Annotated in this window: 49 protein-coding genes (2 of these 49 only partly in view); 18 read left to right on the forward strand and 31 right to left on the reverse strand. The window is 60.4% G+C overall.

Annotation, left to right across the window (positions count from 1 at the left end; all coding sequences use genetic code 11):
• On the reverse strand, positions 1–702 hold the 5' portion of the coding sequence (locus QNH97_RS28590; protein ID WP_283554907.1) for a dermonecrotic toxin domain-containing protein. The gene continues 4665 nt to the left of window position 1, outside the view; 702 of the gene's 5367 nt are visible here — the first part of the coding sequence; the start codon lies at positions 700–702; its stop codon lies off the left edge, out of view.
• A 299-nt stretch (positions 703–1001) separates the two neighbouring features.
• Positions 1002–1901, reverse strand: a complete 900-nt coding sequence (locus QNH97_RS28595) for a homocysteine S-methyltransferase family protein (protein WP_283554908.1) — start codon at positions 1899–1901, stop codon at positions 1002–1004.
• 114 nt (positions 1902–2015) lie between these two features.
• On the opposite strand from QNH97_RS28595, the gene QNH97_RS28600 reads away from it, so the two are divergent.
• Positions 2016–2837 carry an ABC transporter substrate-binding protein gene (locus tag QNH97_RS28600; protein WP_283554909.1) on the forward strand — a complete coding sequence of 274 codons (822 nt, stop codon included), beginning with the start codon at positions 2016–2018 and terminating at the stop codon, positions 2835–2837.
• Complete coding sequence (locus tag QNH97_RS28605) at positions 2834–3667, forward strand: amino acid ABC transporter permease (RefSeq protein WP_283554910.1); 834 nt, start codon at positions 2834–2836, stop codon at positions 3665–3667. The genes QNH97_RS28600 and QNH97_RS28605 overlap by 4 nt, the downstream gene beginning before the upstream one ends.
• A 384-nt stretch (positions 3668–4051) precedes the next feature.
• On the opposite strand, the gene oadA is transcribed toward QNH97_RS28605, so the two are convergent.
• Together oadA and QNH97_RS28615 are read right to left on the reverse strand one after the other, a co-directional pair.
• Positions 4052–5860: a sodium-extruding oxaloacetate decarboxylase subunit alpha gene (oadA, locus tag QNH97_RS28610; protein ID WP_283554911.1), complete on the reverse strand. Its 1809-nt coding sequence runs from the start codon at positions 5858–5860 to the stop codon at positions 4052–4054.
• A gap of 12 nt (positions 5861–5872) precedes the next feature.
• Complete coding sequence (locus QNH97_RS28615; RefSeq protein ID WP_123414084.1) at positions 5873–7288, reverse strand: acetyl-CoA carboxylase biotin carboxylase subunit; 1416 nt, start codon at positions 7286–7288, stop codon at positions 5873–5875.
• A gap of 187 nt (positions 7289–7475) precedes the next feature.
• Between QNH97_RS28615 and QNH97_RS28620 the strand changes: the two genes are divergently transcribed.
• Positions 7476–8435 carry a LysR family transcriptional regulator gene (locus QNH97_RS28620; protein ID WP_283554912.1) on the forward strand — a complete coding sequence of 320 codons (960 nt, stop codon included), beginning with the start codon at positions 7476–7478 and terminating at the stop codon, positions 8433–8435.
• On the opposite strand, the gene QNH97_RS28625 is transcribed toward QNH97_RS28620, so the two are convergent.
• On the reverse strand, positions 8380–8586 hold the full coding sequence (locus tag QNH97_RS28625) for a PA3496 family putative envelope integrity protein (RefSeq protein WP_283554913.1): 207 nt from the start codon (positions 8584–8586) through the stop codon (positions 8380–8382). The genes QNH97_RS28620 and QNH97_RS28625 overlap by 56 nt on opposite strands.
• A 243-nt stretch (positions 8587–8829) precedes the next feature.
• Complete coding sequence (gene hexR, locus QNH97_RS28630; protein WP_003187110.1) at positions 8830–9696, reverse strand: transcriptional regulator HexR; 867 nt, start codon at positions 9694–9696, stop codon at positions 8830–8832.
• Between the two features lie 436 nt (positions 9697–10132).
• Between hexR and QNH97_RS28635 the strand changes: the two genes are divergently transcribed.
• A complete protein-coding gene (locus QNH97_RS28635) occupies positions 10133–10447 on the forward strand; it encodes a hypothetical protein (protein ID WP_283554914.1) in 315 nt (104 codons plus the stop codon).
• 56 nt (positions 10448–10503) lie between these two features.
• Here QNH97_RS28635 and QNH97_RS28640 read toward each other — a convergent pair whose 3' ends face one another.
• Complete coding sequence (locus QNH97_RS28640) at positions 10504–13374, reverse strand: putative bifunctional diguanylate cyclase/phosphodiesterase (RefSeq protein WP_283554915.1); 2871 nt, start codon at positions 13372–13374, stop codon at positions 10504–10506.
• Between the two features lie 260 nt (positions 13375–13634).
• Between QNH97_RS28640 and uvrD the strand changes: the two genes are divergently transcribed.
• The 3 genes from uvrD (at position 13635) to QNH97_RS28655 (ending at position 17544) form a co-directional block, all read left to right on the forward strand.
• Positions 13635–15818 carry a DNA helicase II gene (gene uvrD / locus QNH97_RS28645; protein ID WP_025216238.1) on the forward strand — a complete coding sequence of 728 codons (2184 nt, stop codon included), beginning with the start codon at positions 13635–13637 and terminating at the stop codon, positions 15816–15818.
• A gap of 304 nt (positions 15819–16122) precedes the next feature.
• Positions 16123–16998: a Tim44 domain-containing protein gene (locus QNH97_RS28650; RefSeq protein ID WP_283554916.1), complete on the forward strand. Its 876-nt coding sequence runs from the start codon at positions 16123–16125 to the stop codon at positions 16996–16998.
• Between the two features lie 138 nt (positions 16999–17136).
• On the forward strand, positions 17137–17544 hold the full coding sequence (locus tag QNH97_RS28655; RefSeq protein WP_283554917.1) for an SMI1/KNR4 family protein: 408 nt from the start codon (positions 17137–17139) through the stop codon (positions 17542–17544).
• Positions 17545–17566: 22 nt separating this feature from the next.
• Here the strand turns inward: QNH97_RS28655 and QNH97_RS28660 are convergent, their stop codons facing one another.
• On the reverse strand, positions 17567–19330 hold the full coding sequence (locus tag QNH97_RS28660) for a cation:proton antiporter (RefSeq protein ID WP_283554918.1): 1764 nt from the start codon (positions 19328–19330) through the stop codon (positions 17567–17569).
• A gap of 279 nt (positions 19331–19609) precedes the next feature.
• Here QNH97_RS28660 and QNH97_RS28665 point away from each other — a divergent pair, with 279 nt between their 5' ends.
• Positions 19610–20095 carry an acyl-CoA thioesterase gene (locus QNH97_RS28665; protein WP_210642104.1) on the forward strand — a complete coding sequence of 162 codons (486 nt, stop codon included), beginning with the start codon at positions 19610–19612 and terminating at the stop codon, positions 20093–20095.
• 140 nt (positions 20096–20235) lie between these two features.
• On the opposite strand, the gene pdxY is transcribed toward QNH97_RS28665, so the two are convergent.
• Positions 20236–21108 (reverse strand): pyridoxal kinase PdxY, encoded by an 873-nt coding sequence (gene pdxY / locus QNH97_RS28670; RefSeq protein ID WP_283554919.1) that lies wholly within the window; start codon positions 21106–21108, stop codon positions 20236–20238.
• A 119-nt stretch (positions 21109–21227) separates the two neighbouring features.
• Here pdxY and QNH97_RS28675 point away from each other — a divergent pair, with 119 nt between their 5' ends.
• A complete protein-coding gene (locus QNH97_RS28675) occupies positions 21228–21650 on the forward strand; it encodes a DUF3301 domain-containing protein (protein ID WP_283554920.1) in 423 nt (140 codons plus the stop codon).
• Positions 21651–21662: 12 nt separating this feature from the next.
• Here QNH97_RS28675 and QNH97_RS28680 read toward each other — a convergent pair whose 3' ends face one another.
• The gene (locus QNH97_RS28680) at positions 21663–22628 is read right to left on the reverse strand and encodes a CobW family GTP-binding protein (protein WP_283554921.1); all 966 of its coding nucleotides are present in this window, start codon (positions 22626–22628) and stop codon (positions 21663–21665) included.
• A gap of 27 nt (positions 22629–22655) precedes the next feature.
• On the opposite strand from QNH97_RS28680, the gene QNH97_RS28685 reads away from it, so the two are divergent.
• Positions 22656–23009: an NADH:ubiquinone oxidoreductase gene (locus tag QNH97_RS28685; RefSeq protein WP_283554922.1), complete on the forward strand. Its 354-nt coding sequence runs from the start codon at positions 22656–22658 to the stop codon at positions 23007–23009.
• On the opposite strand, the gene QNH97_RS28690 is transcribed toward QNH97_RS28685, so the two are convergent.
• The gene (locus tag QNH97_RS28690; RefSeq protein ID WP_283554923.1) at positions 23006–23656 is read right to left on the reverse strand and encodes a DUF1826 domain-containing protein; all 651 of its coding nucleotides are present in this window, start codon (positions 23654–23656) and stop codon (positions 23006–23008) included. The two genes, QNH97_RS28685 and QNH97_RS28690, sit on opposite strands and share 4 nt — an antisense overlap.
• On the reverse strand, positions 23656–24864 hold the full coding sequence (gene zigA, locus QNH97_RS28695; RefSeq protein ID WP_283554924.1) for a zinc metallochaperone GTPase ZigA: 1209 nt from the start codon (positions 24862–24864) through the stop codon (positions 23656–23658). Before zigA ends, QNH97_RS28690 begins: the two co-directional genes overlap by 1 nt.
• A 163-nt stretch (positions 24865–25027) precedes the next feature.
• Between zigA and QNH97_RS28700 the strand changes: the two genes are divergently transcribed.
• The 5 genes from QNH97_RS28700 (at position 25028) to QNH97_RS28720 (ending at position 28851) form a co-directional block, all read left to right on the forward strand.
• Positions 25028–25420, forward strand: coding sequence for a glutamine synthetase (locus tag QNH97_RS28700; protein WP_283554925.1), 393 nt, complete (start codon positions 25028–25030; stop codon positions 25418–25420).
• 113 nt (positions 25421–25533) lie between these two features.
• Entirely contained in the window at positions 25534–26430 is an 897-nt protein-coding gene (folE2, locus tag QNH97_RS28705; RefSeq protein ID WP_283557572.1) for a GTP cyclohydrolase FolE2, read from the forward strand.
• A complete protein-coding gene (locus QNH97_RS28710) occupies positions 26427–27095 on the forward strand; it encodes a metal ABC transporter ATP-binding protein (RefSeq protein ID WP_283554926.1) in 669 nt (222 codons plus the stop codon). Before folE2 ends, QNH97_RS28710 begins: the two co-directional genes overlap by 4 nt.
• Positions 27095–27964: a metal ABC transporter permease gene (locus QNH97_RS28715; protein ID WP_283554927.1), complete on the forward strand. Its 870-nt coding sequence runs from the start codon at positions 27095–27097 to the stop codon at positions 27962–27964. Before QNH97_RS28710 ends, QNH97_RS28715 begins: the two co-directional genes overlap by 1 nt.
• Before the next feature lie 11 nt (positions 27965–27975).
• Complete coding sequence (locus tag QNH97_RS28720; protein WP_283554928.1) at positions 27976–28851, forward strand: metal ABC transporter substrate-binding protein; 876 nt, start codon at positions 27976–27978, stop codon at positions 28849–28851.
• Positions 28852–28942: 91 nt separating this feature from the next.
• On the opposite strand, the gene QNH97_RS28725 is transcribed toward QNH97_RS28720, so the two are convergent.
• Positions 28943–29464, reverse strand: coding sequence for a DUF3617 domain-containing protein (locus QNH97_RS28725; RefSeq protein ID WP_283554929.1), 522 nt, complete (start codon positions 29462–29464; stop codon positions 28943–28945).
• A gap of 141 nt (positions 29465–29605) precedes the next feature.
• Between QNH97_RS28725 and cls the strand changes: the two genes are divergently transcribed.
• Positions 29606–31045 (forward strand): cardiolipin synthase, encoded by a 1440-nt coding sequence (gene cls, locus QNH97_RS28730; RefSeq protein WP_283554930.1) that lies wholly within the window; start codon positions 29606–29608, stop codon positions 31043–31045.
• On the opposite strand, the gene cfaB is transcribed toward cls, so the two are convergent.
• From cfaB to hflK (QNH97_RS28755), 5 genes are all read right to left on the reverse strand, one after another.
• Positions 31042–32229: a C17 cyclopropane fatty acid synthase CfaB gene (gene cfaB / locus QNH97_RS28735; protein WP_283554931.1), complete on the reverse strand. Its 1188-nt coding sequence runs from the start codon at positions 32227–32229 to the stop codon at positions 31042–31044. The genes cls and cfaB overlap by 4 nt on opposite strands.
• 183 nt (positions 32230–32412) lie before the next feature.
• A complete protein-coding gene (locus QNH97_RS28740) occupies positions 32413–34329 on the reverse strand; it encodes a heavy metal translocating P-type ATPase (protein WP_283554932.1) in 1917 nt (638 codons plus the stop codon).
• Complete coding sequence (gene hflK / locus QNH97_RS28745; protein WP_283554933.1) at positions 34326–35378, reverse strand: protease modulator HflK; 1053 nt, start codon at positions 35376–35378, stop codon at positions 34326–34328. The genes QNH97_RS28740 and hflK (QNH97_RS28745) overlap by 4 nt, the downstream gene beginning before the upstream one ends.
• Positions 35375–36415, reverse strand: a complete 1041-nt coding sequence (gene hflC, locus QNH97_RS28750; RefSeq protein ID WP_283554934.1) for a protease modulator HflC — start codon at positions 36413–36415, stop codon at positions 35375–35377. Before hflC ends, hflK (QNH97_RS28745) begins: the two co-directional genes overlap by 4 nt.
• Positions 36412–38373 (reverse strand): protease modulator HflK, encoded by a 1962-nt coding sequence (hflK, locus tag QNH97_RS28755; RefSeq protein ID WP_283554935.1) that lies wholly within the window; start codon positions 38371–38373, stop codon positions 36412–36414. Before hflK (QNH97_RS28755) ends, hflC begins: the two co-directional genes overlap by 4 nt.
• A gap of 222 nt (positions 38374–38595) precedes the next feature.
• Here hflK (QNH97_RS28755) and lpdA point away from each other — a divergent pair, with 222 nt between their 5' ends.
• A complete protein-coding gene (lpdA, locus tag QNH97_RS28760) occupies positions 38596–39996 on the forward strand; it encodes a dihydrolipoyl dehydrogenase (protein WP_283554936.1) in 1401 nt (466 codons plus the stop codon).
• Positions 39997–40250: 254 nt separating this feature from the next.
• Here lpdA and QNH97_RS28765 read toward each other — a convergent pair whose 3' ends face one another.
• From QNH97_RS28765 to QNH97_RS28780, 4 genes are all read right to left on the reverse strand, one after another.
• A complete protein-coding gene (locus QNH97_RS28765) occupies positions 40251–42401 on the reverse strand; it encodes a hypothetical protein (RefSeq protein ID WP_283554937.1) in 2151 nt (716 codons plus the stop codon).
• The gene (locus QNH97_RS28770) at positions 42388–43581 is read right to left on the reverse strand and encodes a DUF3142 domain-containing protein (RefSeq protein ID WP_283554938.1); all 1194 of its coding nucleotides are present in this window, start codon (positions 43579–43581) and stop codon (positions 42388–42390) included. The genes QNH97_RS28765 and QNH97_RS28770 overlap by 14 nt, the downstream gene beginning before the upstream one ends.
• Before the next feature lie 80 nt (positions 43582–43661).
• Positions 43662–44288 carry a glutathione S-transferase family protein gene (locus QNH97_RS28775; RefSeq protein ID WP_283554939.1) on the reverse strand — a complete coding sequence of 209 codons (627 nt, stop codon included), beginning with the start codon at positions 44286–44288 and terminating at the stop codon, positions 43662–43664.
• Positions 44289–44412: 124 nt separating this feature from the next.
• Positions 44413–45315 (reverse strand): LysR family transcriptional regulator, encoded by a 903-nt coding sequence (locus QNH97_RS28780; protein WP_283554940.1) that lies wholly within the window; start codon positions 45313–45315, stop codon positions 44413–44415.
• Positions 45316–45636: 321 nt separating this feature from the next.
• On the opposite strand from QNH97_RS28780, the gene QNH97_RS28785 reads away from it, so the two are divergent.
• The gene (locus QNH97_RS28785) at positions 45637–47850 is read left to right on the forward strand and encodes an LTA synthase family protein (RefSeq protein ID WP_283554941.1); all 2214 of its coding nucleotides are present in this window, start codon (positions 45637–45639) and stop codon (positions 47848–47850) included.
• A 24-nt stretch (positions 47851–47874) separates the two neighbouring features.
• Here QNH97_RS28785 and nudK read toward each other — a convergent pair whose 3' ends face one another.
• The 9 genes from nudK to glmU all read right to left on the reverse strand — a co-directional run.
• Positions 47875–48471 (reverse strand): GDP-mannose pyrophosphatase NudK, encoded by a 597-nt coding sequence (gene nudK / locus QNH97_RS28790; RefSeq protein WP_283554942.1) that lies wholly within the window; start codon positions 48469–48471, stop codon positions 47875–47877.
• A 52-nt stretch (positions 48472–48523) separates the two neighbouring features.
• Positions 48524–49957, reverse strand: coding sequence for an FAD-binding oxidoreductase (locus QNH97_RS28795; RefSeq protein WP_283554943.1), 1434 nt, complete (start codon positions 49955–49957; stop codon positions 48524–48526).
• Between the two features lie 19 nt (positions 49958–49976).
• Positions 49977–51134: an L-talarate/galactarate dehydratase gene (locus QNH97_RS28800; RefSeq protein WP_283554944.1), complete on the reverse strand. Its 1158-nt coding sequence runs from the start codon at positions 51132–51134 to the stop codon at positions 49977–49979.
• An 80-nt stretch (positions 51135–51214) separates the two neighbouring features.
• Complete coding sequence (locus QNH97_RS28805; RefSeq protein ID WP_283554945.1) at positions 51215–52735, reverse strand: tripartite tricarboxylate transporter permease; 1521 nt, start codon at positions 52733–52735, stop codon at positions 51215–51217.
• Positions 52736–52744: 9 nt separating this feature from the next.
• Positions 52745–53218 (reverse strand): tripartite tricarboxylate transporter TctB family protein, encoded by a 474-nt coding sequence (locus QNH97_RS28810; RefSeq protein WP_283554946.1) that lies wholly within the window; start codon positions 53216–53218, stop codon positions 52745–52747.
• A gap of 77 nt (positions 53219–53295) precedes the next feature.
• Positions 53296–54267: a tripartite tricarboxylate transporter substrate binding protein gene (locus QNH97_RS28815; RefSeq protein WP_283554947.1), complete on the reverse strand. Its 972-nt coding sequence runs from the start codon at positions 54265–54267 to the stop codon at positions 53296–53298.
• Positions 54268–54772: 505 nt separating this feature from the next.
• Positions 54773–56605 carry a glutamine--fructose-6-phosphate transaminase (isomerizing) gene (gene glmS, locus QNH97_RS28820; protein ID WP_283554948.1) on the reverse strand — a complete coding sequence of 611 codons (1833 nt, stop codon included), beginning with the start codon at positions 56603–56605 and terminating at the stop codon, positions 54773–54775.
• Between the two features lies 1 nt (position 56606).
• The gene (locus QNH97_RS28825) at positions 56607–57383 is read right to left on the reverse strand and encodes a DeoR/GlpR family DNA-binding transcription regulator (protein WP_283554949.1); all 777 of its coding nucleotides are present in this window, start codon (positions 57381–57383) and stop codon (positions 56607–56609) included.
• Between the two features lie 210 nt (positions 57384–57593).
• On the reverse strand, positions 57594–57671 hold the end of the coding sequence (gene glmU / locus QNH97_RS28830; RefSeq protein WP_283554950.1) for a bifunctional UDP-N-acetylglucosamine diphosphorylase/glucosamine-1-phosphate N-acetyltransferase GlmU. The gene runs 1287 nt beyond the window's last position; the window shows 78 of its 1365 coding nt (coding positions 1288–1365); its start codon lies beyond the right edge, outside the window; the stop codon is at positions 57594–57596.

The following is a 57671-nucleotide window of genomic DNA, read 5'->3' on the forward strand; positions in this document are numbered from 1 at the left end:
CGCCGAGTCAACGGTAAAGTGGTTCACATGCCAGTGATCCGGGTCGATGTCCTGAGGCAGTGATCCACGGAATTTTTTCCCTGGAATCTTCGCCTTGATCCGGCTGGCCAGCAGGCTCTTGAGCACCGAGTCGAACGTTGGAAGAGCGGCAAACAAGCGCGCCAGTTTCACCTGATTGGTGTCCAGCAGCGCCAATAGCCTGACCTGTTCTTTTTCCCGGGTACCGAGCAGATTGCCCTGGGCATCCACCTCAGTCATGACGGGCTGGCCGGTGCCCTGATAGCCGGGCGCAATGCCGGCGCGCAGTTGCTGCAGAACGTCTGGCGCAAGGGCCTTGCCGTTGACCCGCAGTGCCGAGAAGTCCAGGGACATGTGACTTCTGTGGGGGTAAATCCAGCCCTCGCGCGGGGAATGGCCAGAGGAAGACCCGCGGCTTTGATGGGCGATCAAAAAGCCTTGGGTCACGGCGTCACGCAAAGGCACCGATGTGCTCTGGGTGGCGGCGGCCGAGTCGATGGTCTCGACTTCTTGATACGTGACATTGACCTGCGCATCGCCAGTCAGGCCCCATTGACCTAGCCATTGATCGGCGAACATATGCGGTTGAAAGCGAGCGCCGTTGGCTAGCAGGCTGATGGGTTTCAGGCGCGTGGCAGGAAGAGGCGACGACGCGCCAGGTTCGTGTTCGGAGAAGACAGACATTGAGGGTGTCCCGGTTGTGATGAGGGCTGGGACCCTATCGCGCCGTTCGACCGTGGATGACATACATATGTATAGGGAGGGCTGGCGGGCTCGGAGAAAAGCGTAAGGCGGGATGTCCTCCGAATCGTGCACTCAGGAGGCACCTCTGGAGTGCTGCTTGCAGAATTTCATCCGTGGCGAGGGAGCTTGCTCCCGCTCGGTTGCGCAGCGACCGCAAAAATCTTGGGGCTGCTGCGCAGCCCAGCGGGAGCAAGCTCCCTCGCCACAGGGGTCCCACGGTCCGAAAAGATTCCAGCCGATCAGGCCAGCTGTTGCGCCAACACCGCAATATGCTCCGGCCCGATCCCGCAGCAGCCGCCCAAATGGCTGGCCCCGCGCTTCTGCCAGTCAGCCGCCCACTGCAGGTACCCCGGTGGATCGAGGTCTTCGCGCAGCGGATCCAGCCCGTCGTTGGCCGTCGCTTCCTTCGGTTGCGGCGGGAAGGCGTTGGCGTAGGCACCGATATGGATCTTCACCCCCAGGCGCTCGAAGGTGTCTCGCGCCGCATCAATGGCCGCACCGATCACTTCCGGCTGGCTGCAGTTGAACAGCAGCGTCTCGACACCCAGCTCGGCCGCGACCGCCGCAGCGTCTGCCACCGGTTCGCCGGAACGCAGGCGCGGCACTTCGTCCGTGTCTTCATCTTTCAGGGTGAACGACAGCCAGAACGGCTTGCCGTCCTGCGGCAGCCCGGCGTGAATCGCCCGCGCTTCGACGGTAGAGCTTTGAGTCTCGGCCAGCCACAAGTCGACATGGGGCGCCAGGCCGGTCACCAGGGGCGTCAACAGTTCACGGGCGCGGGAAGCGTCGAACAGATCGGGACGATAGGAACCGAACAGCGGTGGCAGCGACCCGGCCACCCGCACCGCTTTGCCTGACGCCTGCACCGCTCGCTGCGCCAGCTCGCCAGCGAGGGCGGCCAGCGCTTGGCCTTCTGCGGCAAAACGCGCTTCACCAATGTGGAACGGCACTACCGCGTAGCTGTTACTGGTGATCACGTTGGCACCGCTGGCAATGTAGGCCGCGTGCACCGCCTCTACTGCCTGGGGCGCTTCGCTCAAGGCTAGAGCCGACCACTCGGGTTGGCGAAACGGCGCGCCACGGCGTTGCAGTTCACGGCCCATGCCGCCATCGAGAATGACTGTCGTTGCTGCGCCCATATGCGATTCACTCATAAGCTTATGAAAAAATACTCACTACCGGAGTTATTCTTATAACTATTTAATACGCAGCAACCGATTAACTACAACTTATTTTTCCACCAGGGACCTCACGTGAAACGACAACCATTGCTGGCCCTGGGCCTCACTCTACTGGCCGCCTCGTCGCAAGCGTTCGCCGGCGCCACGCTGGATCGCATCGAGCAGAAAAAAGAACTGGTCGGCGTGTTGATGGAAAGCTACCCACCCTTCTCGTTCCTCAACGATCAGAACCAGCTCGACGGTTTTGACGTCGACGTGGCCAAGGCCGTGGCGCAGAAACTGGGCGTGAAGCTGCGTCTGGAAACCCCTTCCTGGGACGTGATTGCGGCCGGGCACTGGAGCGGGCGCTATGACATCTGCATCTGCTCCATGACGCCGAGCAAGGCCCGCGCCGAAGTCTTCGATTTCCCGGTGCAGTATTACGCCTCGCCGGCCGTCATCGTGGTCAACGCCAAGGATGACAGTATCCACGGTGCCAAGGACTTGAGCGGCAAGAAAGTCGGCCTCACCAGCGCCTCCAGCTACGAGAGTTACCTGAACAAGAACCTAGTGATCGAGGGCGCCGAAGACACCCGGCTGAGTTACCCCTTCGAGAACGTGCAGATTGCCCCATACGACACCGACAACGTGGCGTTCCAGGACCTCGGCCTGGGCGCCGGGGTGCGTTTGGATGCGGTACTGACCAATCTGGTGACCGCACAGCCGCGCCTGACCGAAGACAAGCGCTTCAAACTGGCGGGCGAGCCGCTCTACTCCGAGCCGAACTCGGTGGCCATCGAAAAGGGCGACGCCCAGTGGGACAGCAAGGTGCGTGAAGTCTTCGCCCAGTTGAAACAGGACGGCACCTTGAGCAAACTCTCGCAGAAATGGATCGGCGCCGACATCACCCAATGACTTCTTTTCCACCCCCTCAGTCACCGCCACCGGTGGCTGAGTCTCGCCTGCAAAAAATCTTCGGTTTTCGCACCCGGCTATACCTGACCTGGGCCGCGATGCTGGTGCTGTTCGCGAGCTTCTTCCTGAGCTTCGACCTGAAGTTTTCCATCATCCTGGACAAACTGCCGAACCTGCTGGGCGTGCACCTGGCCCCCAACGGCTTCCTGCAAGGGGCGGCGCTGACGCTGTTCCTGTGCCTGTGCTCGATCGTCGCGTCGTCATTGCTGGGCTTCATTACCGCCCTGGCGCGGCTGTCCAGCAGCGCGGTGGCGTTCGGCATTGCCAGTTTCTACGCGTCATTCTTTCGCGGCACGCCGCTGCTGATCCAGATCCTGCTGATCTATCTGGGCCTGCCCCAACTGGGCATGGTCCCGGGCGCCATCGCCGCCGGGATCATCGCGCTGTCGCTGAACTACGGCGCCTACCTGAGCGAAATCTTCCGCGCCGGCATCCTCGGCGTCCCCCACGGCCAACGCGAAGCCTCCCTCGCCCTGGGCTTGAGCGAAACCGTGATCTTCTGGCGCGTCACCCTGCCCCAGGCCATGCGCACCATCATCCCGCCGACCACCAACCAGTTCATCTCCATGCTCAAGGACTCCTCCCTGATCTCGGTGATGGGCGTCTGGGAAGTGATGTTCCTGGCGCAATCCTACGGACGCTCCAGCTACCGCTACATCGAAATGCTCACCACGGCGGCGATCATCTACTGGTTGATGTCCATTGCGCTGGAGCTGATCCAGGCGCGGATGGAGCGGCATTATGGGAAGGCGTATCTGAATAACCGCTGAGCCGTTGCCAGAGTTGCCGGTATGACTCACCCACATGGGTGACAAATCAGTTCATGCACATAGGTAACAGTTTTTACTGGCAAGTTCGCTCCCAATGGATTACGGGAGCCCATACGACACAAAAACATGTGGGAGCGAGCTTGCTCGCGATGACGCCGGCACAACCAACATCACCGCAAACTGACCCTCCGCTTTCGCGAGCAAGCTCGCTCCCACAGGAGGAGCGCGTTCACCTCAAGCCAGAGTGGTGAAAGCCTACCATCACGAACCCAATTTGTATCGAGCGGTGGATACCCGACAACCTTGCGTCAGGACGGGACAAGGCAAAAAAAAAGGGGAGCACATGCCCCCCCGAGGTTAAAACGTTGTATCGAGGCTGTTAGCTCAGCCTTCGATCTCGACCAGGATCTCGCCCGGGTTGACCCGATCACCCTTGGCTACATGAATAGCGGTGACCTTGCCGGCGATGGCCGCCTGCACTTCGGTTTCCATCTTCATGGCTTCGGTGATCAGCACCGCTTGGCCGGCCTTCACCACGTCGCCCTCCTTGACCAGTACATCGACGATGTTGCCTGGCATGGTGGTGCTGACATGGCCCGGCGCAGTGGCTTGCTTACGCTTGCTGCTGCCGCCGCCGACAAATTCATTGAGCGGTTCGAACACGACCTCTTCGGGCATGCCGTCGATGGACAGGTAGAAGTGACGCTTGCCTTCGGCCTTGACGCCCACACCGGTGATGTCAACGCGGTAGGTTTCGCCGTGAACATCGATGACGAACTCGGTCGGCACGCCTTCGCCGCCCGCCGAGCTCACACTGCCGGCCTCAGGGATCGGCAACAGCACTTCTGGCGTCAGGGTGCCGGCTTCGCGCTCTTCGAGGAACTTGCGCCCGATGTCCGGGAACATGGCGTAGGTCAGTACGTCTTCTTCAGACTTGGCCAGCGCGCCGATTTCGCCACGCAGCTTGGTCATTTCCGGCTTGAGCAGGTCGGCCGGACGCACGTCGATCACGTCTTCGCTACCGATGGCCTGACGGCGCAGCTTCTCATTGACCAAACCCGGCGCCTTGCCGTAGCCGCCCTGCAAGTAGAGCTTCACTTCGTTGGTGATGGTCTTGTAACGCTCGCCGGCCAACACGTTGAAAAACGCCTGGGTGCCGACGATCTGCGAGGTCGGGGTCACCAACGGCGGGAAGCCGAGGTCTTCGCGCACTCGCGGAATTTCCGCCAGCACTTCGTTCATCCGGTTCAGCGCGCCCTGCTCTTTCAACTGGTTGGCCAGGTTGGAAATCATCCCGCCCGGTACCTGGTTGACCTGGACCCGGGTGTCCACCGCGGTGAATTCGCTTTCGAACTGGTGGTACTTTTTGCGCACGGCATAGAAATACAGGCCGATTTCCTGGAGCAATTCCAGATTCAGGCCAGTGTCGAACTCGCTGCCCTTGAGGGCCGCGACCATCGATTCGGTGCCCGGATGGCTGGTGCCCCAGGCGAAGCTGGAGATCGCGGTGTCGATGTGATCAGCGCCGTTTTCGATCGCCTTGAGCTGGCACATCGCAGCCAGGCCGGCGGTGTCGTGGGAGTGGATAAAGACTGGCAACGACTGCTCGCTCTTCAGCGCCTTGACCAGCTCGCCAGTGGCATACGGGGTCAGCAGACCGGCCATGTCCTTGATCGCCACCGAATCGCAGCCCATGGCTTCCATTTGTTTGGCCTGGGCCACGAACGCATCGATGGTGTGCACCGGGCTCGTGGTGTAGGCGATGGTGCCCTGGGCGTGCTTGCCGGCAGCCTTCACCGCTTCGATGGCGACTTTCAGGTTACGCACGTCGTTCATCGCATCGAAAATACGGAACACATCAATGCCGTTGACCGCGGCTTTTGCCACGAACGCTTTGACCACGTCATCGCTGTAGTGGCGATAGCCCAACAGGTTCTGGCCGCGCAGCAGCATTTGCAGACGGGTGTTGGGCAGCGCCGCGCGCAGTTGGCGCAGGCGCTCCCACGGGTCTTCCTTCAGGAAGCGTACGCAGGCATCGAATGTCGCGCCGCCCCAGACTTCCAGGGACCAATAGCCGACTTTATCGAGCTTGTCGCAGATCGGCAGCATGTCTTCGGTGCGCATGCGGGTGGCAAGCAGCGATTGGTGGGCGTCGCGCAGGATTGTGTCGGTTACGTGGATCTTCTTGGACATTGTCATGGTTCCTTACAGGCCTGCGTGGGCGGCAATGGCGGCGGCGATGGCCAGGGCCAGCTCTTCGGGTTTGCGCTTGATCGAGTAATTGGTCAGCTCAGGATGGCTTTCCACGAAGCTGGTATTGAACTGGCCGCTACGGAATTCCGGGTTGCGCAGGATTTCCTGGTAATACGCGGCGGTGGTCTTGACCCCTTGCAAGCGCATGTCATCCAGGGCCCGCAGACCGCGGTCCATCGCCTCTTCCCAGGTCAATGCCCAGACCACCAGTTTCAGGCACATCGAATCGTAGAATGGTGGAATGGTGTAGCCGGTATAGATCGCTGTGTCGGTGCGCACGCCAGGGCCGCCGGGGGCGTAGTAGCGGGTGATCTTGCCGAAGCTGGGCAGGAAGTTGTTTTTCGGGTCCTCGGCGTTGATCCGGAACTGCAGGGCAAAGCCACGGTGCAGGATGTCTTCCTGCTTGACCGACAGCGGCAGCCCGGAGGCGATGCGGATCTGTTCGCGAACAATGTCGATACCGGTGATTTCTTCGGTGATGGTGTGTTCCACCTGCACCCGGGTGTTCATCTCCATGAAGTACACCTCGCCCTCGGCGAGCAAGAACTCCACGGTGCCGGCATTCTCGTAGCCCACGGCCTTGGCGGCGCGCACCGACAGGTCACCGATGTAAGCGCGCTGCTCAGGCGTCAATTGCGGGCTCGGGGCGATCTCGATCAGCTTCTGGTTGCGACGCTGGATCGAGCAGTCGCGCTCGAACAGGTGCACCACGTTGCCGAAACTGTCACCGAGGATCTGCGCTTCGATGTGCTTGGGATTGACGATGCATTTTTCCAGGAACACTTCCGCCGAACCGAACGCCTTGGTGGCTTCGGAAATGACCCGCGGGAAGGCCTGTTCGAGTTCTTCACGGCTGTTGCAGCGACGGATACCACGACCACCGCCACCGGACGTAGCCTTGAGCATCACCGGGTAACCGATCCGGTCCCCCTCGGTCAGGGCTTCTTCGATGCCCGCCACATTGCCTTCGGTGCCCGGCGTGACCGGCACACCGGCCTTGATCATGCTGCGGCGCGCTTCGGTCTTGTCGCCCATGCGGCGAATGACTTCCGCCGACGGGCCAATGAATTTGATGCCGCGTTCGGCGCAGATATCTGCCAGTTCAGCGTTTTCCGAAAGAAAACCGTAACCGGGGTGCAACGCATCGCAACCGGTTTCCACGGCCAGGTTCACCAACTTGCGCGGGTTGAGGTAGCCGGCCAGCGGATCGGCACCGATGCTATGGGCCTCGTCCGCGCGCTTGACGTGCAACGCATGGCGGTCCGCGTCGGAGTAGACCGCGACCGAGCGAATGCCCATCTCGGCGCAGGCGCGCACGATTCGGACGGCAATCTCACCACGGTTGGCGATCAGGATCTTTGTTATCAATTGGAGGTTCCCTTGAGCCGGTGATACCACGGCCTGGGATCCAGGCCGACGCGTGACCAGATGTAACAATCGGTCGCAGCTCCACACTAGTCCTGGCTGTTGATTAACAAAAATGAATAATTATTGGGTCATGCATAAGTAAAGACTTATAGTTGAGCTATCCGTCTCGGCCCTGAGGACTTAGAAAATGCGTAAGTCATTGATGCGTATGACATTGCGTCAACTGCAGATTTTCAACGAGGTGTGCGACCTGAGGTCCTACAGCCGTGCTGCCGACGAAATGTCTCTCACACAACCGGCCGTTAGCCTACAGATTCGATCCCTTGAAGAGCTGATCGGCCAGCCGTTGTTTGAGTATGTAGGCAAAAAACTCTACATGACCGAGGCCGCCGAAGCGCTGCAACGCGCCAGCCGGGACATCTTCGGGCGCCTGGAAAACCTCGATATGCAGCTCTCGGACATGCAGGGCTCGCTGCAAGGCCAACTGAAGCTGGCGGTGGAATCCAGCGCCAAGTACTTCGTCCCGCACCTGTTCGCCGCGTTCAAGCGCCAGCACCCGGAGGTCAATCTCAACCTTACGGTGGTCAATCGCGGGCAAGTCATTCGACGACTCTCCGACAACCGTGACGACCTGGTGATCATGTCCATGGTACCTCAGGACATGGGGCTGGAGTTCCTACCGTTTCTCAACAACCCCATCGTTGCCGTGGCGCCCCCGGATCATCCGCTGTGCCACATGGGTCCGCTGCGCTTGCAGGATCTGGAGCCGTATACGCTGCTGCTGCGCGAGCCAGGCTCAGGCACGCGACTGGCTTGCGAGGAGTACTTCAAGGAGAAACGGGTGCACTTCACCCAGACACTGGAAGTGGCGTCAGCGGAGGCCCAGCGCGAATGCGTGGTGGCCGGGCTGGGCGTGGCGCTGTTGACGCGCCACGCCGTGAGCCGGGAGCTTTCGTCCGGCGCACTCATCGAGTTGCCGATTGAGGAACTGCCGCTGTACCGCAGTTGGTGCCTGGTTCAGGCCAGGGCGAAGCGACTGTCGCCCGTGGCCCACGCCTTCCTGGCGTTCGTTCGCGGCGAGCGTACTCAGATCACTGGCCTGGTTGAACGTTTCGACGGGAAGCCGCCGGTGCCTGCCAGTAATTGATCTCTACCGCATCAGGAAATTCGCTGATTTCTGCCAGGAGCTGGCGCTGCTCACAGCGGTCTTCGATCGCACGACGGAACGCCATGCGGCGCTGATCTTCCTGCTGACGACGGGTCTTGACGGCGCTGCGTTCTTCGTAGGACTGGGTCATGTCGAGTCTCCCAAGGCATATACGGGAGCTTTACGATGAAGGCGCGGGATGACGGTTTGGCGGCGCGAGGGTTACAGAACGATGAATTCGGCTCGGATGACACCCTGTGGCGAGGGAGTTTGCTCCCGCTGGGTTGCGCAGCGACCCCCAACGGCTATCCAGATACACCGCATTGGCAGGTTTGCGACTGCTGCGCAGCCGAGCGGGAGCAAGCTCCCTCGCCACAGAAGCTCCAGACCGGGCTCAGTCATCCAGCGCTTTCACCGACTTGGGTGACAGCCGCAAGCTGCGCAGGCTGCGCTTCACGCTCTTGAGATGGTTGACCAGGCTCGGGCCGCGCGCCATGGCGACGCCCATCGCCAATACGTCGATCACCACCAGGTGGGCAATGCGCGAGGTCAGCGGCGTGTAGATTTCGGTGTCTTCATGCACGTCAATCGCCAGGTTCACCGTCGAAAGCTCGGCCAATGGCGTCTGGCTTGGGCACAAGGTAATCAGCGAGGCACCGCTTTCGCGCACCAGGTTCGCAGTGATCAACAGGTCTTTGGAACGCCCCGACTGGGAAATACAGATCGCTACGTCAGTGGGTTTCAACGTGACTGCCGACATCGCCTGCATGTGCGGGTCAGAATAGGCGGCTGCGGTGAGCAGCAAACGGAAAAACTTGTGTTGGGCATCGGCCGCCACGGCGCCCGACGCACCAAAACCATAGAATTCGACACGCTGGGCCTGGGACATGGCCGTGACGGCTTTCTGCAACGCCACCGGGTCGAGTTTCTCGCGAACCTCCATCAGGGTGTGCAGGGTCGTGTCGAAGATTTTCAGGCTGTAGTCGGCGACCGAATCGTCTTCATGGATCGCAAACTGGCCGAAGCTCGCCCCGGCGGCCAGGCTTTGCGCCAGCTTGAGTTTCAAGTCCTGGAACCCCGAGCAACCGATGGCCCGGCAGAAACGCACGATGGTCGGTTCGCTGATGCCAACGCTGTGGGCAAGATCGGCCATGGAGCTGTGCATCACGGCCGCAGGATCAAGCAGTACGTGATCGGCGACTTTCAGCTCCGACTTGCGCAGCAGGTGGCGTGACTGGGCGATGTGTTGCAACAGGTTCAAGGGGCTGGACTCTTGTTATGGGCAGGTGCCGGGATGTAGCAAGCTTGTAGTTATACTACAAGAATTGGCTTTTTGCCTGCCCCAATACGTAACCGGATTGGCTTGCCACCCCTTGTTTTCGCGGAGGGCGAGCCATGTAGCCATTCCGGACGGCTGTGACGCGAGAGAAAAATTTATTCTTTCCCCAACCAAAGGCACTTTCGAGCTTCTTGCCTTCTGAAAGCGGTTGACTGCTTAGAGAGTTGACCGCTTATAAACACCCTTACCAATACCGCCCTATATGATTTTCATATCCGCTCAGTTCATGCCGCTTATCACTAGCCACGCACACATGCTCTTTCAAATTCTCACAACTTACCTCTTTCTCATGATTCATCACTTACCTATATTAGCGACGCAGGACGCAATTTAATCTTAACTACAGGAGTTACATAACATGGCGATTAACACCAAAGACTGGACCGCACAAATTGACCGTATGCCCGGGGCAGCTTCGTTCCGTGTCTATGGAACGGTAGAGGTATCGAACAGTGGCATCATCCCAAAGTTGGTGCTGAGTGAAACACAAGATAAATCGTTCGACCTCCGTTTGGAGTTGCAACTCGAACAAAGTGATGAAGTTGCACTACAAGTTATCACGCACAAACATGTCGAGTATAAAGTCCTTGGCGACTCGAGCGTCACCGGGGTCAGCATCTTCTTCAATGATGAACTCGTTCATCATATTGATGACGTCATGATCACGCACTAATACATGATGATCTTCCCATCGGAGCGGCACCGTGCGTGCCACTCCGGCGGGAAGTTTCATTCAAGGCGCTGCTCTCGCAGCAGTTGAGCCAGGCCCTCGGCCTCGACCGGTCGGCTGATGAGGTAGCCCTGGACCTCATCGCATCGTTCAGCCTTCAGGAACTCAAGCTGCTCCTGCCGCTCCACCCCTTCAGCCACTACCTTGAGCGATAACCCATGAGCCATGGCAATAATCGCCCGGGTAATTGCTGCATCCTCGCCCCCCTCCTCCAACCCGCGAATGAACGCCTGGTCGATCTTCACGTAATCCACCGGGATACGCTTGAGGTAACTCAGGGACGAGTAACCGGTGCCGAAATCGTCGATCGCCAACTTGACCCCAAGGTCACGCAGTTGCTGGAACGTGGCGATGATGTGTTCAACGCTGTCGAGCAACTGGCTCTCGGTCAGCTCCAACTCCAAGTATTGAGGCGCCAGCCCGGTTTCCTCCAGCACTTGTCGCACGAGGCTGACCAGCTTGCCTTGGCGCAGTTGATGCACCGACAGGTTGACCGACACCCGGATCGGCGCGAGCCCCTGGCGCTGCCATTCGCACGCCTGCCAACAGGCCTGGCGCAACACGAACTCGCCAATCGGCCCGATCAGCCCGGTCTCTTCCGCCAGGCCAATGAAATCCACCGGCGGGACCTGGCCCATGACCGGATGATCCCAGCGCACCAACGCCTCAGCGGCGTTCAAGCGCCCGGTCGCCAGGCACAACTTGGGTTGGTAGAAGACCTTCAATTGATGCTCTTCAAGGGCCTTGCGCAGCTGATTCTCCAACTGCAGGCGCTCCAGCGTGCTGGCCTGGAGGCTGTCGGTGTAGAACTGGAAATTGTTACCGCCCAGGTGCTTGGCGTGTTGCATGGCCATGTTCGCCTGGCTGATCAGCGTGGCAATCTCGCGCGCGTTGTCGGGCAACATGCTGATGCCGATGGAGGCACTGACCACCAACTCATGGCCTTCGATGGTCAGCGGCACGCGCAGCTTGGCGGACAATCGGGTCGCGACTCGCGCCAGGCTGGATAGATTGCCATAGGCATCGAACAGCACGGCGAACTCGTCGCCGGACAATCGGGCGATGGTGTCAGCTTCGGGCAGCGCATTGATCAGGCGCCGCGCCATTTTCTGCAACAGCTGGTCGGCAATGTCGTGGCCAAGGCTGTCGTTGAGCAATTTGAAGCGATCCAGGTTGATATGCAGCAACGCCAGGCTACGCCGTCCGCCCTGACGCACCCGCTGGTGCGCCTCGTTCAGGCGCTCACGGAACAGCGAGCGATTCGCCAACCCGGTCAGCTCGTCGTAATGGGTGAGGTAGCGCATCCGTTCTTCGGATTCGCGCCGCGCCGACAGATCGGCAAAGAAGCCGACTATGTGGCTGACATTTCCCCGACTATCGCGCACCACGTTCAGTTGCAACCACTGCGGATACAGTTCGCCATTGGCCCGCGCTTCCACCAGTTCACCCTGCCAGGTGCCATGCTGCTTGAGGGCTTGGCGAATGACCGGGTAGTGCCGGCGGGCATCGCGACTACAGGGCAGGTCGACCACGTTGTGCCCCAGCATGTCCTCGATATTGAAGCCGGTGACCCGCGTGAACGCCTGATTCGCGGCGAGCAGCACGAAGCCTGGGTCGAAAATCACGATGCCCTCACTGGCAGCCTCGAACACCGTGGCCGCCAGCTGTTGCTGTTGCTTGAGCTCTTTACTAGCGCTGATGTTTCTACGGGTGCCGACCATGCGCAGCACCCGCCCGTTCGCGCTGCGCTCCACGGCCCGACCACGGTCTTCGATCCAGACCCAGTGACCATCGCCGTGGCGCACGCGGTATTCGATCTGGTAATCCTCGCTGCGGCCTTTGAGATGCTCAACGAGGGCTCGCTTGAGGGCCGGCAGGTCTTGAGGATGCAGGCGCGGGGTGAGATGGCTGAGCATTGCCGTGACGTATTCGGGCTCCAGGCCAAACAGTTCCTTGAGCTGTGTGTGGTGGACTTCGTCAGTCTGCAGGTTCCAGTCCCACAACCCCAGCTCACTGGCCTTGAGGGCCAGGGCCAGGCGCGCCTCACTCTTGCCCAGGGCCTGGCTGGCCACCTCCAGTTCGAGGCTGCGCTGCGCGACCCGCGCCTCCAGGCCAACCTGGGCCACCCGCAGCTTGTCTTCGGCACAGCGACGTTGTTCAACCTCCCGGGCCAACGCATCGTTGAGCTGTGCGCTGCGAGTTTGCGCCTGCTGCAAATGCTCGATCAGCGCCTGGTTCTGGAACCGTCGCAACAGGCCATTTTGTATCAACCGGTTGACCTGCCAAGCCACCACACTCAGCGAGACCAGCACAACCAGCCCGAGCCAACCCCACCCGCGCTGCTGCTCATCACCGCCCCAGAAGAGATAGCCGATGGCCGGTAACAGGCACGGCAAGGTAAAGGACAGAAATGCCGGAAGGCTCACGGCATAAGCAACGCTGGCCGACAAGGTGGCCGCGCCAATCAGGCCGAAGACCCAGGCCTGTTGCTGGAAGCTGTCGGCCGGCACCAGGGCGATGCCAGCCCCGGCCAGCGTAAGGCCGGTCATCGCCGAGCCCAGCAAAAACATGCGCAACCAGACGGGGTGGGCCTGACGGCTTGGCATCGCCGAATCGAAGGCGGCCACCTGAATCACCCGCAACGCGACCAATGACAGCAACCAGACCAGCCAGACGCTGACCAGAAAGTAACGTGCCGGCCCCCATAACAGAGCGGCGCAGACCAAACCGTTGACCAGCATGAACAGCGTGGGCAGCAATGAACCTTGGTAAAGCAGACGCGTGCGCTCGACCGCCATTTCCATGGCGTACTGCTTGCGAATGACCCGCGGCTCCACACAGGGGCCCGCCAGATCGGAATTGAAGGTCATAGGCACTGTTTTTGTTCTTATTCAGTGAAACATGGAGAACCTGAAACGTGCACCGAGCATACACAAGCCAAACGCCATCCCACACTGCTCCAGCTCATAAAAGTGTCGAAAAAGTCGCGATTTTATTGGGCGAAGCGCCCTTCAAGCGAGCCCCACCAGTGCCTGTAGCCCATGACCAACCGGTCATCATCGACCGGTCTTTTATCGGCTGAGGCAAAGCTCGGTTTGCCCGGGGTGACGCCGCACCCTAGAATGCCCCGATGCGCGATGATCTCTCCCTTCTGCTGAACTCTCTCAACGATGCCCAACGCCAGGCCGTAGCCGCCTCCGTGGGCCGTCAGTTGGTCCTGGCCGGTGCCGGCTCCGGTAAAACCCGAGTGCTGGTGCACCGTATCGCCTGGTTGATCCAGGTCGAAAACGCCTCGCCCCATTCGATCTTGTCGGTGACCTTCACCAACAAGGCCGCTGCCGAGATGCGTCATCGCATCGAGCAGTTGATGGGGATCAACCCAGCCGGCATGTGGGTCGGTACGTTCCACGGCCTGGCGCATCGCCTGCTGCGGGCGCACTGGCAGGAAGCCGGCCTGAGCCAGACCTTCCAGATCCTGGACAGCGATGACCAGCAACGGCTGGTCAAGCGAGTGATCCGCGAGCTGGGCCTGGACGAGCAGCGCTGGCCGGCCCGTCAGGCCCAATGGTTCATCAACGGCCAGAAAGACGAAGGCCTGCGCCCCCAACACATCCAGGCCAGCGGCGACCTGTTCCTGGCCACCATGCGCAGCATCTACGAAGCCTACGAAGCGGCGTGCCAACGTGCCGGGGTCATCGACTTTTCCGAGCTGCTGCTACGGGCCCTGGACCTGTGGCGCGATCACCCAGGCCTGCTGGCTCACTATCAAAAGCGCTTCCGGCATGTCTTGGTGGACGAGTTCCAGGACACCAACGCCGTGCAATACGCCTGGTTGCGCCTGCTGGCCAAGGGCGGCGACAGCCTGATGGTAGTGGGTGATGACGACCAGTCGATCTACGGCTGGCGCGGCGCCAAGATCGAGAATATTCACCAGTATTCGGCGGACTTTCCTGACGCCGAAGTCATCCGCCTGGAACAGAACTACCGCTCTACCGCCGGCATCCTCAAGGCCGCCAACGCCTTGATCGCCAACAATACCGGGCGCCTGGGCAAGGAATTGTGGACCGATGGCGGCGAAGGCGAAGCCATCAACCTCTACGCCGCCTTCAATGAGCACGATGAAGCCCGCTACGTGGTGGAAACCATCGAGAGTGCACTGAAAACCGGCCTGGCCCGCAGCGACATCGCCATCCTGTACCGCTCCAACGCCCAGTCGCGGGTACTGGAAGAAGCCTTGTTGCGCGAACGGATCCCGTACCGCATCTATGGCGGCCAGCGCTTTTTCGAGCGCGCCGAAATCAAGAATGCCATGGCTTATCTACGCTTGCTCGAAGGGCGCGGCAACGATGCCGCCCTGGAGCGGGTAATCAACGTACCGACGCGGGGCATCGGCGAGAAGACCGTCGAAGCGATTCGCGATCATGCACGCCACAGCCATGTGTCGATGTGGGAAGCCATGCGTCAGCTGGTTGCCAATAAAGGCGTGACCGGACGCGCCGCGGGTGCCCTGAAGGCCTTTATGGACCTGATTGAAGACCTGGCCGCCAAGTGCGGGGAAATGCCGCTGCACTTGATGACCCAGACGGTCATCGAGCAATCCGGCCTGATCGCCTATCACGAAGCGGAAAAAGGCGAGAAAGGCCAGGCACGGGTAGAAAACCTTGAGGAACTGGTCAGCGCCGCACGCAACTTCGAGAACACCGAAGAAGACGCTGACCTGACGCCGTTGTCGGCGTTCCTCGGTCACGCCTCCTTGGAAGCCGGCGACACCCAGGCCGACGAGCATGAAGACAGCATCCAGCTGATGACCCTGCACAGCGCCAAGGGCCTGGAATTCCCCTACGTGTTCCTCGTAGGCATGGAAGAAGGCCTGTTTCCCCACAAGATGAGCCTGGAAGAACCGGGACGCCTGGAAGAGGAACGCCGTCTGGCTTATGTCGGCATCACCCGCGCCATGCAGAATCTGGTGCTGACTTACGCCGAAACCCGACGCTTGTATGGAAGCGAGACCTACAACAAGGTGTCACGCTTCGTACGCGAAGTGCCGAAGGGCCTGATTCAGGAAGTACGGCTGTCCAACAGCGTCAGCCGTCCGTTCGGTGGCGGCCAGCAGCAAAGCACCAGCAGCCTGTTCGGCGGCAGCGATATCCCGGAAACCGGCTTCAGCCTCGGCCAGACCGTACGGCATTCGGTGTTCGGCGACGGCGTGATCCTCAACTTCGAAGGCGCCGGCGCCCAGGCCCGGGTGCAGGTGAACTTCAGCGAAGGTAGCAAATGGCTGATGCTGGGTTATGCCAAGCTCGAGGCGATCTAGAGATTTGTGTAGGCCCCTGTGGGAGCGAGCTTGCTTGCGATAGCAGTCGCTCAGTCAATATTGATGCTGACTGACACACTGCTATCGCAAGCAAGCTCGCTCCCACAGTTGTTCTGGGGACGCCAAAACATTTCCGATAGAACTTGTTCCCCTTTCCTACAGCCAAAAGCGAACAAGTCCTCTTGCGCGACTGAAGCTGAACCTCACCTGTCATGCAAAAGCCGGAAACACTCTGCCGCTAGCCAGCAACACTTCAGCTGTGCAACATGGCCCGCGTGCTATCCACAAATGGGAATGCCTTTATATGAAACGTTTTCTTAGCGTCGCCATGGCGTTGTGCATCGGCCTGACGATGGCCATCGACGCCAATGCCGCCAAGCGCTTTGGCGGTGGTAAAAGCTCGGGGGCAGCCCCGACTCACCAGACCAGCCAGATGGCGCCGTCCTCTGCCGCCGGTTCTACCGCTGCCACCGCAGGCGCAGCCGGTGCCGCGGGCGCGGCCACCAAGGCCAGCGGTGCTTCGCGCTGGCTCGGCCCCCTGGCCGGTATCGCCGCCGGTGGCCTGCTCGCCTCCATGTTCATGGGCGACGGCTTCCAGGGCATGCAGATCTTCGACATCCTGATCATGGCGGTCATCGCCTTCCTGGTCTTCCGCTTCATTGCCGCCCGTCGCCGCAAGCAGCAAGAGCAGCTCGCTCCGGCTGGCCATGCGCCGATGCAGCGTGAAGTGTTCGACCAGCAGCCTGCCGGCGGTTCCATCTTCGGTGGTTCAGCAGCGCCTGCAGCCGCTCGTCCGGTCATCAACGCACCTGCCTGGTTCAACGAGCAACGCTTCATCGAAGCCGCGCGCAGCCACTTCATGTCCTTGCAGCAGCATTGGGACGCGAACGAAATGGACAAGATCACCGAGTTCGTGACCCCGCAACTGCTGGAGTTCCTCAAGCGCGAACGCGCCGAACTGGGTGATGGCTTCCAGTCCACCTACATCGACAATCTGCAGGTGCAATTGGACGGTGTCGATGATCGCGCCGACAAGACCATCGCCACCCTTACCTTCAGCGGTTTGTCGAAGGATTCTCGCTTCGACAAGGGCGAAGCGTTCAGCGAAAGCTGGAACATGGAACGTGCCCAGGGCGATGACCAACCTTGGCTGGTGGCCGGTATCCGCCAGAACGGTTGAACCTTTTCGCGTTTCGCATGTTGAAATAAAAGAACCCCGGCCCAGGCCGGGGTTTTCTATTTCGCGGTTGCATCTATGGCGAGCTACTGTATAAACCGCTCCATATAAACCGCGCCATCGAGAAAGAGGATCCCGGACGTGGAAGAAATCATCGAACAATTGCGTGAAGCCAACGAGCCCGTACCGGTCCCGCTGGAGTTGCCCGACGAAGACTTGCTGGTAGAAATCGAAGAGCAGTTGTTCATCGATATCCCGTTTGTCTTCCGGGAGTTTTTGCTGACCGTCAGCGATGTCGTCTACGGCAGCCTGGAACCCGTAACCGTCACCGATCCACAATCCCACACCTATCTGCCGGATGTGGCCGCCAATGCCTGGGATGCCGGCGTCGACCGTGGTCTGATCCCGATTTGCCAGGACGGCGACGATTATTATTGCGTCGAAGAAGACGGCACCGTGGTGCTGTGGCAGGCCGAAGAAGAACTGATCGCCGAAGAGACCTGGGAATCGGTCTGGCATTGGGCACGGGACGTCTGGCTGGAAAGCTGATCCGCCGGTTGCCCGCCACCGGTCAATGCCCTGACGAGTCCTTGTGATTGTCCAGGGTTTCGAGCAAGGCCACCTGCATCCGCGTATGCAGGCGGACGAACCAGCGCCAGAGCAGTGCCGCCACGGCAGTCGCCACCACGGCGATCAATACCAGCAACTTGTTGGTCGGCAGGATGCTGGCCGACAAGGCGGCCAATAGCAGGAATATCACCAGCAGCGAAAGCAGCGGGATCACCTCGGCAATCACCCGACGCACCCGCTGGGTGTGGCGGCCAGCCATCTCCGGCTTCACGCCCATCTCCGCCAGCAACATCGACAGCGCCTTGAGCTTGCGGTACGCGGCAATCAGAAACGGTAGCGACAGCAGCAACGCCCCGCCCCAGATCATTGCTTTCTGCCAGCTCGGATCACTGATCCATACTTGCAGATAGGCCGACATCCGCTCGGCGAAATAGCCACCCGAGACAAAAATCGCGATGACCAGGGCCAGGTTGATCCCGACTTGCAACAAAATCCGCCTGATGATCGAAGCCACCACCGCCCCCTCACCTTGAGGCTGGATGCTGCGCAGCCACTCGCCATACATCCCCAGCACCCGCGTCAACCGCTGCGGCATGACCGTCGCCAACTTGACGGACAACGGATCGGCGGCCCGGATCAGATAAGGCGTCATCAGTGTGGTCAACACCGAGACGGCGACCGCTACCGGATAGAGGAAGTCGCTGGTCACCTGCAAGGTCATCCCCAGCGAAGCGATAATGAAGGAAAACTCGCCGATCTGTGAAAGACCCATCCCAACCCGCAGTGAGGTGCGTCCGTCGTTGCCAGCGATAAAAGCACCGAGACCGCAAGACAGCATCTTGCCGAGCACCACGGCGCCAGTGATCACGGCAATCGGCCAGGCGTATTGCAGCAAGATGGCCGGATCGAGCATCAGCCCGATGGCGACAAAGAAAATCGCGCTGAACAAATCACGCACCGGCTCCACCAGTCGCTCGATTTTCAGCAGTTGCCGGGACTCGGCCATGATCGCACCGATCAAGAACGCCCCAAGCACCATGCTGTACTCCAGCTTCACCACCAGCAGGCAGAAGCCGAAACACAGGCCTAGCACGGTAATCAGCAGCATTTCATTGCTGTCGAACTTCGCCACGTAGGCCAGCACCCTCGGCACCAGCAGAATGCCGATGACCAACGCGACGATCATGAACAGCGACAACTTGCCGACGGTGGAAAACACCTCGCCAGAACTCACCGTGCCGCTGACGGCAATGCTCGACAGCAAGGCGATGATGCCGATGCCCAGGATGTCCTCGACGATCAACACCCCGAAAATCAGCTGCGCGAAGCGCTCGTTCTTCATCTTCAGATCGTTGAGGGCCTTGACGATGATGGTGGTCGAGGAAATGGCCAGGATGGCGCCGAGGAACAGCGAGTCCATGGTGCTCCAGTCGAACCAGCGACCAATTTCGTAGCCGATCCAGATCATCAGCACGATTTCGAGGAAGGCTGCGATAAACGCTGTGGCCCCGACCTGGAACAACTTGCGCAGGCTGAATTCCAAGCCCAGGCAGAACATGAGGAAGATTACCCCGAGTTCGGCCAATGTCTTGATCGTGTCTTCATCGTGGATGAAGCCGAACGGAGGCGTATGCGGGCCGATGATGAAGCCGGCCACGATGTAGCCCAGTACCACCGGTTGTTTGAAGCGATGAAAGAGTACGGTCACCAGCCCCGCAGCCATCATGATGATCGCCAAGTCTTGAATGAAGCTGATGGCATGCATGTCGGGGCTCCCTGTTCAAAATGACTCATCCCAGAGCCAGATAAGTCCGTTTCCTTTGTAGGAATTGCCCTCGCAACGGGCTTTTGAAGGGTAACACCGCGACTTCCGACAAGAAGACGGTGCAATATATGGAAACAGATCCATCGACGCGTGACGGCAGCCACAGGCGCAGCGTCCCGATAGTGGTGGTTTTGAAAACCTGGTGGCCTGTTTGGCCGCTCACCAGCACCCGCAGAGGTGCACTCCCCCCGAATTGCTGCCTTGAACCGTGAGTACGTTATGGAACCCGGAAACGCCCAGCTGTCGATGACGGTGTTGATGACCCCCGATATGGCCAACTTCTCTGGCAATGTCCATGGCGGCACCCTGCTCAAATACCTCGACGAAGTTGCCTACGCCTGCGCCAGCCGCTACGCCGGACGCTACGTGGTGACCCTCTCGGTTGACCAGGTGATCTTCCGTGAGCCGATTCATGTCGGCGAGCTGGTGACTTTCCTGGCGTCGGTGAACTACACCGGCAACACGTCGATGGAGGTGGGCATCAAAGTCGTGACCGAGAACATTCGCGAACGCTCGGTACGCCACACCAACAGCTGTTTCTTCACCATGGTTGCGGTGGACGACCAGCGCAAGCCGGCCACTGTCCCACCGTTGCAGCCGCAGAACGGCGAAGCAAAGCGCCGTTATGAACAAGCCCAACAACGGAGGCAGATCCGCCAGGAGCTGGAAAAGCGGTATCAAGAGATCAAGGCGGACGGGCCTTAACAGACCGACGAAAGTCAAAAATTGTGGGAGCGAGCTTGCTCGCGATAGTGGTGTGACAGGCAACAGTGATGTTGGATGTGACGCCCTCATCGCGAGCAAGCTCGCTCCCACATGGATCTACATCATCTCCACGGTGTCGATCAAAGGCTGATCGGCACCGCTTCGAAACGCACTCGCGGATGGGCAATCCGATCCTGGGCGCGGACCAGTTGCAGCTCGTAGCTGGCGCAGGCCTGGGTTTCCAACAGCACCTCATGCACCGCTGCGGCCGCGAATTCGAACGCTGCCACCAGGCTGTCCCCCAACAGTATCCGAGCCAGGAAAAGCCCAGACGTCAGGTCACCCACGCCCACCGGCTGGCGAGGGAAAGCCAGCAGCGGACGGCGTAGATGCCAGCTGCCGTCGGAGGTCACCAAGAGCATTTCGAAGCTGTCTTCAGGTTTGCCGGGGTAGACCAGATGTTTGACCAGCACCGCCTTCGGTCCGCGAGCCAATAGCGCGCAGGCCATGGCCAGGCAGTCCAGCAGCGACTGCGCCTTGCGCCCGGAGAAACTGTCCAACTCCAGTTGGTTCGGACACAGGAGATCCGCTACGGCAGCGGCTTCTTCCAACAGAAACTCACTGACTTCAGGCGCAACGATGCAACCTTTCTCTGGATGCCCCATGACCGGGTCACACAGGTACAGCGCCTTGGGATTGACCACCTTGATCCGCGCCACGCCCGTCAGGATCGCTCGCCCCTGAGCGGCGCTGCCCAGGTAACCGGATAGGACCGCGTCGCAGTTCCCCAGCTCACCGATCGCCGCGATACCCTCTACCAACGCCGGTATCTGATGCGGCGCAAGCACCTCCCCGGTCCATTGGCCGTACTGGGTGTGATTGGAGAACTGCACGGTGTTGAGCGGCCATACGTTCACCCCAACCCGCTGCATCGGAAACACGGCAGCGCTGTTGCCAGCGTGACCGAATACCACGTGAGACTGGATCGCAAGCAGATGAGGTGTACGTTTCATGCGGGAAGTTTCCGTAAAACGATTGGAATTCGAGCCGCGCAGTATGCGACTAAACGCAGCCTGTACGACAGACCGGCGACACAGTTAAGCTGACCGCAACTTGTTGGAGCACTTCGTTCATGCTGACCCTTGGAAATATTTTCGTGCTAATGCTGCTGGCTACCGGCGGGGCCTGGCTGTGGCATAACCATGGCTTGCGCGAACGGGCCTTGGCGAGGGTCATGCAGCATTGTGCCAACCTCAAGATCGAGCTGCTGGACGGCAACGTGGCGCTGAAAAAGATCGGTTTCGTGAAAGATGCAAACGGGCGACGACGGCTGGCGCGTATCTATAATTTCGAGTTTACCGTCACGGGCGAAACCCGCCATTCGGGCACCATTACCCAGTTCGGTGCCCACAGCGCAAACATCGAGCTGGCGCCCTACCCGATGCCATTCGAAGAATCACCGCCCACGCCGATTGAACCGGTCCCGACCAGGCCCAGGGCTGAGGTCATCGAGTTGAGCCAGTGGCGTCAGGAACACAACAAGTGGAAGCCTTGAAGCAGGACTGATTCAGGGGCACCGACATTTCGCCAGACCGGCTTGCAGGGCATCAACGTCTTGCGGCTCATCGAAAATCAGTTCGATCCGTGAATCCTGACGCCACTCGCTGGCTCTCCAACCCAGTGCGGTGCCGTCCAACGCATTGGCTGATACCCAGCCGTCGGCGCTGTGGATAACCAGCTTCGCGCGTTTCCAGGCCCGGCCTTGCAGCCATTGAGTCAGCGCCTCGGTGTCGAATCGCTGGCTCGGGTGCCAGCGCCAGCCGATACTCCAGCTGTCTTCCAGCTGCTGATACAGGCAGATCGGCGACTTGGGATCGGTCCAGATGGCTGGCATCTGGCCCACGTCCTGAGGCAAGACCAGGTTATCCACAACCCCGCTCCCTCGAGCCTGCAACCCCGGCAACCGATCAATCGGCAGCACCGCCTGTTGTGTCCAGTACAACGCACGCTGCGGCAGTTGCGCAGTGACGTGGGCGCGATCGGTTTCGGTGAGGTTTTCAGCTTTGTTCAATACCAACAGTCCGGCGTAGTCCAAGGCTTGTCGTTGGGCCTCGGGCAACGGCTTGCCCGCCGCCATCGCCTGGGCATCCAGCACCAGCACGCAAGGCTGGACCGCCAGCACGCCGAGCCAGGGTGCCTCGTTCAGTTGGCGCATCAATTGCGCCGGATGGCCCAGCCCCGACGGCTCGATGAACAGCCGGTGCGGCCGAGCCTTGCGCAACAAACGACCGAGACCGATCTGAAAGGGCGCACCGTTGACGCAACACAAACAGCCCCCGGCCACTTCGCCCAGTGCGATACCATCGGCGGCCTGGGTCAGCAACGCGGCATCCAGGCCGATCTGACCAAACTCGTTGATCAACACCGCCCAGCGCTCGTTGGCCGGACGCTGGGCCAGCAGTTGCTTGATCAAGCTGGTCTTGCCCGCTCCCAAGGGGCCGGCGATGACATGGGTGGGGATGTTCTGCAACATAATCGACGGCTTTCGATGGAGGTGAAAATGCGGATGATCGGCTGGTTGTTACTGGCACTGACTTCCAACCAAGCACTGGCCCAGGCTTGTGTGGTGCACAGTCAGGCGGAACGGCTCGATGTAAAAGTCTGCCAGCAGAACCGCAACATTCCGCAGAAGTTGTTCGCCGACGGCTTCTGCCAGCCAAGCCTCGCCGGGCAAAAAGTCGAGGTGCAGTACGTCGATCAGTGCCCTGGCGGCGCGTTTGGTGTCTGCAGCAACGCCCAAGTCGCCAATATGCCCTACCGCCAGGATATTCACTATTACGGCGTGGCCACCGATGCGGCTTATCTCCAGCCGTTTTGTGAAGGGCAAAGCCAGGGTACCTGGCTCAAGCCTTAGGCCAGCCAGTCCAGCGTGAGGATCAATCGACGGTCCCCCTGGGCCAGTTCCGGGGAACGATGGATCAGGCCGAGCCCTTCATTGCCGCGCCATTTCTCGCCTTTGAGCAAAGCCACATCACCGCTGCAAAGTTGCTGGATCACCCGCGGATCGCTGGGCTCGGCTTCGGGCTGCGCCAGACATCGACGGTCCATGGCCCCTTCCTCCAACCATTGGCTGCCGACACCGGCGTAAGTGGTGATCAGCCGCACCGGCACGTGGTCGACGTGAAAGCGCGGGCACATGGCTTTGTCCAGTGTTCGCAGACGCAGGCCGATACGCCGGGCCCCTAGCAGGCACGCAAACGCGCTGACCAGCCAGGCGACGTCGGCGATAAAGCCTTCGTAGCCTTGCAGGTCGCTGAAGCCCTTGGCGAGACCGTTCAACGCCGGTGGCGTGTCCTCTTCCGGCAATTCGAGAACCAGCGACTCAGCCAGAGGCTCATCCAGCGAAAGCACCAACGCCGAAAAATCGTGGATGTGGGCCGGAAGCTCACGCTGCCAGACCGCCAGATTGGTACCGTCGTCGAGGATCTGCGTCAGAATCCGTGGCGTATCGCCCTGGACCTGCCGCACCTGCGCAACCCTTTTCAGAGTGGGCGCCAGCATCAGGCCGCGACCTCGTCATGCCACGGACCGAATGGGTCCGGCAACAAGCGCCAGCTCTCCGCACCCAGGGCCATTTCCGCGTCGGTGAGCAGACAAGCATCCAACTCCGCGCTGAGCCGGACGAAGTCGAGGTTTTGTCCGATGAATACCAATTCCTGACGGCAATCGCCCGTCGTGGGAAGCCAGTTTTTCAGGATGGCCGCGGTACTTTCTTCGTCTTGTGGCCATTGGTTTTTTGGCACGAAACGCCACCAGCGCCCGGCAAACCCATGCCGCATCAGGCCGCCGGCTTGGGACCAACTGCCCGCTTCCTCAGGTTTGCTGGCCAACCAGAAGAACCCCTTGGAGCGTAGGAGTTTGCCATTGGTCCATGGACGGTCGATCAAGCTGAAAAAACGCTGGGGGTGAAAGGGTCGGCGCGCCAGATAGGCCGTCGAGGCGATGCCATACTCTTCGCTTTCGGGCACATGTTCGCCGCGTAACTCTTGTAGCCAGCCGGGAGCTTGAGCCGCGCGTTCAAAGTCAAAAAGGCCGGTGTCGAGAATGCTCCCCAGAGGGACCTGGCCCATAACCATGGGAATGATCCGGGCCTGGGCGTTGAGACGTTGCAGAATGGCGACCAACTCCTCCCGCTCGTGACGGCTGATCAGGTCAATTTTGCTGATCAAAATCACATCGGCGAACTCGATCTGTTCGATCAGAAGGTCAGTAATCGAGCGCTCGTCTTCCTCGCCCAAGGTTTCGCCCCGTGAGGCCAGACTTTCGGCGGCCTGGAAATCCAGCAGGAAATTCACCCCATCAACCACCGTCACCATGGTGTCGAGCCGTGCGACATCGGCCAGGCTACGGCCCTCTTCATCACGAAACGTGAAGGTTTCCGCCACCGGCAAGGGTTCAGAAATACCCGTCGATTCGATCAGCAGATAATCGAAGCGCCCTTCCCTGGCAAGCTGGCCGACTTCTTCCAGCAAGTCCTCCCGCAGCGTGCAGCAGATGCAGCCATTGCTCATTTCCACCAATTTCTCTTCGGCGCGGTTCAGCGTCACATCTCGCTGGACTTCGCTGCCATCGATGTTGATCTCGCTCATATCGTTGACGATCACGGCGACCCGTAGATTGTCGCGGTTACGCAACACGTAGTTGAGCAGCGTGCTTTTACCGGCACCGAGGAATCCGGAAAGCACGGTGACAGGAAGGCGATTGGGCATCAGGTATATCCTCATCGGGGGCGGCCATAGCTGACGCGGTTCACGCGTACTGCGGCTCGTTTTCAGGCTTTGACTGGGGTTCAAGGTCTGCGTGCTTTTTATGTTATAGTATAACAACACAATTCAACCAGCCCTGCAGCTTTCATTGGTCTAAGAACAATCAATGCGCAGTCATTTGAAATTCGCTTTAGCGAGCCCCTTATTGCTATGGGTGTTAAGTGCGTCGGCGCAAAACCCGCTCTTGGCGAACTGCACCCGCAGCGCGAACTTGCTGGCTTGTGTGGATGGGCAAGGCAATGCCTACAGCGTCGCGACGACCGGGAGCACGATTTACTTGCGAGGTTTTGAAGCGACCAGTCACCGCTACTGGGCACAAACCAACAGTCGTTACGGTCAACTCACGTTCTTTACAGGCTTGGCGTCCGACGGTGAGAGTTGGGTTGGCTACAGTCGGCGTGTTGGCTGGACGACGATCAATCGATTTTCCAGCTCGGGCGGTAGCACCGGAAAATTCGTGTGCGGTCGTATGAATGGTTGCCAGGATTCGTCACGCTGATGTTTCACGTGGAACGTGAGAGGAAACAGATGAAAGTTCGTTCATGAAAAAGGTTTCTTCGAATCAACCGTTATACTATAACATTAAATTCGAACCTACGATGGACCTTGACCATGAATGCGTTAACGCTGCCAGACGTTGCTGCGCAGGTTTCACGCCAAGCTCTGCCGCTCGATTGGGTCGGTATGTGTGGCATTGCAACACCCGTGTTAATCGACGGTCAGCGTCTGAGCGCGATCGCCGACGCAGGTGTCAGCCTCGACGATGGAGACGCTCGAGGCATTCACATGTCCCGTCTGTACCTGGCGTTGGAAATGCTGGAAGAGACGCCCCTTTCCCCGATGCTCTTGCGCCGCCTATTGCAGCAGTTTCTTGATAGCCACGAAGGCTTATCCCAGACCGCGTCCCTAAGCATTCATACTGATTTGCTGCTCAAGCGCTCGGCGTTGATCAGCCCTTTGGCTGGTTGGAAGCGTTATCCGGTGAGCATTGAAGCGCAGCTGAAAAACGCTGTGTTCCACGTGGAACTGAAAATCCAGATCCCCTATTCCTCCACCTGCCCTTGCTCGGCAGCACTGGCCCGGCAGTTAATCCAGCAGCAATTCGTGGAGGACTTCGCCAACAAAAAGCTTGAGCACGCCGAAGTCCTCGCGTGGTTGGGTTCCGCAAACGGCATTGTTGCTACCCCTCATAGCCAGCGCAGTACCGCTAACCTGAGTCTACGGCTGAAGACCAACGTCGACGAATTGCCACTGCTGTCTCTGATCAATGAAGCTGAAGCAGCCCTCGGCACCGCTGTGCAAACCGCAGTCAAACGCGCCGATGAACAGGCCTTCGCTCTCGCCAACGGTCAAAACCTGATGTTCTGCGAGGATGCCGCTCGGCGATTAAGCACAGCCTTGCGACGATCATCCAGCATCGTCGCCCTCGATGTTCGCGTCGTCCACGCCGAAAGCCTGCATGCCCATGACGCCGTGGCTCAAAGCCGCTGGCAGCGGGAGGCATCATGATCCGTTGCCAAACCTTGCGCTGGGGCGCACCCGGACAACCCCTCACGCCGTCGCTGAACATGGAGCGGCCGGCGGGAAGCCTGACCGCCATCATTGGCGCCAACGGGTCGGGCAAAAGCAGTTTGCTGAAAGTGCTCGCAGGGCTGCAAAAACCGCTGTCCGGCAAAGTCACGCTGAGTGTTCCACGGCGTGGCGGTGTCTCGTTCCTGCCACAGCAGCAACAATTGGACCGACAATTCCCCATCAGTTTGCAAGAGTTGGTGGCCGCTGGTTCCTGGGGCAATCGCCACACGCCGGCCATGCGAAGACAGTTGCTTCAGACCGTCCTGGAAAACTGGGCTCTAACAGGCCTGGAACATCGCCCTTTGATGGCCCTGTCGGGCGGTGAGTTACAACGCGCCCTGCTCGCTCGCCTGAGTCTGGCTGAAGCACCGCTGCTGTTGCTCGACGAACCCCACGCGGCCCTCGACGAACAAGGCCAGACGCTCCTGTGGCAACACATCCATGGCTGGCACGCTGCGGGCAGAACCTTGGTGGTGGTTTGTCATGACTTGGCGGCAGTACGCGAGCACATGCCTGACACATTGCTGATCAGCCATACCGGCTGTGTACTCGACCGCAGTGTCGACCTGATCGCCCAGCAACCTTACACGCAGGTGGCCTGATGCTCCTCGCGGCGACCCATTTCTGGCAACCCTTTCAGGAGTTCGTCTTCATGCGCCGGGCCTTGTTTGGCGGCCTGGTGTTGGCATGCAGTACGGCCCCGTTGGGGGTCTTTTTGATTCTGCGCCGCATGAGCCTGATCGGCGACGCCGTGGCTCACGGCATTTTACCCGGCGCGGCCTTGGGGTTCTGGTTCGCCGGGTTGAGCTTGCCAGCCCTGACGCTGGGCGGCCTCGGCGCGGGTCTGAGTATGGCTGGGCTGGCCGCGTGGATCACCCGTCGTACCGGTCTGCGGGAAGACGCCAGCCTCGCGGCGATCTATCCCATTTCCTTGGCAGCAGGCGTGTTGATTCTCGGCATGGCCGGCAAGCGCCTGGATCTGCTTCACCTATTGTTCGGCTCGGCACTGGCAGTAGATGGCCCGACACTCACCGGCATGCTCTGGGTTTCCGGGGCCAGCCTGGTAGCGATGGCGTTGATTTATCGGCCCTTGCTGCTCGACACGCTGGATCCGCTATTCCTGCAAACCGTCAGCCGCCTGGGTCCCTTGGCCCATGGTGTGTTCCTGACCCTGGTGGTGTTGAACCTGGTGATCGGCTTCCAAGCCATCGGTGCGCTGATGGTGGTCGGATTGATGATGCTGCCGGCCGCCGCCTCGCGGTTCTGGAGCCGTCGGCTGCCGATCCTGATGATGGTCGCGGCGCTGCTCGGTTGCCTGTCGGTGTGGTTTGGCCTGTTGTTGTCTTTCTATCTATCGCTGCCCAGCGGGCCCGCCATCGTACTGGTGGCGGGCGCGTTGTATCTGCTGTCCGTGGTATTCGGTCCGGTGCACGGTTTGTTGCGCCGCCCGCCTTTGCTCACATCCCAATGAGGTGTTTCCCGATGCGCGTCCTGCTCGTGCTGTTCAGTCTGATGCTGTCCATGTCTGTATCTGCCGCCGAAAAACTTCAGGTGGTGACCAGCTTCAGCATCCTCGCCGACATGACCCAACAGGTCGGCGGCGAGCATATCCAAATCACCAACATGGTCGGCCCGGACGCCGATGCGCACACCTACGAACCCACGCCGGACGACGCCAAGGCGCTGCTCAAGGCAAAACTGATCATCAAGAATGGGCTGGGCTTCGAGCCGTGGCTGGATCGCCTGGTCACCAGCACCGAAACCAGCACACCGGTGATCAGCGCAAGTCGTGGGGTGATCCCACGCTCCCTGGATGAAGATGGCGAAACCATCCCCGACCCGCATGCCTGGCATAACCTGGCGAATGCCGAGTTGTATGTCAGCAACATCACCAAGGCGCTGGAAGCCGCAGACCCGGCTAACAAGGCCGATTACGAACGCAACAGCCAGGCTTACCTGAAGAAAATCTACGCCTTGCTCGCCGAAGCCAAGGCCAAGCTAGGTGCTCTGCCACCCGGCAATCGCAAGATCGTGACGTCCCATGATGCCTTCGGTTATCTCGGTCAGGCCTATGGCATCGAGTTCATGGCGCCTCAGGGTTTGTCCACCGAACGTGAACCCTCGGCGGCAGAAGTTGCGGCGCTGATTACCCAGATCCGTCGGGCGAAAGTCAAAGCGGTGTTTATGGAAAATATCAAGGATGCGCGCCTGCTCAAGCAGATTGCCGACGAAAGCGGCGCGCACATTGGCGGCACGCTGTACTCCGATGCGCTCGCGGCCAGTGGGCCGGCGAGCACCTTCACGGGGTTGTTCGAATACAACCTCAATACGTTGTATGAGGCTTTGAGTCGGCCTTGATCAGGCTTGGCGGTAGGCCTTATAGGGCTGCTGCGCAGCCCAGCGGGAGCAAGCTCCCTCGCCACGGGGTCCTCAGCGTCTGAAAGGAGGGTCAGGCCCTCGGCTTGACCGTCCCGCAATCCTGCCCCAGCCACACCGCGCGGGTGTCGAGGCTGCCGTTCTGTTGGATGCCGGTCGCGTTAAAGGTGCCGTTGACCTTGGTGGTGAACTCACGATCGCTCTGGAACGTCGCAATACCATTACCCTGGGCTTTCGGGCAGCTGAAGCGAAACTTCCACTGATTGCCGGTCCGCTCAGTGATTTGTTGCTTGCAACCCGATTGCGGATCTTGCAACGGAATGTCATTGGTTTGCACCTGCGCCGGAGTCAGACACACACGAATGCCTTTGCCGCCCATGGTGATGCCCTGCTTCTCCAGCATCGCCCGTTGCTCCGGGGTCATCTGGTTTTGCACTTGGCCCAGGAGAAGCTGCAGGTCCGGCAGGTTCTGGTTATCGACTTTCATGTTGCTGGTGGTCAGTTCCCACAAACCCGGTTGAAGCATCTGCGCCTGAGCCGCCATCGGAACCGACAAGCCAACCGCCAAGGCCAAACCCAGCAGACGAACATTCATTGCGTAAACTCCAGAGGACAAGTGCCCGTTAGACGCCGCCCACAGGCTTCGGTTCAGGCCCGGGATGAGTGAATTAAATAGCGACATCCGCCCTGGAACATGGTCTGTTAAGCATTGAAGTTTCAGGAGTTAGGCTGCCCCATGGATTTTTTTGGCCCGCATGTTTTCGGTTACCTGATCGCGCTACTCCACACCCTGGGTTCGATCGCCGCTGTCCACGCGGTACTGACAGTGCGCACAGCCCAAGGCTCCATCGCGTGGGCCCTGTCGTTGGTGTTCATTCCCTACCTGACGTTGATTCCCTATTTGGTGTTCGGGCGCAGCACCTTCGATGGCTACATCAAGGCGCGTCGGCAAGCCAACGAAGAGATGCGCAAGGCGATTTCCGAGCTCAACTGGCGGCCATGGGTCGAAGAAGCCCTGACCGCCCGCGCTTCCCAGGCCTACGCCTCGTTACGGGCCATGCCAAAACTGGGGCGCACGCCCTGCCTGGCGAACAATCAGGTGCGATTGCTGGTCAACGGCCATGCCACGTTCGAGGCAATTTTCCAGGCCATCGCCGACGCGCGAGAAGCCGTGCTGGTTCAATTTTTTATCATCCATGACGATCGACTTGGCCAACGCCTGCAAACACTGCTCCTGAAGAAAGCCGCCGAAGGTGTGGCGGTGTATCTACTGTATGACCGCATTGGCAGCCACTCCCTGCCCCACCGCTACGTCCAGGCCTTGCGCGACGGCGGTGTCCACGTGAAAGCCTTCGCTACCCGTAGCGGCTGGCTCAACCGGTTCCAGGTCAATTTTCGCAACCACCGCAAGATCGTCGTGGTGGACGGTGTCCTGGGCTTCGTCGGCGGACACAACGTGGGCGACGAATACATGGGCGAAAAACCGCCCTTGGCACCCTGGCGCGACACCCATGTCGAAGTCAGCGGGCCGGTGGTGGGGAGCATGCAAGAGTCGTTTGCCGAAGACTGGTTCTGGGCGGCCCGTTCGTTGCCGCCACTGATCCTGCCAGACTCTTACCCGGACGACGGTGTGCTCTGCCAGTTGCTGGCCAGCGGTCCGGCCGACGCCTATGAAACCTGCTCACTGTTTTTTGTCGAGGCCATTCACGCGGCCAGCGAACGAGTCTGGATCACAACGCCCTACTTCATTCCTGACGAAGCGGTGTTCGCCGCGTTGCGCCTGGCGGTGCTGCGTGGGGTAGACGTGCGCATCCTGCTGCCCTCACGACCGGACCACAAGGTCGTCTATGCGGCTTCCAGCCTGTATGCGTTTGAAGCGGTGCGCGCCGGTGTGCGGGTGTTCCGTTATAAGCCGGGTTTCCTGCATCAGAAAGTGGTGCTGATTGACCGCGAAATCAGCGCCATCGGCAGTGCGAACCTGGACAACCGTTCATTCCGATTGAATTTCGAAGTGATGCTGCTGACCGTGGATATCCCGTTCGCCAGCGAGGTCGAGCAGATGCTCGAGCAGGACTTCGCCCAAGCCCAGGAAATCGACAAACAGGAAAGCCGGGATACCCATCGCCTGCAAAAGATTGGCATGCGGATCGCCCGGCTTATCTCCCCGATTCTTTAAGGGGTGTAGATGTCGTCACGGGTCCAGGGCAGCTCATGGCTGCCATCCGCGTGGGCCTTTACCGCCAGGATCTGGTGCAGATTGATCCAGCCCTTGGCAAATGCATAGGCGCAGCCGGCCAAGTACAGACGCCAGATCCTTAGCGCCTGCTCCGGCACTTCCTTCGCGGCGGCCTCAAGGTTGTCCTCCAAACGCTCACTCCAATGATCCAGCGTGCGTGCGTAGTGCATGCGCAGGCTTTCCACGTCGACAATCTCCAGCCCCGCTTCGCTGATGTGGGCGGAGATCATCGACAAGTGCGGCAGCTCGCCGTTGGGGAACACGTACTTCTCGATGAACTCCCCCGCGCCGCGACCGACCGGACGACCATCGGTGTGCTTGGCGGTGATGCCGTGGTTCATCACCAGCCCACCCTCGCGCACAGCCCCGAACAGGGTCTTGCAGTACTGTTCGAGGTTGGCGTGGCCGACGTGCTCGAACATTCCGACGCTGACCACCTTATCGAAGCGGCCATCCTGAGGCAGGTCACGGTAGTCCAGCAGCTGCAACTCCACTTGATCTTCCAAGCCTTCCGCCTGGACTCGCTCCCGGGCCAACGCCAATTGCGCTTTACTTAGGGTAATACCAAACACCTTGGCGCCGAATTCCCGTGCCGCATAACGCGCCAGACCGCCCCAACCGCAGCCGACATCCAGCAGGTATTCACCGGGTTCCAGGCGCAGTTTGCGGCACAAGTGGCGGAATTTGGCTTGCTGGGCCTGCTCGAGAGATTCACTGCCCGTCTCGAAATAGGCGCAGGAATAGGCCATGTCGCTGTCGAGCCACAACTGATAGAACGTGTTGGAAAGGTCGTAGTGATAGGAAATCGCCTTGGCGTCGGTTTCCTTGTCGTGGATCGAACGCACCGGCAGGTTATCGGCGTTTTCCTCAAGCAGCGCCTGGCTCCATTCATCGCAGACACGAATGACTTCGTGAATCGAACCTTCAAGCTCAAGTTTGCCTTCTACAAACGCCGCCCCCAGGGCATCCAGGCTGGGATGGGTGAATTGCGCGACCATTTGTGGGTCCTTGACCACGATCGTGACGCTGGGATCGGCACCCAGCGTGAATTCATGGCCATCCCAGAGCCGCAGCCGAAGCGGTAAATGCAGATTCTGTAAGGCCGGTGGAAGTTGCGTGAGCATGAGATATCCCCCTTGTTTCAGACGTCTGAAAATAAGGTAGACCATCGTAGAAAAATAGCAGGCTATCGAATACATAGCCTTCTTCTATCGCTATCCCAACTTCACTCCTTGCATGGGGTGGTCACCGGCGTGGTATGCCCTCTCCAATAGCAGACTGTCAGTGCGGCGCACAGTTCGCAGGGGCTATCCAACGGCTTCCTTCTCTTGGATTTTCAGCAACGGCTCCTGAAAGCGCAGCAATCGTCCGGCATTGCCTAATACTAGCAGTGTGCTCAAATTGTGCAGCAGCGCCGCGATCATTGCTCCTGCCGCACCGAGCCAGCCGAATGCCGCGAAGGCAACGATTGCCAGCGTCCACCCCAGGCCGATGATCACGTTGACTTGCAGTGTGCGTCGGCAGTGGCGGCTAAGCCTCACGCACGTGCCGAGACGCCGCAGGTCGCTGCCGATCAGCACGACGTCCGCCGATGCGAGAGCAATGTCCGCACCGCCCGCGCCCATCGCGACGCCCACTACTCCAGCCTTGAGCGCCAGGGAATCGTTGATCCCATCGCCCACCACCATGGGCCGGAAACCGTGATCGATTTCGGCCATGACCCGCTTGAGTTTGTCTTCCGGCAACGCCTGGGCCTGTACATCGCCGATACCGATATCCCGCGCCAGGGTGTTGGCCACACTCTGGCGGTCACCCGTCAGCAAAAGCTGACGCCCAAGCCCCAACTCCCGCAGTTCAGCCATGGCAGCCCGCGCTTCCGGCTTGACGCTGTCAGCCAGCAGCAGCCAGGCGAGGAATTGCCCGTCCAGGGCCAGGCCGGCAATCGGGCCGTCGTGGTTGGGAACCGCTGAAGTCTCGATGCCCAACTGAGTAAACAACTCCGGCCGACCAAGGGCCGCCTCGCCTTGTGCGGTCATCGCCACCACACCCAGACCTTGACGCTCATGGATATCAGTCAATGGCAGACAATGCTCCTGCTCCACCAACCCCGCCAACGCCCGGCTGACCGGATGACTGCTGGCCGAGCCGAGACTGGCTGCCAATGCCCGTAAAAGGGCATGGTCATCGTGCGCAGTTTCGATGGATTGCAGGCGCAGGGCGCCGTACGTCAGCGTGCCCGTCTTGTCGACGACCAACGACGTCAGGTCCGCCAGTTCTTCCAGGAAGGCCGAGCTGCGGATCAGAATCCCGTGGCGCGCCGCCACTGCAATCCCGGCAATGGCCGTCGCCGGCGCTGACAGCACCAACGCGCACGGACACGCCGCCACCAACACCGCCAGCATCGCTTGGGAATCGTTAGTGACAAACCAGGTCACCGCTGCCAGCAATAACACCAGCACCAGATAACTGCCGGCATAGCGTTCCAGCAATCGAGTGATGGGCGGCTTGGAGCGCTCGGCGTTTTGCATCAGGGCAATGACTTTGCCCAAGGTTGACTCGTTGCCGGTGCGAGTCACTTCCAAGCGCAGCAACCCATCGAGGTTGATCGCCCCACCAAAGACTTCGGTACCGACCACGGCCTCCAAGGGCACCGACTCACCCGTGATCGGCGCCGTATCGAGACTGGCCTGGCCGGACAACACACGACCATCGGCCGGCACCCGGTCCCCGGCGCGCACCTCCACCACATCACCGGGTTGCAACGTGCCATTATCGACCTCAAGGATCGAACCATCGGCCTGCACCTTGCGGCCTTGACTGCGGGTCAATTGCCCAAGGGCGTGGATCGCTTCCTGGGAACCGATGACGCTGCGCTCTTCCAGTACATGGCCGAAGATCATGATGATCGGCAGCAACGCGGCCGTCAGCAGGTCGCCGGTGGCCCAGGCACCAAGCATCGCCAGGGCAATCAGCTGATCGGTGATCCCGTGCAAGCTCGGATAGCGCAGACTGTACCAGGCCGAACGCATCACCGGGATCGCCACCAACAGCGAGGCAAACCCCAACAACAGTTGACTGACACCACTCTGTTCCGGCGACCAACCGCGCCACACCAGGCCCAGAATGAGCAGACCCAGAGCGAGCATCGCCAAGGTCAATTGACGGGCCGCGGCACGTTGTTCGGCGCTAGACAACATCGGCGCGGCACCGGTTTGAGCGGTCATTGTTCGGCTCCCTGAATGATCAGGCGGGAATCGTCTTTCGGATCGACCGTCGTCACTGAGCCGGCGCGCCGAAGGATAGCGGGCATGCGCTCGCGATAAAGGCGCAGCAGCATTTGCGGATCGGTGCCTTGAGCCTTCGCCAGGCCGAGCACCGTGGCAGTGTCGGCCGACGCCTTGGCGAGCCGTTCGCTGGCCTGGGCATGGGCGACTTGCACGGCGCGGTCGGCGTCCTGGCGGGCTGTCTGGGTCAGTTTTTCGGCTTCGGTTCGTGCGTTGGCGACGGCTTTGTCCGCCTGTTGACTGGCCGTCAGTACCGCATTGAATGCACTCACCGCCGGCCCTGGCAGGCTCGACTGCACGTCGACCCGAACCACTTCAATACCCAGCCCCTGCCCTGTTGCAGCAAGATCGGCCAGACGTCGGTTGATACCTTGCACCAGGTCGCCGCGCAGGCGCTCACGGCGTTCGGCGGCTTGGTTGTCACTGCCCATCAGTTCGGGACGAGCCACCAGGATGGTGTCCAGATCCCGTGCGGCGGTAAGGGCCACGGCACTGCGGGTCGCCAATCGATCCAGTGCCGGCAGTACATGTTCGTCCTGCAAAACAAAAGCGTAGGGGTCGATGACTTTGTAGAACAGCCGTACATCCAGTTGCACAACGCCCGCGTCACCGGTCAATAAATAACCGGAACCGGCCAAGGCATCGCTGACCGGCGTAGCGAAACTGGCGACGCGATCAGCCTGCAAAGCGGGATCCGAGCGCAGCAGGTTTTCTACCCGTCGCTCCAGAACTCGATCTGCCGCAGGCAGTAGAATCACTTGTTCCACAGGACGAGGCCATGCCAATAAAAGGCCCGCATCCTGGATTCGATCCAAGGCACCGAAGTGCAGCACCACCGCGCGGCTCTGCGGGTCGATCTGCCGTACATTGGAAAAAGCCCAGGCCAACGCCGCCAACACCGTGATCGCGTAAAGCGCCAAAAAGGCCAAGCGCCCTGCCTGGATCCACGGGCTGGACAACTCATTTGTTCCACGTGGAACCAAACTCATGGTTGTGTTCCACCTTTGGGTTCCACGGCGGGAGGCCCCTCTACCAACACCCGGAATGGCGCGGCGTCGGTGCGCAAAATAAGCTTGGATCCCGGGCTGACGATAGTGCCTAAGGTATCCAGCGAGCGAAGCAGGTTGTAGAGCTGCGGCGAGCCGGCGTATGCCCGGCCATAAATCTCAGCAGCTTGCACTCGGGACTGCGCCTCGATGTCAGCAGCTTTGACCGTGGCATCGGCCTGCACGATTCGCGCATCCCGCTCCGCAGCGGAACGTATCTGCGCCGCTTCGCGCTTGCCGATGGCCGTGCGTTCGGTGGCGATGGTTTCGCGCTCGGCGCGCATACGATCCACCGTCGCGGTCAGGGTCACCGAAGGCAAGGTCAGGCGCTCAATACCGACTTGCAGCACTCGCACGCCGTAGGTGGTCAGCAGCTGTTGATCGATCTGCTGACGCAGCTGCGCTTCGAAATCGGCAATGCGTACCTGGCTGGCATCGGTGTTGACCAGGTTCGCCAAGTCAAAACTGGCCGCCGTGGTTTCCAGCGCCGACCCGACGAAGGTGCGGATCTGCCGGGCAGCCTCGTCCGGCTGGTTCTGTACCGCGCGCATGAAACGCTGCACGTTGTCTGGATCACCCTGGACCTGCCACGCCACGTACGCCTGGACGATGATCCGCAGCCCGTCGCGCGTGCCGACGTCCTGCAAACCGCTGGATGTTGTGCGCAATCGCAAGTCCACTGGAATGGCCGCTTCGAACGGTGCCGGCCAGCGCCAGCCCAACCCCGGTTGCAGCAGCACCCGTGCTGGATTGCCGAAACGCGTGATCACCGTAGCCTCCCCCGAACGCACTTGCACGAGGCTGGCGGCCGCGACGGCAAATCCCACCAGCAGCGCCGCCCAGCCCATCCGCCGCCAGGGAAACGGGCCGGCTTGATGCGGATCGCCGTGATGGTGGTGGTGATGCCCATGGTGATGACCGGCATGGCCGTGATCGTGACCGACGTGGTCGTGGTGATCGTGTGAAGAAGACTGGCTCAATGGGCAGCTCCTGGCTGGACAGGGTTACGCGGCGAGGCAGGGTCTGCCGGCAGCGTGAAGGTACGAAGGTCAATGGTCGGCGCGTTGCCGCTGCCACCCAGGCGATGATCAAGAATCAGCAACCTGGCATTGCCAAGGCCCTGGCTCAGTTGGCTGAGGTATTGCTCCAACACAAACGCATGGCCGGCCGTTGCGTAGGCTTTGCGTTCAGCGGTGAAGCGCAAGTCGGCGGCCTGGGCAGTCGCGTTTATTTCCCGGGCGGTGGCTTGGGCCTGGTCATGGGCAATGCTGGCTTGCAGTTGCGCCTGGTTGCTCTGCTCCGCCGCCGCGCCGCGTTCCCGGGCGATGAGCGCCTGCGCACCGATCTGCGCCGCTTGCACACCGTGATAGGCATTGGCCGCGCCGGCCGGCGGATGAATCGCTTCGACCACCGTCGCCAGAATTTCCACGCCGCTGTCGAGCGACTGCAAGTCGGCCTGCACGGCACGACCAATTTCATCGGCCAGGCTGACACGGTCCACGCCCAGCAAACCATCCAGCGTACGCGAGGCGAACTCATGCACCAGGATGCGGCTGGCAGTGCTGCGGATCAGCGTCGGTACATCGGCGCTGTTATAGGTCGCCGCCAACGCTGCGGCGTCACTCAAGCCGATGCGATAAACGAAGCGCACGTCCATGTTGACGATCTCGAAGCTCTGCTGATCTGCACGACGGCTGGCTATGACTTGGGACTTGTCGTTCACATGGCTGGCGTCCCACAAGCGATTGGCAGCATCCGGGGCTGGCCCCTCAGCCGGGTCGGCGGCCGCGGGCGGCCGTTTATCGCCGACGTTGGTGGCCAGCTCATGCACAACGCCATTTTCGACGCTCAGCACCCTGCCCAACGGCCAAGGCAATCCAACCTGCAAGCCGGGGCCGAACACCTCCACCGGCTTACCAAAACGCTCATAAATGCCGCGCCCTTGCAGCGGCACTTCATGCACGCCCGTTAACAACCACCCCACCAGCGCGACCAGAGCCAGCACCGGCAAAAAGGCTCGACGCATGTAACTGAAGGCCCAGATTTGCCGCAGGTCGATGCCGAAGCGGTTGTGCAGCTCGTGTTGCAAGGCCATTAGCGGTCGAGGCGGCCAGCGCAGCAGATCGGCGATCACACTGTGACCCAACAGGGTCGGCTCCAAGGAATCCCGGCGGGGGCTGAATAACGACAGCACTGCACGCAGCAGCAACTCCGCTGCCACCAGCCCCGGCAACACACCCATCAGCACCGCCAATCGCACCGGCCAGATGGACGTTTCCGTGGCGAACAACAAGCACAAGGCACCGAGCACCAGGACAATGATCGCTACCCGCGTCAATTGCGCCAGCGACGCTGCTTCCGGCCACTCCACCGCTGGCTGCTGGGCCAATTGGCGTTCGAATACCAGTAGTCCAAACGCTAACAACAATGAAAGTACCGCACCTACGCTGGCAGAAACGCCGAGCGCGGCAGCAGGCAATGCCAGATTCCAGGTTTGCTCCAGACTCAGCAATATCAACGCGGACCCACCGGCCAGCCACAAAGTAGGGGCACCGATTTGCCTCAACAGGCCGACCCAGCGCGCACTGATTCGCTCGAGCAAGCGCTCATACCAGCCCAAGTTATCAACAGGCTCTTCGTCGATCGTGGAGATATCCACAGCCGGCCCCAACGCCCTGCCCCGCCACTGCGTCACCCACCAGGCCGATTGCAAACCCGTCGCCAGCACCAGCAGACCCGCGCTCTGGCCCACCAGCAGCGCCGGCCACAGCGATTGCGGTGAAAACAGTCCGACAAAGAACGCCAGCACCCATCCCGCGCCTGCCAGGCTGACCAGCCCGAAAGCAATCCGCTTCAAACGACGTCCTTGAAACGGCGCCTGCTGAAAGCGCGGCCATTCGGCAACCTGTGCCCCCTCGACATCAAGATCGACTTGCATACCACTCCAGCGTCGCTGACGGATCAAAGTCCGGGGCAATGGACAGACGCCACCGCCGCTCCGTTATATGTCGTTACCTTATAACCATTGCTGTGAAATTTCCGTTTTGAATTCTTCATCACAAGGCTCCTGTGAGCCCCTTGACTTAAGCCTTGACCGAATTCTCTGGAAACGCTCATATTACGTACATAATTTTTTATCAGGCCAAGCGGGAGAACGGCGATGAGCAACTACGACGTGGTCATTCTGGGCGGCGGGCCCGGCGGGTATAACGCGGCGATTCGTGCCGGACAATTGGGGTTGAAAGCCGCCTGTGTCGAAGGCCGCGCCACCCTCGGCGGCACCTGCCTGAACGTCGGCTGCATGCCCTCCAAAGCCCTGCTCCATGCCTCGGAACTCTATGAAGCCGCCACCGGCCCGGAATTCGCCAACCTGGGTATCGACGTCAAACCCACCCTCAACCTTGCGCAGATGATGAAACAGAAAGAGGAAAGCGTGACGGGCCTGACCAAGGGCATCGAGTTCCTGTTTCGCAAGAACAAGGTCGACTGGATCAAAGGCTGGGGCCACATCGACGGGCCCGGCAAGGTGACCGTCACCGACGAACATGGCGGCAAGACCGAGCTCAGCGCCAAGGACATCGTCATCGCCACGGGCTCCGAGCCCACGCCGCTGCCAGGGGTGGACATCGATCACCAGCGCATCCTGGACTCCACTGGCGCGTTGTCCTTGAGTGAAGTGCCCCGGCATCTCGTGGTAATCGGCGCCGGCGTCATCGGCCTTGAGCTGGGTTCGGTCTGGCGGCGCCTGGGCGCTCAGGTGACGGTGGTGGAATACCTTGATCGCATCTGCCCCGGCGTGGATGGCGAGGCGGGCAAAGCGTTGCAGCGAGCCCTGGGCAAACAGGGCATCGCGTTCAAGCTGAGCTCCAAAGTCACTGGCGCCGTTTCCTCGGCGAGCGGCGTGCAGCTGCAGGTTGAACCTGCGACGGGCGGCGAAGCGCAGACCCTGGATGCCGATTATGTGCTGGTCGCCATCGGTCGTCGGCCTTATACCCAAGGGCTGGGTCTGGAGAACGTCGGGCTGAGCACCGACAAACGCGGCATGCTCGCCAACCAGCATCACCGCACCGAAGCACCCGGGGTTTGGGTGATCGGCGACGTAACCTCTGGACCCATGCTCGCCCACAAGGCCGAAGACGAGGCCATGGCCTGCATCGAACAGATCGTCGGCAAGGCTGCCGAGGTCAACTACGGGCTGATCCCCAGCGTCATCTACACCCGCCCGGAACTGGCCAGCGTCGGCATGACCGAGGAACAACTCAAGGCTGAAGGCCGCGCCTACAAGGTCGGGAAGTTTCCGTTCACAGCCAACAGCCGGGCGAAGATCAACCACGAGACCGAGGGTTTCGCCAAAGTCCTGGCCGATGAACGTACTGACGAAATCCTCGGGGTGCACCTGGTCGGTCCGAGCGTCAGCGAAATGATCGGCGAATACTGCGTGGCCATGGAATTCAGCGCGTCGGCCGAAGACATCGCCCTCACCTGCCATCCACACCCGACGCGCTCGGAAGCGTTGCGCCAGGCAGCCATGGGTGTAGAGGGGATGGCGACGCAGATGTAACAACGTACAGCTGACCCCGTGGGAACGAGCTTAATCACGAGATGGCAGCACATCAGACATTGATGCAAGCTGACCCACCGTTATCGCGAGCAAGCTCGCTCCCACAGAGGATTGGCGGTGCGCACCCATCTTGCAACCAACCTAGACCCCATGTGGGAGCGAGCTTGCTCGCGATAGCGGCTGCACAATCAACACCCCCGTACCTGACCCTCCGCCTTCGCGAGCAAGCTCGCTCCCACAGTGATCCGCTTACCTCAACTGGCTGAGATCCGGGTTTTGCGCCGGCGCCGACTGATCAATCCCAACGCCACTGCCACCACCAGCACCAAACCACCCACTTGCAGCAAACCCTTATACGGTCGCAGCGTCGAACGTATGGGCTCCAAGGCCTGTGTGACGTAACGTTTGTTCGCGTTGCGGAACTCCGGCTCCTGGCATTGATGACCGAAATCCTCAGCCCAATCCACGTACGGGCCTTCCTTCACGTAGCGCTGATACAACGCGCTTTGCTCTCCAAGGCTTGAGTTGTAGCCGACCGCCTTACACAACACTGCCGCAAACGCCTGGCTGGTATGGGGCAAGTTATCCGCCGCCTGGCTCGCCAGCGCCGTGGCGACAAAACGATAGTGGTAACGCACGTCCGGTTGCGCGGCGCTGGCCGTCTGGCGTTGCACTTCACCTTCGGCCACCAGCGGCCCGACCTTCAGCTCGACGGGTTCCAGGCTGTAGTTGCCCCCCAGGCTGGCGTAATCCGGCGCCATCTCGTAGCCAAGCAGTTCCATGCCCCATTTTCGCGCCATCCCGGACGCATTGAAATACGCCTCAGCCCGCCGAGTTGGCCACCATTTGGACTCGGCATCCTGGCGCGATTGCCCATAGGCCCGAGCCTTGTTTTGCAGATCGGCATTGTCGAAATAAGCCGGCGCTTCGTCATAGCGCCCTTCGCGCAACAAGCGACGACCCAGCAGATTGCGCAAGCTTGCAGCCACCGGCAATGGCACGTAGTTGTCGCGGTCCTGTTGGCTCAACGCCGGTGGCGCCGGGACTTGAGCGTCGACGTACTGCTTGAGCTCATCCACCGTCAGCACCCGTTCGGCAACCAAGGCAGCGTCGTACCAATAGTTGCCTTGGCCGCGATAGAGCTGATCGAAGGCTTGCAGGTAATCACCCCGTTGCAACGCCAGGATTGCGCTTTCGCCCTCGACCCGGCACTTGGGTTGCACTGACTCGTAGTCCCAATCCGCTGTACGTCGACTGCCCCAGGACTCATCGTTCGGAAAGGCCTGGGCCGCCTTGGCATAAGCCGCAGCGGCGGCGACCTTGTCACCGTCGCGCAACGCCAGCTTGGCTCGCACCCACCAGGCCAGGCCCGTGTCAGGGGCCTTTTGCACCAAGGCCTTGGCGCTGGCGTAATCGCCGTGTTGATAACTCACTGCGGCCAGGCGGTCGGCATCGTCCAGGTTGTCCTGGGCATTGGCCTGCAACAGTGTGAAAAGTCTTTTCTCCCCCGACGGCTCCTCACCGTCCCACCAGCCGATGCGGCTGAGCAAGTACGCGGTGACCAGGCGCTGCACCGCTTTGACCTTGAGCAATTCGCTCAAGCGCTCATCCGGCTGGGCACTCAGGTCACCGGCCAATTGCAGCAAAGAACTGTAGCCGACCTGGGAACCTTGCAGGGACTGGGTCGCGTACAGTCCGACGGCGCTGTCCCAATCGTCAACGGTGTAGGCCACCCGGGCTTCTTCACCGAGGCTCGCGACACCCAACTCCAGCGGATCGCTAAAACCGGCAATGCTCAGCTCGCGGGCCTGGCGGAACGCTTTCCGAGCCTGTTGCAGCAGCGCCGCAGGTTCGCCGCCACCGGCCTCGGTACTCAGGGCAAACAAGGCCCGTCCCAGGGAGTACGCAGCCCAAGTGCTGCGCAGCTGGCGTTGCTCGGCTGGCAACGCCAGCAACTGCTGGAACGACTCAGCGGCCCGTTGATGCTCACCGGCACTAAAAGCAGTCGCACCCATCGCGTACAAGCGCAATTCGGCAGGCAGGGTTGCCGCTTCGATGGCGACCTGCTCGACATCGGTCAGCGCCCGTAAACGCTCTACCACCGCTTGTTGTGGCGGGGTCAGGCCAATCTGCTCGGCCTTGCTGCGTTGTTCGACGTAGGAGGACATATCGTCATAGCTGTAATCCGGGTTGCGAGTCGCATCGGTGACAGGCTTGAGCCCGGCAATCGCCTGGCCGAGGCGACTGACCTCGAAGCGAAAGCTGCCTTCGGGTAATTCGGCCAGTGATTGCGCGCGGTTATCCAGCAAGCGCATCGGGAAGTCCGGTCCGCAGGCCAACACCTGGCCCAACGGCAGGCTGAGGCTCAAACACAGCAGGTGACGAGGCCACTTACGGGTAAACATTGAAACCTCCTTGGTCAATTTTCGTACAGCGCGCCCAACCGATTGCCCGTTGAGTGCCAGCGGCCAAACGGCCGTCCTGAATGCGGGTGAAGGTAAGCAGTCCGGGGGCTTGTTGCAACGTGTAACCCGCCAGGGCATCGACGCCATCACACCCGCCGACGGCAAGCGTCAGCCGCTGGGGCCAGGGGCTGTCGAGATTGCCCCGGTTGACCAGCCGAATATCGTACAAACCGTCCTGTTCCTGTAGCTGCACACCGAGGCGACTGTCCAGGCTATCCCCTCGGGCAACGGCCCCGAGGGTCGTCAGGCTCCAGGCCCGCCGGTCGCCCGTCAGCGGCAGGCGAAACCAGATCAGCCCGGCCAGGTGTTGAGGCGGTTCAGCGCGCAGGTCTGCCGCAAGCCCGGCCACTTGCTGCGGATCGGCCAGCAGCTCCCGACGCTCGCCGCCCCGGTCGATCGGCACTTCGCTTTCAACCACCGGCACGCCGCTCTCCGACGTCAGCAGCGCCACGCCGTAGGCCGGCAGGGCCAGGTAGAACGGTCGTGTAGTGACGTCGCTCCAGCGTTCAGCCCAGCGCTGGGCCTGTTGCGGATCGAACAGCCCCTGTCGCGGGTCGCTCACCGCGTGAACCTGCAACACACTGCTGTCCACCGTCTCCAGCAGCCCAGGCAGTGCGGGGCTGTCGAGCCAGGCAGGCAGTGCGGTGATGCTTAACCCCAGCGTGGCCGGCAAGGTCTGCCGCAGCTGGGTCAGGAATCTCCCGTAGGCCGGTAACCGCGCGTTACCGGCGTCATGGTCGATCTCCACCCCCACCGGGGCCAGGCCCTGGGCTTGCCAGTCACTCAGTACCTGCTGGATTTGCGAGATTACTTCGTCCTGGTCCAGGGATTTGAGCTGACCGTCCAGGCGAATCACGGCAATCAACGGTCGGCCATCAGCCTTGAGCATTGCCGGATCGATCCGCGCGCGGCTCCAGCCAGCCCCGGGGAAAGCCTGCAACGCCAGCACCCGCAGAAGGGAAAAGTCCTCACGACTCTGGCGCAACGCCGATTCGTGGGCCGGCGTCCATTGGCGTTGCCAGATATAGAGTTGTTGATCGAGGGACGGGGCCGGAGGCTGTTCGCAACCACCCAACAGCAACCCGGCGAGGGCCAGCGATAGCCGGAAAAGAAAAGTCATGAAACCTCACCACCCCTTGGAAGCCTCGCAGATTAACGCTTTGCTTCCGTAGGGTGGAGAACTTCAGGTTATTCGGCTGCTCACGCCGTCTTTTGCAAACCGACAGCTGTACGTGGCATGCCCACGAACCCTGGCAAGGCTTCGATTCCCGCCAGCCAGGCCCGCACATGGGCATAGTCCTCCAACGACACATTGCCTTCCGGTGCGTGGGCGATGTAGCTGTAGCCGGCGATATCGGCGATGGTCGGCGTTTCCCCTACCAGGTAAGTACGACCGCTCAGTTCCTGATCGATGACTTTCAGCACATTGTGGGAACGGGCAATCACGTCCTCGGCGTTATAGGCCGCGCCGAACACCGTGATCAGCCGTGCCGTGGCCGGCCCCGCATGAATCGGTCCGGCTGCCGCCGACAACCAGCGCTGCACCTGCGCGGCGCCCACCGGGTCGGTGGGTAGCCAGCGACCCTGGCCATATTTTTGCGCCAGGTACACCAGGATGGCGTTGGAGTCCGCCAATACCACGCCGTTATCGTCAATGACTGGCACTTGGCCAAACGCATTGATGGCCAGGAAATCAGCCTGTTTGTGCGCGCCTTTGGCCAGGTCGACGAAAATCTCCTCGACGGGTAGTTCGAGCAACGACAACATCAGTTGAACGCGATGGGAATGGCCGGAAAGCGGGAAGTGGTAGTGCTTGATAGGATTCATGGTCGACTCCGCTGCAAGTGACGCCGTCAGCACAACAGCGTCGATGGCTCATCTTCCACTCAAGGTAAAAACAAGAGAATCACCCAGAAATGCAATCCATTGTTTCAGTATGAGAAACAATGCTTCAGCCGCTCAAGGCCGGATGTTCGCGCAACGCGCCGACGGTGAAATCGACAAAACTGCGAACCCGCGCCGGCGCATTACGCCCGCCTTGGTACACCACATGGATCGGCAGGGGCGGCAGTTCGAAGTCGGCGAGGACGATTTCCAATTCACCGGCAGCCACATTGCTTGCCACTTGATAAGACAGGATCCTCGTCATACCCAATCCCAGGCAGGCGGCGGTGATGGCGGCCTGGTTAGCCGTCACCACCAGCCGAGGCACAGGCCGGACGGCCAATGGCTGGCCCGCCTCGGCGAAGGTCCAGCTTTTGATCTGGCCAATGGCCGATGACGCCACGACGGGCATCCGCTCCAGATCATCCGGATGTCGTGGCCGTCCATGGCGCTCGAAAAAATCCGGGGAGCCGCAGACCACCCGTCGCACTTCACCGACACGGACGGCGTGAAGATTGCTGTCCGGCAATTCGCCAATGCGCACGGCAACGTCGATGCCCTCCTCGACCAGGCTGACCGTGCGATCCAGCAGCAAGGCGTTGATGCTGACCTCGGGAAACCGATGCAGGTAATCGACCAGCGCCGGCGTGACGAACAACTGGCCAAACAGCACCGGCGCAGTGATCGTGAGTTGTCCACGGGGCTGGACGTGACTGCCGGCTGCCGAGTCTTCGGCCTCCTGCAAATCGCTGAGGATCCGGCGACAGTCGTCGAGAAAGCGCTGGCCCGCTTCGCTCAGGTACACGTTGCGCGTGGTGCGAACCAAAAGGGGCGTGCCGATGCGTTGCTCCAACGCCGCCACCGCTCGTGTGACGCTGGCCGCCGACAGGCCCAGGCGTCGCGCAGCCGCCGAAAATCCAGAGTCCTGGGCCACGGCGAGAAAAACCTGCATTTCCTGAAACCTGTCCATCCAGCCCCCGATGAGAAATCCTGATACAAGTTTGCTGCGCCCCCAAAGCAGCGCTCCGCGGCCATTGTAGGGGCCCAGGCCAGTGAACCACAGCCTAGCGTAGCCAGACACGGGTCATTGACCCGGCCATGGACGTCTACACTTGGTACCATCCAGTTTTATGACAATTTCATGACCGAAGACAAACCCCTGTGGGAGCTTGCTCACGATAGCGTCGGATCAGCCTGAATCCATGTGGACTGACACACCGCCATCGCGAGCAAGCTCGCTCCCACAGGGCGTGTATTCAATGGATTGGCTTCAACCGAAAGGCTTTGTCTTGTGAAAGCTCTCTACCGCTGTGCAACCCACCCGCTCGCCTCCCTCATCGCCCTGATGGGATGCGTACTACTCGTTCCGATCAGCCTGCGTCTGGCGTTGGGCTGGTCCGACCCGCTGGGCTATCTCTCGGACCTGGGCATCGGTGGGTTGCTGATCGTGTTGCTTTACCGTCGTCCCTGGTGGCTGGCACTCCCGATATTGCTGACCTGGAGCACATTGATGCTGACCAGCATCGAACTGGTCAGCGCCGTAGGGCGGATGCCCACCCCCTCGGACGTGCACTACCTGATCGACCCGCAATTCGTCGAGAACTCCACCAGCGGCGGCTTCGCCCATCCCTGGCTGGCCGCGCTCCAACTGGCAGCGCTGGCGTTATGGCTGGTGGTCCAATGGGGCAGCCGACGCCAACTGACGCCACACTTGCCGCGCCACACCTGGGCATTGCCGGTATTGCTTTTACTGGCCCACGGCGCGGTACAAACCTGGCGACCCAGCGAGGCAGACCAGTGGAATGTGTTCAACCTGCCCCACCAACTCGTCACGGCAGGTATCGCGGCCGGACAGGAGCGGGCCCAACAATGGCTCGAAGGCGATACCGTGGATCCGCTGCCGCCGATGGAAGGGCTTACCCAGCTGGACCTCAATGGCGCGAAGCTATTGGCCGAACCGGGGCGAGCGCGCAACGTGCTGGTCATCACCCTGGAAGGCATTCCCGGCGCCTACCTGAACGCTAACCGCCAGGCCTTGAACAGCCGCTATCAGGAAAACCTGATGCCGCACCTGAGTGCCTGGGCCGAGCGCGGCATGAATACACCCGATTACGTCCTGCACAGCCACCAAACCATTCGTGGCCTGTACGCGATGCTGTGTGGCGACTACGACAAACTCAACGACGGCACGCCCAAGGGCGTCGAAATGCTGAACCAGACCCAGCGCAACCAGGCCTGCCTGCCGGCCCAGCTGCGCCAGAACGGCTTCTCCACGCATTTCCTCCAGGGCGCGGGCCTGCGGTTCATGGCCAAGGATCGAATCATGCCGCACATCGGCTTCGACACGACCCTGGGCATGGACTGGTTCACCCAACCGGCCTACCTGGAATTCCCTTGGGGCAAGGACGACAAGACTTTTTTCGAAGGCGCGCTGGACTACGTCGGGCAGCTGCAACAGGCGGACAAGCCCTGGATGCTCACCCTGCTGACCGTGGGTACCCATCAGCCGTACTCGGCACCGGATGACTATCTGCAGCGCTACGACTCTGCCAAGCAGGCCGCCGTGGGTTACCTCGACGACGCACTGGACAGCTTCCTGACGAGCCTCGAGCGCCAGGGCATCCTGGAAAACACCCTGGTGGTCATCACCTCGGACGAATCCCATGGCATCGATGATGTACGCCTGGCGTCGTCCTGGGGATTCAACCTGACGCTGGCGCCGGAGCCATTGCCCCGAATCAAATCAGGGACCTACGGCCATGTCGACCTGGCCGCTTCGATCCTCGATTACTTCGGTTTTGCAGTACCCACGTCGCTGTCGGGCCGCTCGATGTTCCGGGACTATGCTACGGGCCGGGAAATCATGTCGTTCACCAATGGCAAGCTGCGCTATCACGATGGCAAGGGCACTTTCACCGAGTGTGATTTCCTGCAGCATTGCCGTTATTACGCCAGCGAAGGCTTCGTCGCCGACCGCGCCCTCTATAACGGACAATACAGCGGCCAGCGCGCCAGGCTGATCAGCGCCCGAGCCACAGCTTTGGACCAGACTCTGCTGAGCACACCCCTGAACCAGCATTATCAATTTGGCAGCGCGGATAAAATCCCGCTGCCGGCCCAGGTCACCAACGACTGGACCGACAATCTGATCGGAGCCCAATACCTGGAAATGCCCAAGGGGTCGCGAACCCGCGTCAGCCTGACCATCCGCGCCATGGATGCGGACCAAGCCGCCTATATTTCCCTCAAGGCCAAAGAGTTTGAACAGGACGTGCCAATGGACTTGCCCACTGAAGTGGCGGTGACACCCGACCAGCCGTTGGTGATGGACATCCATTTCGACAACCCGCAACCGCGCAAGGCGTTTTCCTTCCATTTGCTGGGTCATGGTGCAGGCGCTATCGAGATCAGTGATTTCAGTGTCGTGACCGAATTACCGGACCAGACGGACCAGCCGGAATACCTGGACGATATACTCGACGACAGCGAGGCCCAATCCAGCTAAGCGCGAAGCACCGTCGAGCGCCGGCTAATCCAGCAACCGATGCAGCTTGGCGTACTGCAACAGCATGATGGTCTTGCCGTCGCAAATCTCCCCGTCCTCAATCATGCCCAGGGCTTGATCGAGGGACATTTCCAGCACCTCGATCTCCTCGCCTTCCGCTTCAAGTCCACCGCCTTCGTGCAGCTTGTCTTCATCGAAGTATTCGCCGACGAAAAAATGCACCCGTTCCGTCACCGAGCCCGGGCTCATGAAGGCTTCGAACACCTTGCGCACGTCCTGGATGATGTAGCCGGTTTCTTCCTGGGTTTCCTTGCGGATGCAAGTGTGCGGATCGTCGTTGTCCAGCAGTCCGGCACAGGTTTCGATCAACAGGTCATCGTAGCCGTTGACGAAGGCCGGGAAGCGGAATTGCCGGGTCAACACCACAGTCTGCTTGGCCTTGCTGTACAGCAGGATGGTGGCGCCGTTGCCACGGTCATAAGTCTCGCGCGTCAGCTCGCGCCATTGGCCGTCGCGGCCGAGGTAGTCGTACGTGGTCTTGCGCAGCACGTACCAGTTGTCCGAAAGGACTTCGACGTTCTTGATGCGCACGCGGTCTTTGGTGGCGGTTACCTGAGTCATCACCCACTCCATGTCTGGCATTTGAGCAGCAGGCTAGCAGAGGCCGGCTCGATCACTCCAGCGCAGTGGCGAAGACCTTCCCGGGATTCATTAACCCGGCCGGGTCCAGCGTGCGCTTAATGGCACGCATCAACTCGATCTCCAGCGGGTCCTTGAAGCGAACCGCCGCGTCAGGCTTGGCTTGTCCCAGGCCATGCTCGGCGCTGATGCTGCCGTTGAAGGCGCTCGTCATCCGGTAGATGACCTCCATGATCGCGTGTTCCCGGGCCTTGAACGAGGCGTCCGTATCGCCGAGCGGTTTGCTGATGTTGTAGTGCAGGTTGCCGTCGCCCATATGGCCGTAAGAAACAATGCGCACCCCCGCAAAGTCCTGCTGCAAGACACTATCGGTGCGCTCGATGAATTCCGGAATCCGACTCACGGGCACGCTGATGTCATGCTTGAGGCTCGGGCCTTCATGATTCTGCGCCTCGGAAATACCTTCGCGCAGCGCCCACAGCGCCGCGGCTTGTGTCTGGTTGCTGGCCAATACCGCATCGATGACCCAACCGCACTCGAAGGCGTGGGCCAGGCCGTTTTCAAGCAACAGCGTCAATGGCGCATCCGGCACCGTGTCGCGCAGTTCAATCAAGGCGTACCAAGGGTGCTTCGTTTCCAGCGGGTCACTGCAACCGGCCACGTGATCGAGGACAAAATCCAGGCTCTGGCGCGACATCATCTCGAAGCCTGTCAAGCGGTCGGCGCAGAGGCTGCGCACATGGCCGATCAAGTCCACCGCCGCCTGTGGCGAAGGCAGCGCGACCCAGGCTGTCGCCGTGCTATGGGTCGCCGGGAACAGTTTGAGCACCGCCGCCGTGATGATGCCGAGCGTGCCCTCCGACCCGATAAACAAGTGCTTGAGGTCATAACCGGTGTTGTCTTTACGCAAGCCCCGCAACCCGTTCCAGACGCGGCCGTCAGGCAGCACCACTTCCAGGCCGAGGGTTAGCTCACGCATGTTGCCGTAACGCAGCACTGCCGTGCCGCCGGCATTGGTCGCCAGATTGCCACCTACCGTGCAACTGCCCTCCGCTCCCAGTGACAACGGAAACAAGCGACCGACCTGGCTGGCGGCTTCCTGTAGTTGCTGCAGAATCACCCCCGCCTCTACCGTGATGGTTTCATTGGCCAGGTCGATTTCCCGGATGCGCTTCATCCGGCTCAAGGACAACACCACCTGGCTGCCGGAGGCATCAGGGATCGAGCCACCACATAAGCCGGTGTTGCCACCCTGAGGCACCAAGGCAACCTGGGCGCCATGGCAGATGCGTACAACTTCGGCCACTTCTTCAGTCGTCGCCGGGCGTACCACCAAGGCAGCCTGGCCTTGATAGGCGTTACGCCAGTCCGTCAGGTAGCTCTGCATCAACTCAGGGTCACGCACCAACCCTGCCTGTCCAACCACCCGCTCGATGCGTTGGAGCACTTCATCGCTCAACGATGACATCCCTCTCTCCTCGATCGGTTTACGGACGCTGCCCGAACTCCGCCTGATTCGCCGTCCAGCCCGCCACACGCTCGCTCAAGGACAGCCCAAGGCCAGGTTGAGTGGGCACCAACATGCGCCCATTACGGGTTTGCATGCGTTCGTTGAACAGCGGCTCCAGCCATTCGAAATGTTCAACCCAAGGCTCGCGGCTGTACGTGGCGGCCAAATGAATATGCAGTTCCATGGCAAAGTGCGGCGCAATCATCAGCCCCGCTTGCTCAGCCAATGCCTGGACCTTGAGATAAGGGGTGATGCCACCGACACGGGGCGCATCGGGCATCAAGTAATCGGCCGCGCGCAATTTGATGAACTCCCAGTGTTCGGCAACGCTGGTGAGCATTTCACCGGTCGCGATCGGCGTATCGAATTCCCGGGCCAACGCGGCATGACCTTCGGCGTCGTAGCAATCGAGCGGTTCCTCGATCCAGACCAGGTTGTATTGCTCAAGTTGGCGACACATGCGCTGCGCGTTGGGCCGGTCCCACTGCTGGTTGGCGTCGACCATCAACGGGAAATCATCCCCCAAGTGCTTGCGAATGGTACGGACCCGATGCAGATCCAGTGCCTGGTCAGGCTGGCCAACCTTGAGCTTGATCCCTCCGATACCCTTGTCTCGAGAAAGGTCGGTATTGATCATTAATTGATCGAGCGGCGTATGCAGGAACCCACCCGACGTGTTGTAGCACTGGACAGAATCGCGATGGGCGCCGAGCAAACGAGCCAGCGAAAGATTGGCTCGCTTGGCTTTCAAATCCCACAGGGCCACATCAAAGGCGCCAATCGCCTGGGTCGCCAGGCCGCTACGCCCCACCGAGGCACCCGCCCAACAGAGCTTTTCCCACAGCTTGGAAATGTCGCTGGGGTTCTCGCCGATAAGGCTGGGAGCGACTTCTTGGGCGTGGGCAAACTGCCCAGGGCCGCCGGCGCGCTTGGAATAGCTGAATCCCAGGCCACGGTGGCCGTCCTTGGTCTCGATTTCCACGAACAGAATGGCGATTTCTGTCATTGGCTTTTGCCGACCGGTCAGCACCTTGGCATCGCTGATGGGGTTGGCCAACGGCAGGAAAACCGAGGCCACGCGCACCCAGGCAATACGGTCATCGTCGCCTGAAGTGCATTGAGTCGGGTCTTGCATGGCTATTCTCCGGACGTTTGGGTTCGGCCGCTGCAACACGGTTGCGTGTTACAGCAGCGAATGCGGACGAATACAGTGGGTTAGCTGCGCATCAATTCAATAGCAGCACTTTTCCTGTTGCGAATGACCGTCACCAAATGCCAAGAGATAGACGCGACGGCCAGAATGAGGAAGCCCGCCGAGATGGGATTGGTCAGGAAGCCGCCAAAGTTGCCATCGGACAGCATCAAGCCACGGCGCAAGTTGGTTTCAGCCATGGGCCCCAGGATGAAACCGATGATGAACGGCGCGATCGGCAAACCGCTTTTGACGAACCCATACCCCAGCAAGCCAAACAGCAGCACCGCCCAGACGTCGAAGATCCGGCTGTTCAGGCCAAAAGCGCCGACCACGCAGAGCACCAGGATAATCGGCAACAGAATATGCTTGGGCACCGCCAGCAGTTTGATGAACATGCGCAAGCCGTAGAACTCGAGCACCAGCATCAGGACCGAAGCAAGGATCAGCGCGGCGAAAATCGTGTAGACCAGCGGTGCCTGGCTGATGAACAGCAGGGGCCCAGGCTGGATGCCGTGGATCATGAAACCACCGAGCATGACCGCCGTGGTGGTATCGCCGGGGATGCCAAGGGTCAGCAGCGGAATCATCGCGCCACCAATACCGGCGTTATTTGCCGTTTCGCTGGCGACCACGCCATCAATCTTGCCTTTGCCGAATTCCTCCGGCGTTTTGGAACGTTTCTTCGCGACGATGTAAGAGACGATGTTCGACGTACCGGCACCGATGCCGGGCAAGATGCCGATGCCCAGGCCGATCAGGGATGAACGGGTGGCGTTGGGCAACTGGCCGACAAACTCCTTCATCGAAAAACCAAAACCTTTCACGCCTTTCATGCTGACGTGCTGTGGTTTGGCCCGGTGGCTCAGGCGCGCGCTTTCAGCAAACTTCAGCACTTCGGCGACGGCGAACATACCGATCATGACGGTAAGCATGGCGAAGCCGCCATTGAGGCTCGGCATGTCAAAGGTAAAACGACGGATGGCCTCGACCGGGGCGATCCCCACGGTGGAGAAGGCAAAGCCCAGGGCACCGGCAAACATGCCTTTGACCAGCGAGCCGGTGGACAGCGTGGCGATCAAAGTCAGTGAGAAAATCGCGATGGAAAAGTATTCGTGCGGACCAAAGCTCAAGGCCAGATCCGCCAAGATCGGAGCGATAAACATCAGCGCGGCGATACTGAAAATCGTGCCCAGAAACGAGAACACCACGCCAATCCCAAGGGCCTTGACGCCATGGCCTTGCTTCATCAGCGGCCAACCATCGAATGTCGTGGCGATGGAGGCCGGTGTTCCCGGTATGTTGAGCAATATCGCCGATATCAGCCCTCCCGAGGTGGCGCCGACAAACAGCGCAACCAACAGCGCCAGGCCAGGGCCTGGCCCCATCGAGTAAGTCAACGGCAAGCACAGCGCGATAGCCATGGTGGCCGAGAGCCCGGGCACCGCACCAAACACAATCCCCACCGCAACGCCGAGGGTGATCAGGAGAAAAACGTAGGGTGTAAGTACGGCCGCGAAGCCTGTTTGCATGAGTTCAATCATGGCCGTCCCCTAGAAATCCAATAAACCGACAGGCAGGAGCAAGTCGAAGCCATGGCGAAAAATGAAGAAAATCAGCACCGCCGAAACGACCGCTATCAGCGCGTATTGGAGGTGCTTGACCTTTTGTTCCGCTGGGGTGAGCACGATGAACTGGGCATAGAGATAAAGCACAGTCATGATCACGAACCCCACGGTCTCCAGCAACGCTGTAAAAATCAGCACCAAAGCCAGGGATTTGAAGACCGTTGTATAGTCGATCGATTCAGGTTTTTCGGTGGGTTCGGCACTTTTGTCCGGCAGCTTTCGCCACGCCCATAATTGCAACGCACCCAACAGGCACAACGCGACGGCGAGCACCCAAGGTACAAACGCGGCATCAACCAACCCGCGACGAGGCAGGTTCAAGGTCAATACCAGATAAGCCACGCCGGCGCCGAGCATTGCCAGGCCGGCTAACAGCTCGTTTCTTTTATAGGAATCCATACAGGCCCCTTTTTGCTGGGAAGAACTGGCTGTCGGGTGCCTGCCAGCGCGGCGCGCACCCGAGCCGTTACGTAAATTTATTTCGCTTTACGCATCTCATCCTTGAACTGCATGAAGCTGTCGCGGGTTGTGTTCAAGGTGGCGATGGCTTCTTCGGTGCCCTGGAAGCTGACCGGCTGTTTGAACGACTTCTTCAACTCCTCGGCGTACTCCGGCTGTTCGGTGATTTTCTTCATGGTGTCGGCCATTTTCTTGACGATGGCCGGGTCCGTGCCTTTCGGGAAGGCAACGATGTAAGGCTTGTCCAGGACCAGGTCCACGCCTTGTTCCTTGAAGGTCTTGACGTCGCCCAGCAGCGCGTTGCGCTCAGCGTTGGGCTGGCCCAGGGCGGTCATCTTGCCGCTGGAGATGTAATCCTGGACCGAACCATAGCTGATGGCGCCGAGGTCGATGCGCTTGCCCAGCAAGGCGACGATTTTTTCGGACACTGTGCCGCTGTCGACCATTTTCAGTTTCACACCGGCGAGCTTCTCGAACATCAGCCCTTGCAGGTGAGAGAAGTTGCCCATCTCGGTACCGTAGGTGACGGTGCCGGGCTTGGCCTTGGCTTTTTCAATCAGTTGGTCGAGGCTGTCGATGCCCGAGCTTTTCGCCGAGACGAACACCGCGCCTTTGTCGACACCAGCGATGCAGGAGATATCAAACGCATCAAAGCGATCCTCCGACAGCCCCGCCACCTCGTTAACGATCATCTGGCCGGTGTGGGTGAACAGGATGGTATTGCCATCCGGCGCCGCGCTCTTGACCGCATCGGCGGCAATCGTCCCGCCCCCACCGGCCATATTGGTCACCACCATGGATTTGCCGGTGAGTTTGGTGAAGTATTTGGCCATCATTCGAGCATTGAAATCGGTGTCACCGCCGGCGTTGGCGATCACCACCACTTGCACCGGACGGCTTGGCCAGTCACTGGCGTCGGCGGCCATTGCCGTGCCTGCAGTCAGGCTCAGGAAAGAGGCGATCAGAGAGGCGCAGAGTGTTTTCTTCATTATTGTTCTCCAGGTGCTGCCATTCATTGTGGGATAGAGGTTGAGCGGAAGACGGGCACGCTTAGCGATAACGCCTGGCGGAACAGACGAGGATGCTTGAACGTTGAGAGGGGGAAATGCGGTTGCACCTGCGAGCCCGCACGGGGCTTTTCAGGCAGTAAAAAAGGCGACTGGCGCACTGCGTCGAAGCGTGAGATCGATGGACTGCAAACTCGCTGGACGGCAAATCTAGAAGACATGACTGCGCCTTTCGTTTTTATTATTTTGATGTCATACGTTGTCGTATGACTAAATATCATCACCAATGCCCCCCATTGTCAACGCAGTTGTTCAGCGGCCCCCGGAGAATACGACGAACAGGGCGAACAATAAGGATGGGGTTGACTCCCCGTTCTGGCTTCGACTGGCAACTGGCTTTATCGCGCGGATAAAAAAACCCCCTGAATTCAGGGGGTTAGTTTTTACAAGCGCTTCAGATCGATGGACCTCAGCCTCCGTTGCATGCCTACTCAACCGTTACGGATTTCGCCAGGTTGCGCGGCTGGTCCACATCAGTGCCCTTGAGTACAGCAACGTAGTACGACAACAGCTGCAACGGGATGGTGTAGAGAATCGGCGACAGGATGTCGTGGATGTGCGGCATGTGCACCACGTGGGTGCCTTCGCCATTGGTCATGCCGGCCTTTTCATCAGCGAAGACAATCAACTGGCCGCCACGGGCACGTACTTCCTGCAGGTTGGACTTGAGCTTTTCCAGCAGCTCGTTGTTCGGGGCCACGGTGACCACCGGCATGTCGTTGTCCACCAGCGCCAGCGGACCGTGCTTGAGCTCGCCGGCCGGATAGGCCTCGGCGTGGATGTAGGAGATCTCCTTGAGCTTCAGGGCCCCTTCCATCGCTACCGGGAATTGCGCGCCACGACCGAGGAACAGGGTGTGGTTTTTCTCGGCGAACAGTTCGGCGATTTTTTCCACGGTGCTGTCCATGGCCAAGGCTTCGCCCAGGCGGGTCGGCAGGCGACGCAGCTCTTCCACCAGTGTTGCCTCGACGCCCGCACCCAGCGTACCGCGCACCTGGCCCAGGGACAGGGTCAGCAACAACAAGCCCACCAGCTGCGTGGTAAACGCCTTGGTCGAAGCCACGCCTATTTCGCGGCCGGCCTGGGTCAGCAGGGTCAGGTCGGATTCACGCACCAGCGAGCTGATGCCGACGTTGCAGATCGCCAGGCTGGCGAGGAAACCCAGCTCCTTGGCGTTGCGCAGGGCGGCCAGGGTGTCGGCGGTTTCACCGGACTGGGAAATGGTGACGAACAGGGTGTCCGGTTGCACCACCACCTTGCGGTAGCGGAACTCGCTGGCCACTTCGACCTGGCAGGGAATACCGGCCAGTTCTTCGAGCCAATAACGGGCGACCATACCGGCATGATAGCTGGTGCCGCAGGCAACGATTTGCACGTTGCGCACCTTGGCGAACAACTCGGCCGCCTGTGGGCCGAACGCCTGGACCAACACCTGGCCCTGGCTGATGCGCCCTTCCAGGGTACGTTGCACAACAGCCGGTTGTTCGTGGATTTCCTTGAGCATGAAGTGACGGAACTCGCCCTTGTCGGCGGCCTCGGCACCGTCGCGGTATTGGACGGTCTCGCGCTCTACAGGATTGCCATCGATGTCCCAGATCTGCACGCTGTCGCGGCGGATTTCGGCGATGTCACCCTCTTCCAGGTACATGAAGCGGTCAGTGACTTGTCGTAGCGCCAACTGATCGGAAGCCAGGAAATTTTCCCCCAGGCCCAGGCCGATCACCAACGGGCTACCGCTGCGCGCCGCCACCAGGCGATCCGGTTGCTTCGCACTGATAACAGCCAGGCCATAAGCACCGTGCAGCTCCTTGACAGTCGCCTTGAGGGCCACGGTCAGGTCCGCCAGATCCTTGAGCTTGTGATTGAGCAAATGCGCAATGACTTCAGTGTCAGTATCCGAAGTGAACACATAGCCCAACGCCTTGAGCTGCTCACGCAGGGCTTCGTGGTTCTCGATAATGCCGTTGTGCACCACTGCCAGGTCGCCCGAGAAATGCGGGTGGGCGTTGCGCTCGCATGGCGCGCCATGGGTAGCCCAGCGGGTGTGGGCAATGCCCAGGCGCCCGATCAGCGGTTCGGCGTCCAGCGCCTGCTCCAACTCACTGACCTTGCCCGGACGCCGCACACGTTCGAGCTTTTCGTCATGGGTAAAAACCGCTACACCGGCGCTGTCGTAGCCGCGGTATTCCAGGCGCTTGAGGCCTTCGAGCAAGATTGCAGTGATGTTGCGTTCAGCAACGGCGCCGACAATTCCACACATGCTATTTCTCCTGGCTGACAGGCGCGCAGATCACAGTAATGCCGCGCGCCTGAATCTGATCGCGGGCCTCTACGGGCAGGCGATCATCGGTAATGAGGGTATGGACGCTGCTCCACGGCAGTTCCAGGTTGGGGATTTTCCGGCCGATCTTGTCGGCCTCCACCATCACGATCACCTCGCGGGCTACCTCAGCCATCACACGGCTGAGGCCCAGCAGTTCGTTGAAGGTGGTGGTACCACGAACCAGATCGATGCCGTCGGCGCCGATGAACAACTGGTCGAAGTCGTAGGAACGCAGAACCTGCTCGGCGACCTGGCCCTGGAACGACTCGGAATGAGGGTCCCAAGTGCCACCGGTCATCAACAGCACCGGTTCATGCTCCAGTTCGCTCAAGGCGCTGGCAACGTGCAGGGAATTGGTCATCACCACCAGGCCGGGTTGCTGGCCGAGTTCAGGAATCATGGCTGCCGTGGTGCTACCGCTGTCGATGATGATGCGCGCATGTTCGCGGATCCGCTTCACGGCGGCCCGGGCAATGGCTTGTTTGTATTTGGAGACGGTTTGCCCGTTATCAGCCACCAGCTCTTGCGGCATGGGGACTGCGCCACCGTAACGTCGCAGCAACAAGCCGTTGGTTTCCAGGGCGGCGAGATCCTTGCGAATCGTAACCTCCGAGGTTTCGAAGCGCTTGGCCATTTCATCCACGCTCACCTCGCCCTGCGCTTGGAGCAAGGCGAGAATATTGTGGCGGCGTTGTGGCGTGTTGCGCTTTGACATGGCTAGATAAGTTTCGATTCGAAAGATAACGTAACTAATCAAAACCTATTGCAGTGAAATCGTCAAGGTGAGGGAAGAAAAATTCAGAAATCATGCGTTTCCTGTGGGAGCGAGCTTGCTCGCGATTAGCGGTGGCTCAGCTGCATTAATGCAGGATTTACCGTCGCTATCGCGAGCAAGCTCGCTCCCACAGAGGGACCTGTGGATAACCTAGCTTTTGATTTTTACCGGCCGTTTCCAGCCGTCAATATTGCGCTGCCGGGCGCGCGCCACAGCAAGTTGAGACTT

This window comes from Pseudomonas sp. G2-4 (assembly GCF_030064125.1).
In the GTDB taxonomy this organism is placed as follows: Bacteria; Pseudomonadota; Gammaproteobacteria; order Pseudomonadales; family Pseudomonadaceae; genus Aquipseudomonas.

Excerpts from the sequence above, each read along its gene's own strand:
- QNH97_RS28595 (WP_283554908.1), bottom strand. The coding sequence starts at position 1,901 with ATGGGCGCAGCAACGACAGTCATTCTCGATGGCGGCATGGGCCGTGAA.
- QNH97_RS28605 (WP_283554910.1), top strand. The coding sequence starts at position 2,834 with ATGACTTCTTTTCCACCCCCTCAGTCACCGCCACCGGTGGCTGAGTCT.
- oadA (WP_283554911.1), bottom strand. The coding sequence starts at position 5,860 with ATGTCCAAGAAGATCCACGTAACCGACACAATCCTGCGCGACGCCCAC.
- QNH97_RS28620 (WP_283554912.1), top strand. The coding sequence starts at position 7,476 with ATGCGTAAGTCATTGATGCGTATGACATTGCGTCAACTGCAGATTTTC.
- QNH97_RS28625 (WP_283554913.1), bottom strand. The coding sequence starts at position 8,586 with ATGACCCAGTCCTACGAAGAACGCAGCGCCGTCAAGACCCGTCGTCAG.
- QNH97_RS28635 (WP_283554914.1), top strand. The coding sequence starts at position 10,133 with ATGGCGATTAACACCAAAGACTGGACCGCACAAATTGACCGTATGCCC.
- QNH97_RS28640 (WP_283554915.1), bottom strand. The coding sequence starts at position 13,374 with ATGACCTTCAATTCCGATCTGGCGGGCCCCTGTGTGGAGCCGCGGGTC.
- uvrD (WP_025216238.1), top strand. The coding sequence starts at position 13,635 with ATGCGCGATGATCTCTCCCTTCTGCTGAACTCTCTCAACGATGCCCAA.
- QNH97_RS28650 (WP_283554916.1), top strand. The coding sequence starts at position 16,123 with ATGAAACGTTTTCTTAGCGTCGCCATGGCGTTGTGCATCGGCCTGACG.
- QNH97_RS28660 (WP_283554918.1), bottom strand. The coding sequence starts at position 19,330 with ATGCATGCCATCAGCTTCATTCAAGACTTGGCGATCATCATGATGGCT.
- QNH97_RS28665 (WP_210642104.1), top strand. The coding sequence starts at position 19,610 with ATGGAACCCGGAAACGCCCAGCTGTCGATGACGGTGTTGATGACCCCC.
- pdxY (WP_283554919.1), bottom strand. The coding sequence starts at position 21,108 with ATGAAACGTACACCTCATCTGCTTGCGATCCAGTCTCACGTGGTATTC.
- QNH97_RS28675 (WP_283554920.1), top strand. The coding sequence starts at position 21,228 with ATGCTGACCCTTGGAAATATTTTCGTGCTAATGCTGCTGGCTACCGGC.
- QNH97_RS28680 (WP_283554921.1), bottom strand. The coding sequence starts at position 22,628 with ATGTTGCAGAACATCCCCACCCATGTCATCGCCGGCCCCTTGGGAGCG.
- QNH97_RS28685 (WP_283554922.1), top strand. The coding sequence starts at position 22,656 with ATGCGGATGATCGGCTGGTTGTTACTGGCACTGACTTCCAACCAAGCA.
- QNH97_RS28690 (WP_283554923.1), bottom strand. The coding sequence starts at position 23,656 with ATGCTGGCGCCCACTCTGAAAAGGGTTGCGCAGGTGCGGCAGGTCCAG.
- zigA (WP_283554924.1), bottom strand. The coding sequence starts at position 24,864 with ATGCCCAATCGCCTTCCTGTCACCGTGCTTTCCGGATTCCTCGGTGCC.
- QNH97_RS28700 (WP_283554925.1), top strand. The coding sequence starts at position 25,028 with ATGCGCAGTCATTTGAAATTCGCTTTAGCGAGCCCCTTATTGCTATGG.
- folE2 (WP_283557572.1), top strand. The coding sequence starts at position 25,534 with ATGAATGCGTTAACGCTGCCAGACGTTGCTGCGCAGGTTTCACGCCAA.
- QNH97_RS28710 (WP_283554926.1), top strand. The coding sequence starts at position 26,427 with ATGATCCGTTGCCAAACCTTGCGCTGGGGCGCACCCGGACAACCCCTC.
- QNH97_RS28715 (WP_283554927.1), top strand. The coding sequence starts at position 27,095 with ATGCTCCTCGCGGCGACCCATTTCTGGCAACCCTTTCAGGAGTTCGTC.
- QNH97_RS28720 (WP_283554928.1), top strand. The coding sequence starts at position 27,976 with ATGCGCGTCCTGCTCGTGCTGTTCAGTCTGATGCTGTCCATGTCTGTA.
- QNH97_RS28725 (WP_283554929.1), bottom strand. The coding sequence starts at position 29,464 with ATGAATGTTCGTCTGCTGGGTTTGGCCTTGGCGGTTGGCTTGTCGGTT.
- cls (WP_283554930.1), top strand. The coding sequence starts at position 29,606 with ATGGATTTTTTTGGCCCGCATGTTTTCGGTTACCTGATCGCGCTACTC.
- cfaB (WP_283554931.1), bottom strand. The coding sequence starts at position 32,229 with ATGCTCACGCAACTTCCACCGGCCTTACAGAATCTGCATTTACCGCTT.
- QNH97_RS28740 (WP_283554932.1), bottom strand. The coding sequence starts at position 34,329 with ATGACCGCTCAAACCGGTGCCGCGCCGATGTTGTCTAGCGCCGAACAA.
- hflK (WP_283554933.1), bottom strand. The coding sequence starts at position 35,378 with ATGAGTTTGGTTCCACGTGGAACAAATGAGTTGTCCAGCCCGTGGATC.
- hflK (WP_283554935.1), bottom strand. The coding sequence starts at position 38,373 with ATGCAAGTCGATCTTGATGTCGAGGGGGCACAGGTTGCCGAATGGCCG.
- lpdA (WP_283554936.1), top strand. The coding sequence starts at position 38,596 with ATGAGCAACTACGACGTGGTCATTCTGGGCGGCGGGCCCGGCGGGTAT.
- QNH97_RS28765 (WP_283554937.1), bottom strand. The coding sequence starts at position 42,401 with ATGTTTACCCGTAAGTGGCCTCGTCACCTGCTGTGTTTGAGCCTCAGC.
- QNH97_RS28770 (WP_283554938.1), bottom strand. The coding sequence starts at position 43,581 with ATGACTTTTCTTTTCCGGCTATCGCTGGCCCTCGCCGGGTTGCTGTTG.
- QNH97_RS28775 (WP_283554939.1), bottom strand. The coding sequence starts at position 44,288 with ATGAATCCTATCAAGCACTACCACTTCCCGCTTTCCGGCCATTCCCAT.
- QNH97_RS28780 (WP_283554940.1), bottom strand. The coding sequence starts at position 45,315 with ATGGACAGGTTTCAGGAAATGCAGGTTTTTCTCGCCGTGGCCCAGGAC.
- nudK (WP_283554942.1), bottom strand. The coding sequence starts at position 48,471 with ATGACTCAGGTAACCGCCACCAAAGACCGCGTGCGCATCAAGAACGTC.
- QNH97_RS28795 (WP_283554943.1), bottom strand. The coding sequence starts at position 49,957 with ATGTCATCGTTGAGCGATGAAGTGCTCCAACGCATCGAGCGGGTGGTT.
- QNH97_RS28800 (WP_283554944.1), bottom strand. The coding sequence starts at position 51,134 with ATGCAAGACCCGACTCAATGCACTTCAGGCGACGATGACCGTATTGCC.
- QNH97_RS28805 (WP_283554945.1), bottom strand. The coding sequence starts at position 52,735 with ATGATTGAACTCATGCAAACAGGCTTCGCGGCCGTACTTACACCCTAC.
- QNH97_RS28810 (WP_283554946.1), bottom strand. The coding sequence starts at position 53,218 with ATGGATTCCTATAAAAGAAACGAGCTGTTAGCCGGCCTGGCAATGCTC.
- QNH97_RS28815 (WP_283554947.1), bottom strand. The coding sequence starts at position 54,267 with ATGAAGAAAACACTCTGCGCCTCTCTGATCGCCTCTTTCCTGAGCCTG.
- glmS (WP_283554948.1), bottom strand. The coding sequence starts at position 56,605 with ATGTGTGGAATTGTCGGCGCCGTTGCTGAACGCAACATCACTGCAATC.
- QNH97_RS28825 (WP_283554949.1), bottom strand. The coding sequence starts at position 57,383 with ATGTCAAAGCGCAACACGCCACAACGCCGCCACAATATTCTCGCCTTG.